The organism is Bradyrhizobium sp. Rc2d (genome assembly GCF_900099855.1).
In the GTDB taxonomy this organism is placed as follows: domain Bacteria; phylum Pseudomonadota; class Alphaproteobacteria; order Rhizobiales; family Xanthobacteraceae; genus Bradyrhizobium.
Genome location: NZ_FNCU01000020.1, coordinates 57,672 through 113,549, shown reverse-complemented (window position 1 = coordinate 113,549; position 55,878 = coordinate 57,672). Strand labels below are relative to the sequence as shown.

The 55,878-nt window shown below is 63.7% G+C and carries 53 protein-coding genes, 1 tRNA gene and 2 pseudogenes (2 of these 56 running past the window's edge); 17 read left to right on the top strand and 39 right to left on the bottom strand.

Annotated elements, in window-relative coordinates:
• From BLV07_RS24390 to BLV07_RS24370, 5 genes are all read right to left on the bottom strand, one after another.
• A protein-coding gene (locus tag BLV07_RS24390) for an alpha/beta hydrolase (RefSeq protein WP_091890599.1) crosses the window boundary here: on the bottom strand, positions 1-128 show its beginning. 1,021 nt of this gene lie to the left of the window's left edge; 128 of the gene's 1,149 nt are visible here — the first part of the coding sequence; the start codon lies at positions 126-128; its stop codon lies off the left edge, out of view.
• A gap of 215 nt (positions 129-343) precedes the next feature.
• The gene (locus tag BLV07_RS24385) at positions 344-1,213 is read right to left on the bottom strand and encodes an MBL fold metallo-hydrolase (RefSeq protein ID WP_091890596.1); all 870 of its coding nucleotides are present in this window, start codon (positions 1,211-1,213) and stop codon (positions 344-346) included.
• A 15-nt stretch (positions 1,214-1,228) separates the two neighbouring features.
• Positions 1,229-1,840, bottom strand: coding sequence for a glutathione S-transferase family protein (locus BLV07_RS24380; protein ID WP_091890713.1), 612 nt, complete (start codon positions 1,838-1,840; stop codon positions 1,229-1,231).
• Positions 1,841-2,004: 164 nt separating this feature from the next.
• On the bottom strand, positions 2,005-2,847 hold the full coding sequence (locus BLV07_RS24375) for a fumarylacetoacetate hydrolase family protein (protein WP_091890593.1): 843 nt from the start codon (positions 2,845-2,847) through the stop codon (positions 2,005-2,007).
• Between the two features lie 188 nt (positions 2,848-3,035).
• Complete coding sequence (locus BLV07_RS24370; RefSeq protein ID WP_176945730.1) at positions 3,036-3,887, bottom strand: MBL fold metallo-hydrolase; 852 nt, start codon at positions 3,885-3,887, stop codon at positions 3,036-3,038.
• 126 nt (positions 3,888-4,013) lie between these two features.
• Here BLV07_RS24370 and BLV07_RS24365 point away from each other — a divergent pair, with 126 nt between their 5' ends.
• Positions 4,014-4,490: a DUF3775 domain-containing protein gene (locus BLV07_RS24365; protein ID WP_091890587.1), complete on the top strand. Its 477-nt coding sequence runs from the start codon at positions 4,014-4,016 to the stop codon at positions 4,488-4,490.
• Positions 4,491-4,697: 207 nt separating this feature from the next.
• Here BLV07_RS24365 and BLV07_RS24360 read toward each other — a convergent pair whose 3' ends face one another.
• Together BLV07_RS24360 and BLV07_RS24355 are read right to left on the bottom strand one after the other, a co-directional pair.
• The gene (locus BLV07_RS24360) at positions 4,698-5,480 is read right to left on the bottom strand and encodes an SDR family oxidoreductase (RefSeq protein ID WP_091890584.1); all 783 of its coding nucleotides are present in this window, start codon (positions 5,478-5,480) and stop codon (positions 4,698-4,700) included.
• A gap of 124 nt (positions 5,481-5,604) precedes the next feature.
• The gene (locus tag BLV07_RS24355) at positions 5,605-6,117 is read right to left on the bottom strand and encodes a CvpA family protein (protein ID WP_091890581.1); all 513 of its coding nucleotides are present in this window, start codon (positions 6,115-6,117) and stop codon (positions 5,605-5,607) included.
• A 136-nt stretch (positions 6,118-6,253) separates the two neighbouring features.
• Here BLV07_RS24355 and BLV07_RS24350 point away from each other — a divergent pair, with 136 nt between their 5' ends.
• On the top strand, positions 6,254-7,015 hold the full coding sequence (locus BLV07_RS24350; protein ID WP_091890578.1) for an SDR family oxidoreductase: 762 nt from the start codon (positions 6,254-6,256) through the stop codon (positions 7,013-7,015).
• A 270-nt stretch (positions 7,016-7,285) separates the two neighbouring features.
• Here the strand turns inward: BLV07_RS24350 and BLV07_RS24345 are convergent, their stop codons facing one another.
• Positions 7,286-8,755: a coniferyl aldehyde dehydrogenase gene (locus BLV07_RS24345; protein ID WP_091890575.1), complete on the bottom strand. Its 1,470-nt coding sequence runs from the start codon at positions 8,753-8,755 to the stop codon at positions 7,286-7,288.
• 310 nt (positions 8,756-9,065) lie between these two features.
• Between BLV07_RS24345 and BLV07_RS24340 the strand changes: the two genes are divergently transcribed.
• Positions 9,066-9,142: transfer RNA gene (locus tag BLV07_RS24340), tRNA-Met, on the top strand.
• Between the two features lie 410 nt (positions 9,143-9,552).
• Here BLV07_RS24340 and copD read toward each other — a convergent pair.
• The 9 genes and pseudogenes from copD to BLV07_RS24300 all read right to left on the bottom strand — a co-directional run bounded on the left by copD (position 9,553) and on the right by BLV07_RS24300 (position 16,356).
• Positions 9,553-10,461 carry a copper homeostasis membrane protein CopD gene (gene copD / locus BLV07_RS24335; RefSeq protein ID WP_091890572.1) on the bottom strand — a complete coding sequence of 303 codons (909 nt, stop codon included), beginning with the start codon at positions 10,459-10,461 and terminating at the stop codon, positions 9,553-9,555.
• Between the two features lie 2 nt (positions 10,462-10,463).
• Positions 10,464-10,838: a copper homeostasis periplasmic binding protein CopC gene (copC, locus tag BLV07_RS24330; RefSeq protein ID WP_091890569.1), complete on the bottom strand. Its 375-nt coding sequence runs from the start codon at positions 10,836-10,838 to the stop codon at positions 10,464-10,466.
• Positions 10,839-10,861: 23 nt separating this feature from the next.
• The gene (locus BLV07_RS46460; protein ID WP_143035483.1) at positions 10,862-11,164 is read right to left on the bottom strand and encodes a hypothetical protein; all 303 of its coding nucleotides are present in this window, start codon (positions 11,162-11,164) and stop codon (positions 10,862-10,864) included.
• 306 nt (positions 11,165-11,470) lie between these two features.
• Entirely contained in the window at positions 11,471-11,974 is a 504-nt protein-coding gene (locus BLV07_RS24325) for a cytochrome b/b6 domain-containing protein (protein ID WP_091890566.1), read from the bottom strand.
• 3 nt (positions 11,975-11,977) lie between these two features.
• Positions 11,978-12,793 (bottom strand): FAD:protein FMN transferase, encoded by an 816-nt coding sequence (locus BLV07_RS24320; RefSeq protein WP_091890563.1) that lies wholly within the window; start codon positions 12,791-12,793, stop codon positions 11,978-11,980.
• A 2-nt stretch (positions 12,794-12,795) separates the two neighbouring features.
• On the bottom strand, positions 12,796-13,251 hold the full coding sequence (locus BLV07_RS24315; RefSeq protein ID WP_091890560.1) for an FMN-binding protein: 456 nt from the start codon (positions 13,249-13,251) through the stop codon (positions 12,796-12,798).
• An 18-nt stretch (positions 13,252-13,269) separates the two neighbouring features.
• Positions 13,270-14,133, bottom strand: a complete 864-nt coding sequence (locus BLV07_RS24310; protein ID WP_091890557.1) for a DUF6662 family protein — start codon at positions 14,131-14,133, stop codon at positions 13,270-13,272.
• 780 nt (positions 14,134-14,913) lie between these two features.
• Positions 14,914-15,555, bottom strand: a pseudogene (locus BLV07_RS50370) (thermonuclease family protein); the annotation flags it as partial.
• A 308-nt stretch (positions 15,556-15,863) separates the two neighbouring features.
• A pseudogene (locus BLV07_RS24300) lies at positions 15,864-16,356 on the bottom strand (hypothetical protein).
• Between the two features lie 265 nt (positions 16,357-16,621).
• On the opposite strand from BLV07_RS24300, the gene BLV07_RS24295 reads away from it, so the two are divergent.
• The 3 genes from BLV07_RS24295 (at position 16,622) to BLV07_RS24285 (ending at position 21,748) form a co-directional block, all read left to right on the top strand.
• A complete protein-coding gene (locus tag BLV07_RS24295; RefSeq protein WP_091890551.1) occupies positions 16,622-19,678 on the top strand; it encodes an ATP-binding protein in 3,057 nt (1,018 codons plus the stop codon).
• Between the two features lie 327 nt (positions 19,679-20,005).
• Entirely contained in the window at positions 20,006-21,223 is a 1,218-nt protein-coding gene (locus tag BLV07_RS24290) for an OpgC domain-containing protein (RefSeq protein ID WP_091890548.1), read from the top strand.
• Positions 21,224-21,259: 36 nt separating this feature from the next.
• A complete protein-coding gene (locus BLV07_RS24285) occupies positions 21,260-21,748 on the top strand; it encodes a DUF2059 domain-containing protein (RefSeq protein WP_091890544.1) in 489 nt (162 codons plus the stop codon).
• Between the two features lie 16 nt (positions 21,749-21,764).
• Here BLV07_RS24285 and BLV07_RS24280 read toward each other — a convergent pair whose 3' ends face one another.
• The 4 genes from BLV07_RS24280 to BLV07_RS24265 form a co-directional block, all read right to left on the bottom strand.
• Complete coding sequence (locus BLV07_RS24280; protein ID WP_091890540.1) at positions 21,765-22,877, bottom strand: ABC transporter permease; 1,113 nt, start codon at positions 22,875-22,877, stop codon at positions 21,765-21,767.
• Positions 22,878-22,879: 2 nt separating this feature from the next.
• Positions 22,880-25,654 (bottom strand): ribosome-associated ATPase/putative transporter RbbA, encoded by a 2,775-nt coding sequence (gene rbbA / locus BLV07_RS24275; RefSeq protein WP_176945725.1) that lies wholly within the window; start codon positions 25,652-25,654, stop codon positions 22,880-22,882.
• Positions 25,651-26,718: an HlyD family secretion protein gene (locus BLV07_RS24270; RefSeq protein WP_176945724.1), complete on the bottom strand. Its 1,068-nt coding sequence runs from the start codon at positions 26,716-26,718 to the stop codon at positions 25,651-25,653. The genes rbbA and BLV07_RS24270 overlap by 4 nt, the downstream gene beginning before the upstream one ends.
• A gap of 249 nt (positions 26,719-26,967) precedes the next feature.
• Positions 26,968-28,173, bottom strand: coding sequence for an ABC transporter substrate-binding protein (locus tag BLV07_RS24265; RefSeq protein WP_091890530.1), 1,206 nt, complete (start codon positions 28,171-28,173; stop codon positions 26,968-26,970).
• Positions 28,174-28,339: 166 nt separating this feature from the next.
• On the opposite strand from BLV07_RS24265, the gene BLV07_RS24260 reads away from it, so the two are divergent.
• Positions 28,340-29,107: a FadR/GntR family transcriptional regulator gene (locus BLV07_RS24260; RefSeq protein WP_091890710.1), complete on the top strand. Its 768-nt coding sequence runs from the start codon at positions 28,340-28,342 to the stop codon at positions 29,105-29,107.
• Positions 29,108-29,161: 54 nt separating this feature from the next.
• Positions 29,162-30,772 carry an acyl-CoA synthetase gene (locus BLV07_RS24255; protein ID WP_091890527.1) on the top strand — a complete coding sequence of 537 codons (1,611 nt, stop codon included), beginning with the start codon at positions 29,162-29,164 and terminating at the stop codon, positions 30,770-30,772.
• Between the two features lie 161 nt (positions 30,773-30,933).
• On the opposite strand, the gene BLV07_RS24250 is transcribed toward BLV07_RS24255, so the two are convergent.
• Entirely contained in the window at positions 30,934-32,130 is a 1,197-nt protein-coding gene (locus tag BLV07_RS24250) for an MFS transporter (RefSeq protein ID WP_091890524.1), read from the bottom strand.
• A 186-nt stretch (positions 32,131-32,316) separates the two neighbouring features.
• Here BLV07_RS24250 and BLV07_RS24245 point away from each other — a divergent pair, with 186 nt between their 5' ends.
• From BLV07_RS24245 to BLV07_RS24235, 3 genes are all read left to right on the top strand, one after another.
• Positions 32,317-33,120, top strand: a complete 804-nt coding sequence (locus BLV07_RS24245) for an MBL fold metallo-hydrolase (RefSeq protein ID WP_091890707.1) — start codon at positions 32,317-32,319, stop codon at positions 33,118-33,120.
• Between the two features lie 135 nt (positions 33,121-33,255).
• Positions 33,256-34,272: an alpha/beta fold hydrolase gene (locus tag BLV07_RS24240; RefSeq protein WP_091890522.1), complete on the top strand. Its 1,017-nt coding sequence runs from the start codon at positions 33,256-33,258 to the stop codon at positions 34,270-34,272.
• Between the two features lie 14 nt (positions 34,273-34,286).
• Positions 34,287-35,234 (top strand): fatty acid desaturase, encoded by a 948-nt coding sequence (locus BLV07_RS24235; RefSeq protein ID WP_091890518.1) that lies wholly within the window; start codon positions 34,287-34,289, stop codon positions 35,232-35,234.
• A 56-nt stretch (positions 35,235-35,290) separates the two neighbouring features.
• On the opposite strand, the gene BLV07_RS24230 is transcribed toward BLV07_RS24235, so the two are convergent.
• Both BLV07_RS24230 and BLV07_RS24225 read right to left on the bottom strand, forming a co-directional pair.
• Positions 35,291-35,539, bottom strand: coding sequence for a hypothetical protein (locus BLV07_RS24230; RefSeq protein WP_091890704.1), 249 nt, complete (start codon positions 35,537-35,539; stop codon positions 35,291-35,293).
• A 136-nt stretch (positions 35,540-35,675) separates the two neighbouring features.
• Positions 35,676-36,656: a helix-turn-helix transcriptional regulator gene (locus BLV07_RS24225; protein ID WP_091890515.1), complete on the bottom strand. Its 981-nt coding sequence runs from the start codon at positions 36,654-36,656 to the stop codon at positions 35,676-35,678.
• An 86-nt stretch (positions 36,657-36,742) separates the two neighbouring features.
• Between BLV07_RS24225 and BLV07_RS24220 the strand changes: the two genes are divergently transcribed.
• Positions 36,743-37,387 carry a glutathione S-transferase family protein gene (locus tag BLV07_RS24220; RefSeq protein WP_091890512.1) on the top strand — a complete coding sequence of 215 codons (645 nt, stop codon included), beginning with the start codon at positions 36,743-36,745 and terminating at the stop codon, positions 37,385-37,387.
• A gap of 217 nt (positions 37,388-37,604) precedes the next feature.
• Here BLV07_RS24220 and BLV07_RS24215 read toward each other — a convergent pair whose 3' ends face one another.
• The 4 genes from BLV07_RS24215 to BLV07_RS24200 form a co-directional block, all read right to left on the bottom strand.
• On the bottom strand, positions 37,605-38,387 hold the full coding sequence (locus BLV07_RS24215) for an enoyl-CoA hydratase/isomerase family protein (protein ID WP_091890509.1): 783 nt from the start codon (positions 38,385-38,387) through the stop codon (positions 37,605-37,607).
• 12 nt (positions 38,388-38,399) lie between these two features.
• On the bottom strand, positions 38,400-39,506 hold the full coding sequence (locus BLV07_RS24210) for a cyclic nucleotide-gated ion channel (RefSeq protein WP_091890506.1): 1,107 nt from the start codon (positions 39,504-39,506) through the stop codon (positions 38,400-38,402).
• Positions 39,507-39,649: 143 nt separating this feature from the next.
• Positions 39,650-39,868: a hypothetical protein gene (locus BLV07_RS24205; RefSeq protein WP_091890503.1), complete on the bottom strand. Its 219-nt coding sequence runs from the start codon at positions 39,866-39,868 to the stop codon at positions 39,650-39,652.
• A gap of 121 nt (positions 39,869-39,989) precedes the next feature.
• Positions 39,990-41,435, bottom strand: a complete 1,446-nt coding sequence (locus BLV07_RS24200; protein ID WP_091890500.1) for a TAXI family TRAP transporter solute-binding subunit — start codon at positions 41,433-41,435, stop codon at positions 39,990-39,992.
• A gap of 404 nt (positions 41,436-41,839) precedes the next feature.
• On the opposite strand from BLV07_RS24200, the gene BLV07_RS24195 reads away from it, so the two are divergent.
• Positions 41,840-42,187 carry a DUF3307 domain-containing protein gene (locus BLV07_RS24195; protein ID WP_176945729.1) on the top strand — a complete coding sequence of 116 codons (348 nt, stop codon included), beginning with the start codon at positions 41,840-41,842 and terminating at the stop codon, positions 42,185-42,187.
• 267 nt (positions 42,188-42,454) lie between these two features.
• Complete coding sequence (locus tag BLV07_RS47715; protein WP_176945723.1) at positions 42,455-42,853, top strand: hypothetical protein; 399 nt, start codon at positions 42,455-42,457, stop codon at positions 42,851-42,853.
• On the opposite strand, the gene BLV07_RS24185 is transcribed toward BLV07_RS47715, so the two are convergent.
• Positions 42,850-43,173, bottom strand: a complete 324-nt coding sequence (locus BLV07_RS24185) for a YkgJ family cysteine cluster protein (protein WP_176945728.1) — start codon at positions 43,171-43,173, stop codon at positions 42,850-42,852. The genes BLV07_RS47715 and BLV07_RS24185 overlap by 4 nt on opposite strands.
• 5 nt (positions 43,174-43,178) lie before the next feature.
• On the bottom strand, positions 43,179-43,877 hold the full coding sequence (locus tag BLV07_RS24180; protein ID WP_091890491.1) for a helix-turn-helix transcriptional regulator: 699 nt from the start codon (positions 43,875-43,877) through the stop codon (positions 43,179-43,181).
• A 113-nt stretch (positions 43,878-43,990) separates the two neighbouring features.
• Here BLV07_RS24180 and BLV07_RS24175 point away from each other — a divergent pair, with 113 nt between their 5' ends.
• Together BLV07_RS24175 and BLV07_RS24170 are read left to right on the top strand one after the other, a co-directional pair.
• Complete coding sequence (locus BLV07_RS24175) at positions 43,991-44,251, top strand: hypothetical protein (RefSeq protein WP_091890488.1); 261 nt, start codon at positions 43,991-43,993, stop codon at positions 44,249-44,251.
• A gap of 36 nt (positions 44,252-44,287) precedes the next feature.
• Positions 44,288-45,016, top strand: a complete 729-nt coding sequence (locus BLV07_RS24170; RefSeq protein WP_091890485.1) for a glutathione S-transferase family protein — start codon at positions 44,288-44,290, stop codon at positions 45,014-45,016.
• Positions 45,017-45,282: 266 nt separating this feature from the next.
• Here the strand turns inward: BLV07_RS24170 and BLV07_RS24160 are convergent, their stop codons facing one another.
• The 9 genes from BLV07_RS24160 to BLV07_RS24120 all read right to left on the bottom strand — a co-directional run bounded on the left by BLV07_RS24160 (position 45,283) and on the right by BLV07_RS24120 (position 54,661).
• Positions 45,283-46,434 carry an ABC transporter substrate-binding protein gene (locus tag BLV07_RS24160; protein WP_091890482.1) on the bottom strand — a complete coding sequence of 384 codons (1,152 nt, stop codon included), beginning with the start codon at positions 46,432-46,434 and terminating at the stop codon, positions 45,283-45,285.
• 90 nt (positions 46,435-46,524) lie between these two features.
• Positions 46,525-46,944: an acyl-CoA thioesterase gene (locus BLV07_RS24155; RefSeq protein ID WP_091890479.1), complete on the bottom strand. Its 420-nt coding sequence runs from the start codon at positions 46,942-46,944 to the stop codon at positions 46,525-46,527.
• 207 nt (positions 46,945-47,151) lie between these two features.
• A complete protein-coding gene (locus BLV07_RS24150; RefSeq protein WP_091890475.1) occupies positions 47,152-47,913 on the bottom strand; it encodes an SDR family NAD(P)-dependent oxidoreductase in 762 nt (253 codons plus the stop codon).
• Positions 47,914-47,938: 25 nt separating this feature from the next.
• Positions 47,939-49,822, bottom strand: coding sequence for a feruloyl-CoA synthase (locus BLV07_RS24145; protein ID WP_091890472.1), 1,884 nt, complete (start codon positions 49,820-49,822; stop codon positions 47,939-47,941).
• Complete coding sequence (locus BLV07_RS24140; protein ID WP_091890469.1) at positions 49,819-50,628, bottom strand: crotonase/enoyl-CoA hydratase family protein; 810 nt, start codon at positions 50,626-50,628, stop codon at positions 49,819-49,821. The genes BLV07_RS24145 and BLV07_RS24140 overlap by 4 nt, the downstream gene beginning before the upstream one ends.
• Before the next feature lie 250 nt (positions 50,629-50,878).
• Positions 50,879-51,340, bottom strand: coding sequence for a DUF3237 domain-containing protein (locus BLV07_RS24135; RefSeq protein ID WP_091890466.1), 462 nt, complete (start codon positions 51,338-51,340; stop codon positions 50,879-50,881).
• A gap of 211 nt (positions 51,341-51,551) precedes the next feature.
• Positions 51,552-52,871: a TRAP transporter large permease gene (locus BLV07_RS24130; RefSeq protein WP_091890463.1), complete on the bottom strand. Its 1,320-nt coding sequence runs from the start codon at positions 52,869-52,871 to the stop codon at positions 51,552-51,554.
• Positions 52,872-52,873: 2 nt separating this feature from the next.
• Complete coding sequence (locus BLV07_RS24125) at positions 52,874-53,383, bottom strand: TRAP transporter small permease (RefSeq protein WP_091890460.1); 510 nt, start codon at positions 53,381-53,383, stop codon at positions 52,874-52,876.
• A gap of 261 nt (positions 53,384-53,644) precedes the next feature.
• A complete protein-coding gene (locus BLV07_RS24120; protein WP_091890457.1) occupies positions 53,645-54,661 on the bottom strand; it encodes a TRAP transporter substrate-binding protein in 1,017 nt (338 codons plus the stop codon).
• 250 nt (positions 54,662-54,911) lie between these two features.
• Here BLV07_RS24120 and pobA point away from each other — a divergent pair, with 250 nt between their 5' ends.
• Positions 54,912-55,878, top strand: partial view of a 4-hydroxybenzoate 3-monooxygenase gene (gene pobA, locus BLV07_RS24115; RefSeq protein WP_091890454.1) — the 5' portion only. It continues 203 nt past the right edge of the window; the window shows 967 of its 1,170 coding nt (coding positions 1-967); its start codon is at positions 54,912-54,914; the stop codon falls past the right edge of the window.

Genomic DNA, 55,878 nt, shown 5'->3' with positions numbered 1-55,878 from the left:
AGGAGGATGCAGGGCCGGCCCTTGGTCTCGAAGCCGGCTTCCAGCACATGCACGCGCAAGCCGTTGATGCCGTCGACGTAACGCGAGCGGATGCTGGCGGGAAGGGGGATGTCGGGGAGCGTTGTCATCGTTTCCTCCGTGAGGGCAGGAGCTCTTACCCTCCCCTGGAGGGGGAGGGTCGATCGCGCGCAGCGCGAGCGGGGTGGGGTGATCTCTCCCCACGGGCAGTGTTGAACGAGGATAGACCGTCACCCCACCTCGGTTCGCATTCCGCTTCGCTCCATGCGAACCGATCCTCCCCCTCCAGGGGAGGATGGGAGTTCGCAGCGCGAGCCGTCCTAGATCACACCGCCGCGCAGACGAATCCGCTGCCCTTGCGCCTGATCTTCCCGACCGACGGCGAGGGGAAATGCGCGGTGCAGCACAGCGTGTCGCTGTCGCAATAGCGCTCCAGGAAGCTGCGGCGCGTTTTCGCCGCTGTGGCCTGATCGACGTCGAATTTCATCGACAGCTCCGGATAGAGCGCCTGTAGCGGCGAGTGGATGAGATCGCCGGAGAACACCGCATCGTCCTTGCCGCGTCCGATGGCGAAGGCGACATGGCCCGGCGTGTGGCCGGGCGTCGGCAGGATGCGGATGTGATCGCCGATCTGATGGTCGCCGCCGACGAGTTCGTGACGCCCCGCCTCCACCACCGGCAACACGCTGTCGGCAAAGGGCGGAACCTCAGCCTTCGCATTGTTCTCGGTCCAGTAGTCGAATTCCCGCTTGGCGAAGACATAGCGCGCCTTGGGGAAGGTCGGCACCCATCGGCCGTTCTCGAGCCGGGTGTTCCAGCCGACGTGATCGGCATGCAGATGCGTGCACATCACGAAGTCGATGTCGCCCGCCGAAACCCCGGCGGCGGCAAGGCCGCGCAAATAGGTGTCGTCGGTCTTCAAGTGCCATTTCGGCCGCTGCGGCCGCGGCTTGTCGTTGCCGATGCAGCTGTCGATCAGGATGGTGTGATGCGGCGTCTTCACCACGTAGGACTGGAAGCACAGGATCAGCGTGTCCGCATCGTCCAGTGCCTTGGCCTGCCGCATCCAGGCCCGGTTCTCGGCCAGCACCTCCGCTGTCAGCCCCGGAATGAACTCCAGCGCCGAGAAGAAGGGGACTTCCTGCTCGATGACGCGATGAATGGTGAGATCGCCGACCGAATATTTCAGGCTCATGAGAGCTCCTGCGATTTACGCTGGAGGCGGCACCGAGATCTTCACGGAAGGCCGCTCCAGCATCTTCTGATGGAAGGCGTCGAGCTTCGGATAAGCCTTGCGCCAGCCGCAATCGGCGAAGCGGAAGTCGGCATAGCCGAGCACGCAAGCGAGGCCGATCTGCGAGACGTCGAACGGGCCGTTCAGCACCTCCGGCATGTTCTCGAAGCGCGCCATGCCGGTCCAGGCCCTGTTCCAATGGTCGTCCGACCAGGCCTGCCATTGCAGGCCCTGCGGCCGCACCATCTTCTCGTAGCGGCACAGCAGCATGGAATCGAGCATGCCGTTGAGCAGCGAGTGGTTGGTCTTGGCCTTCCAGCGCCGCGGACCGTAGCCGGGGATCAGGCTGCCGCCGGCAATCTCGTTGAGATATTCGACGATGACGTAGGAGTCCAAAACCACGTCGCCGTCATTGGTGATCAGCACCGGCAGCTTCTTCAGCGGCGTGATGCGCGAATAATCCTCGTTGGCCGTGCCCGGCGCGACGGTTGCGGGCACGAGCTCGATCTTGTCGATCAGCCCGAGCTCGATCGCGGCGATGCGCACCTTGCGGGCGAAGGGCGAGGCGGGGGAGAAGGTGAGTTTCATGGCGAACATCCCACAATGAAAGTTGTAGTTCGTCATTGCGAGGAGCGAAGCGACAAAATTGCGAAGCAATTTTGCGCTGGAGCGACGAAGCAATCCAGACTGCCTCTGTAGGACGATCTCTGGATTGCTTCGCTTCGCTCGCAATGACGGGAGAGGGCAGCAGCTTACGCCGCGATGATCTCCTGGCGCTGCTCGCCGAGACCTTCGATGCCGAGCGTGACGACGTCGCCGACATTGAGGAAGGTCGGCGGCTTCATGCCGAGGCCGACGCCGGGCGGGGTGCCCGTGGTGATGATGTCGCCGGGCAGGAGCGTCATGAACTGCGAGACGTAGGAGACGCACTTCGCCATGGAGAAGATCATGGTCTTGGTCGAGCCGGTCTGGCGACGCTGGCCGTTGACATCGAGCCACATCGACAGGTCCTGCACGTTCTTGATCTCGTCCTTGGTGGCGAGCCACGGGCCGAGCGGGCCGAACGTGTCGTGCGACTTGCCCTTGGTCCACTGGCCCAGGCGCTCGGTCTGGAAGTTGCGCTCGGAGACGTCGTTGCAGACGCAATAGCCGGCGACGTAGTTCAGCGCGTCGGCTTCCGAGACATATTTGGCACGGGTGCCGATGATCGCGGCGATCTCGACCTCCCAGTCGAGCTTGGTCGAGCCGCGCGGCTTTTCGACGGCGTCGTTCGGGCCGGACAGCGAGGTGTTCGCCTTCATGAAGATGATCGGCTCGCTCGGGATCGCAGCGCCGGTCTCCTTGGCGTGGTCGCTGTAATTGAGGCCGATGGCGACGAATTTCGAAATGCCGGTGACCGGTGCGCCGAACCGCGGCTTGCCCGACACGGCGGGCAGCGAGGCGGGGTCGAGGCCTGCCAGCTTCTTCAGGGTATCAGGCGAATAGGCTTCACCGGTCAGGTCCTTCACATGCGCCGACAGGTCGCGCAACTGGCCGGATCTATCGATCAGGCCGGGCTTTTCCGCACCCTTCTCGCCGTAACGAACAAGCTTCATTCTCGTTTCTCCCTGGGAATGGACCGATCGGTTGAACAGCTTCATGGAACAGGGCGGCGGGAAATTCAACCGCCTATGGCGCGGCGCATTGCTGCCAATCTTTGTTGGGTGGGCAAAGGCGCGGAGCGCCGTGCCCACCATTCTTTTTAATGGCCCGGAGACGGTGGGCACGCGTCGCTTTGCCCACGCTACGATTGCAACGCCACAAACCTGAACGCGTCTCCCGCCCGCTTGATATGCCCTGCCGAATAATGGCCGCCGATCACCAGCGTCGGCGTGTCGGCAAAACGCGAGAACATCTCGTGCCGGGTTGCCGCCGATTGAGCGGGCTCGGAATCGACGACCGAGCACCAGTCGAGATGCGCCATCTGGCAGGGATGATGGGCGACGTCGCCGGTCAGAAGCCCCTGCTCGCCACCGGACTCGATCAGGACGCTCATGTGCCCGGGACTGTGGCCCGGGGTCGGGATCAGCTTGATTTCCTCGCAGAGCCGGTGGTCGCTCGGGATCAACTCGGCCTGGTCAGCATCGACGACTGGCTTCACGGAATCGTTGAACACCGCAACCTTGTCCGGCTCGGCCGTGTAATCGCGCCAGTATTCATATTCGGTCCTGCCGAAGACGTAGCGCGCCTTCGGAAAGGTCGGCACCCATCGGCCGTCGACCAGCCTCGTGTTCCAGCCGACGTGGTCGACGTGAAGATGCGTGCACAGCACGGTGTCGATGCTGTCAGGCGGAAAACCCGCCGCGGTCATGGTTTCCAGAAACGGCGTGCTGCGGTTGTTCCAGGTCGGGACGCCGCGGCCCTGCTTGTCGTTGCCAAGGCCGGTGTCGACCACGATCCGGCGCGTAGGCGTCTCCACCACAAGCGAGTGGATCGACATCTTCAGCCGGCCTTCTTCGGTGGCGAACTGCGGGATCAGCCAGGGCAGTTTGCGGATTTCGTCGTTGGTCGCTGCCGGCAGGATGAAGCGGGTCGAGCCCACCGTCTCCATTTCGACGAATTTCGTGATCCTGACCTTGCCGACCTTCCACTGCATCCGGCGCATCCCCGTGTTCTTGCTCTTGCGTTGGAACATGCGCACTTTCCGCCATCAAGCGCAATGGATCATCTGAGGTGATGTGGCGTTATCGCGGGGAACCGGAAAGAAGCTGGAGAGGGAGCCATGCCAGAGCTTGCGATTTCCGCGGACAAGGTCGCCTTCATCATCGAGAAGGCGCGCGAATTCGACGTCAAGGAGGCGGCTTCCGATCCGGATTCCGGCTCGAACCCGAGCGATGACGACGCGATCGACGTCCTCGAGGACAACGGCTCCGATCCGGTCGGCCACGAGCTCGGCAGCTTCATGATCGTCTTGAACGAGGACGAACAGATCGATCTCGTCGCGCTGACCTGGCTCGGTCGCGGCGACGGCACCATCGATGATTGGGACGATTTGCGCGCCCGTGCCGTGGAGGCGCGGGGTGCGTATGGCAGCCCGCGCCGTGAAACGGTGCACTATCTGCTCGGCGAGCCCATGCTGGGCGATCTGCTCGCCGCTGGACTCGACGAGTTCGGTATCGACTGGGCCAATGAGCGTCTCACCGCCGATTCCTCCGACCCCAGCGAGCGCGACGAGGACGAAGCGACGAAGCAGCGGTAACTTCATAAGACCGCTCTCTCCCCGCAGTCACGGGGAGGGAGCGGGCGCCCGGGCGAGGCAGCGTGTTGTGGCTGTTGTGTCGGAAGGTCGCCACCCCATTCTCGTCATTGCGAGCGCAGCGAAGCAATCCAGAATCTTTCCGCGGCGGCAGTCTGGATTGTTTCGTCGCGAGGGCTCCTCGCAATGACGGGGAGAGAGCGGAGAGCCTTACAGCGTTCCCGGGAACGCGCCGCCATCGAGCAAAATGTTCTGCCCGGTGATGAAGCCGGCCTTGGCGCCGCACAGGAAGGCGCAGGCGTAGCCGAACTCGTCGGGCTGGCCGAAGCGCCCCGCAGGGTTGAGCTTGGCACGGTCGGCAAGGATCTGCTCCGGCGTGACGCCGCGCTTGTCGGCTTCGGCCTTGGCGGTGCCGGTGAGGCGGTCGGTCTCGAACGGGCCAGGCAACAGGCCGTTGATGGTGACGTTGTTGATCACCGTCTTGCGCGACAGGCCGGCGATGAAGCCGGTGAGGCCGGCGCGCGCGCCGTTGGAAAGGCCGAGGATGTCGATCGGCGCCTTGACCGCGGCCGAGGTGATGTTGACGATGCGGCCGAACTTGCGCGCCATCATGCCGTCCACCGTGGCCTTGATCAGCTCGATCGGCGTCAGCATGTTGGCGTCGATCGCCTTGATCCAGTCGTCGCGGGTCCAGTTGCGGAAATCGCCGGGCGGCGGGCCGCCGGCATTGTTGATCAGGATATCCGGCTCGGGGCACGCCTTCAGCACGGCCTCGCGGCCCGCCGGCGTCGTAATGTCGCCGACGATCTCGGTGACGGTCACGTCAGGATAGGCTTTGCGGATATTGTCGGCGGTCTTCTTCAGGGCTTCAGCACCACGCGCGGTCAGCGTGACGTGAACGCCGGCCTCCGCCAGCGCGATGGCGCAGGCGCGCCCGAGGCCCTTGCTGGATGCGCAGACGATGGCGCGGCGACCTTTGATCCCAAGATCCACTGTTTCACTCCCGTAATGTCAGGCAGGTTTTGGATGCGGCCACTCTAGCCAACATCGATGCCGCTGATAAGGGACGGGCTCGCTTCAAAATGCATGGCGCGCGCTGCGGCGATGCAAATGCGCCCTAGATGCGCCGCTCCTGCTTGAGCCGGTCGATCGCGGCAGCCGCTTCCGGCGGCAGCGATTTGAATCCCATCCGCCCCACCGTCGAGAACAACGGCCGCAGATGCGAGCCGGCGAGGAACGGCGGCTCGCGGTTGGCCGGCACGATCTGGTCGAACACCGCTACCAGCGTGATGGCGACGAGGCCGACCCTGATGGCGCCGAGCGCAGCGCCGCCGAGCCGGTCGCCAATACCGGCCTCGCCGATGGTGTCGTTCAGCGCGATGCGGCCGATATGCCCGAGCAGCATGCCGACCACCACGAAGATGGCGAAGAACCAGATCCAGTTCTGGAGCAGCGGCGAATTTGGATTGGCTGCGATCTGCGGCGCGATGAGCGGCATCAACGCCACCGCCATCGGCGCGGCGAGGAGATAGGCGAGGATGGTCATGGCGCTGCGCAGCAGCCCGGTCCTGAATCCGAGGCCGACCGCGATGGCGAGTGCCGCATAGACCGCGAGATCGAAACTGTTCATGCGTGCGAGCTCACCTCGGGGAACGTTGCCGCGCTGGAACGAATGAACGCCGAACCGATCATTCCGGTTTCAGATCGCTAAAATCGTCTGTATTGATGGCTGCAAAAGCTCAGCGATTATGCCCAGGGAAATCGTCATGTCAGACCTATTCGACGTCAGTAAAGAAACCATCCTTGTGACCGGCGCGAGCCAGGGGCTGGGGCGGCAATTCGCCCGGGTGCTGGCGGCCCATGGCGCATCCGTCGCGCTCGCCGCGCGGCAGACCGACAAACTGAAAAGCCTGGAAGAAGAAATCCGCGGCAAGGGCGGCCGCGCCGCCGCCGTCGCGCTCGACGTCACCGACACCGCGTCGATCGCCAGGGCGGTCGATGCGGTGGAAGCCGCGCTCGGGCCCATCACCGTGCTGATCAACAATGCCGGCATCGCCATCGAGAAACTCGCGACCGAGCAGACCGAGGCCGATTGGGATGCCGTGATCGGCGCCAACCTGAAGGGCGCCTATTTCCTCGCGACGGAAGTGGCGCGGCGCATGATCGCGCGCAAGCAGCCGGGCAACATCGTCAACATCGCCTCCGTGCTCGGCACCGGCGTGCTCAAGGCGGTGTCGCCCTACGCGATCTCCAAGGCCGGCATCATCCAGGCGACCAGGGCGATGGCGCTGGAGCTCGCCGGGCAGAGCATCCGCATCAACGCGCTCGCGCCCGGCTATATCGACACCGAGATGAACCACGCCTTCTGGTCGACGCCCGCAGGCGAGCGCCTCGCCAAACGCATCCCGCAGCGCCGCGTCGGCGCCGAGTCCGATCTCGACGGCGCGATCCTGCTGCTGGCGTCGAACGCGTCGCGCTACATGACGGGCAGTGTGGTCACCGTGGACGGCGGGTTCTTGCTGAATTGACGGGTTCTTGCTGAATTGAGTCCTGTTTGATTTGCACGCGCGCGAGAGCTTTACCCCCGATGTCGTCCCGGACAAGCGCGCCCTAAGCGCGCGCAGATCCGGGACCCATAACCACAGGGAGAAGTTTGGCGAAGACTCGCGGTGACCAGTCTCGCGCTGCAATCACCTTATGGGGTAATGGGTCCTGGCTTTCGCCAGGACGACGATGTGGTAGCAGCATCGCCTAAGTCGAACTGCTTCGCTGCGCTCGCATGACGGCGTTGAGACAGCCTACGACATGAACCGCATCAACTTCTCCAGCCGCGCGATCTTGCCGCCATAGGGCGGATAGAGGTCGGCGAGGCGGTTGAACTTGGAGCGATAGAACACCGGCTTCAGCTTGCTGAAGGTGCGAAAGCCCCATTCGCCGTGATAGGCGCCGGTGCCGGATGCGCCGACGCCGCCCATCGGCTGGTTGATTTGCGTGAAGTGGAACAGGCAGTCGTTGATTGTGACGCCGCCGGAGATGGTGCGTGACAGCACCTCGTCGCGCGCGTTGCTGTCCTTGCCGAACCAGTACAGCGCCAGCGGCCGGTCGCGGGCGTTGACGAAGGCGATGGCGTCGTCCGGATCGCGATAGCCCAGCAGCGGTAGCACGGGCCCAAAGATCTCCTCCTGCATCACCGCCATCGCTTCGGTCGCGCTGAGGATCAGCGTCGGCGGGAATTTGCGGTGCGCCTTCCAGTTGGGATCGTCGGGCCTTGCCGGCTGCAGGATCCTGGCGCCGCGCTGGGCCGCATCTGCGACGAGGCCTTCGAGCCGCGCATAGTGCCGGTCGGAAATAACGGAGGTGTAGTCCTTGTTGGCGGGATCGGTGCCGAACATGCGCCGCATCTGCGCGCGCACCTTTTCGGCAAAGGACTGCACCGAATTCTCCGGCACCAGCACATAGTCCGGCGCGATGCAGGTCTGCCCGGCATTGAGCAGCTTTCCATAGGCGATGCGCTCGGCCGCCTCGTTGAGATCCGCCGAGGCGTCGATGATCGCCGGCGACTTGCCGCCGAGCTCAAGCGTGACGGGAGTCAGATTGCGTCCCGCAGCCTCCGCGACCAGCCGCCCGACCCGCGTCGAGCCGGTGAAGACGAGATGATCGAACGGCAGGTGCGCAAAGCCCTTTGCGATCTCGTCCTCGATGCCGGTGACGAGCACTTCGGTGGCATCGAACCTCTGCCCGACCGTTTCCTTCAGCAGCGCCGAAAAATGCGGCACGAGCTCGCTCGGCTTGATTATGACACGGTTGCCGGCGGCAAGCGCGCCGATCGCGGGCGCGAGCGTGAGCTGCAGCGGATAATTCCAGGGCGCGATGATGCCGATCACGCCGAGCGGCTGCGGCATCAGCCGGTTGCGCGCGGGCAGGAATTGCAGCGCGGTCGCGACCCGCTGTGATGTCATCCAGCTCTTCAAATGTTTTGTGGCATGCCGGATTTCGGAGAACACCAGCATGGTCTCGGCAATCGTGGTCTCGACCGCCGAGCGGTGGCCGAAATCGGCCGAGATCGCCTGCCGCAAGCGCTCCTCGTTGTCCGCGACCACCGCGCGCAGCCGCGCCAGCCGGTCGAGCCGTTCGGCGAGGTCAGGCGCCGGCTCGGCCCGCGACCGCGCGACCATGGCATGGAAGGCATCCTGCAGCGCCCGCAGCGGGGTGCTTGCCAGGGACGGCTCCAAGGCGTGATCCAAGGCTGGGTCCAAGGCACGGTCCATGGCGTTCCTCCCTAAAATAGGCGTCCGGCCCTGATTTTGTTGCGGCCAAGCTGGCCCTTTGCGGAACTCCTGGCAAGTGCATGCCAAATGGACCCAAAATCGGTCCATCCGTTGTCATAAAGTCGAAAAAAACGTTCCCGCAGCCCTTTCCAAAGCCGGCCCGCCTTGATACATACGCCCCGCACCCGATGGGCGTTGCCCGGGGTTGCCTTCCAAGGAAGCCTTTGGGACGAGTGAGGCAAGCCACGCGAACAGCGCGGGCCTCAACCGACCGTCCCCGGCTTTTGGCGAAGGCAAAGCAAGTGTTTAACGCGGGGTGGAGCAGCCCGGTAGCTCGTCAGGCTCATAACCTGAAGGTCATAGGTTCAAATCCTATCCCCGCAACCAAATTCGGATTGACCGGATCCGATATGAAAATGGCCCGCATCGCGCGGGCCGTTTTTGTTTTGGGGACGATCGCCATCAACGGCCGGTACCTCCCGCTCAGGTCGTTCAGCAGCGCGGCGACGAGCCCGTGCCGAACTCGGCCGGTTTGGTGAGGCTTCGCGGCGATCGCGATCTCAGGCTCAATTAAGTGCACTCTCACTGCAATTCAGACTTGGCCGGCAAACCGTTCCTTGAAAAGGATGGCTAAGCCCGCCGCGCACGATCGATTTAAGAGTCGGTCGAGCGAGATGCCGATGCATCGCGGAAGGCGGCGCCCTCACAATGGGATCAACTCTTGTGCTGCAGCAAATGTGCATTGTCTTTCGCGCTCGGAATCGGGGGCCTGCCATACGCCGTCGGTGCGTGAAGGGCTATGAGGTGGCAGCAGGTTCAGTGACGCCCAGAAAGCTAACGATCAGGATGATAGCTAGACCAAGGCTCTGTTCGGCAACCGCGTTGATCAGGAGTTTGCGAAGGCCGCGTTTCATGTCCGCTGTACTTGACTCCAGTAGGGTGGGGACGACGAAGAAGCGATTGAAACCGGCGAACGCAACCATGGCGGAAAAGAGTAGAAGCTTTAGCAGAAGCAATTGGCCGTACGTTGTCGTGATCAAGTTCCAGAACGAGCCCACAAGGAACCAGGAATTGATTAGACCGGATACGACCAGGATAGCGACGGCGGCATAGCCCATAACGGAAAAACGCAACGCAGCTTCGCAAGCATCGCGCTCGGCTTCTTTGTTACCGCGAAAGGACGCGACCGCGAGGTCAAGCAAACCAACGAGTCCGCCAAGCCATGCACCTGCTCCAACAAGGTGGAGAGAGTCCGACAGAGTGTGCACTGCTCTAGCTTCGCTATCTTCGATTTGCGTGTGCCCGACGCCCGCCAAGCTGCCCAGCAGAATTGCGCATATTGCGAGGAGGAGCAGCTCAAGCTTCTTCGACGGACCTCTCACGAGCAATGTAAGGGTACCTATCGCCGCAATCGCCGCTCCGAGACGCAAGAATGCGACGGCTCCAAATGACGTATCCGTCAGCACGAATCGGGCCGCTTCCCAAGTCGCGCCCCCTCCGCTCATGCTGATCGTCACGCCGATGAACCACAAAATGCCGCTGGCAAGGATGAGAAGTGAAACCGACAGCGAGATTGCCAGCCCGCGGGTGCCCCCGTCGCGATTTGCCGCTCGCGGATAGGCGTAGAAAGGAAACAGCACTAAGCCAAATAGGACGAGAGACGTCGCGTAATGCACGAAGCGGACGAGGACGAGCCATAGCTGCACGACTAGTTGCCGATAGTGAAGGTGTATTCGCCCTTGACGCGGTGGGTGTCCTCAGAGACCGCGTGCCATATCACCCGGTACTTACCCGCCGGCAATGGCGCATCGAGAGGCACCACAAGCTGCTTCTTGTCCTTCAGGTCGACCGCCGGGGTACCTGTAGCAATCGACTTGCCACTCTCGTCCCGCAACTCCAGGCCTGAAAATTTGGCAATAACTCCTTCCGAGAAGTTCAGGCGGATTTCCTTGGTCGTGGGCGCGGCGCGCTCTATGCCGTCCGACGGTGGAGCAGAGGATGTGAGCTTAGGATGAGCCATTGCTTCGGTCGCAGCAAGGGCGAGGCCGATGCTCGCGCTGATGGCCAAAAGTCTAGCGCGCATAATTCATTCTCCTCGCCTCGAACCTACCATCCCCAGCTGCGGTAGCTGGGATAGTAATAATTGTAGTAGTTGTAGCGCGGCCGGTAATAGCCGTAGTCGCCGCGATCCTCATGATAGCTCCCGTGCAGGTCACGGAGGGCGCGGTGATAGGCGCGATGCTCGGCACGGCTCTCAAACCCCTCCTCGTGGGCCCGCTCATGAGCTTCTCCTAGCTCGTCATGAAATGCGCGGTGTCCACTGTACCACTCGTCATGGGCGAGGGCCGGCACTGTGGACAGTGCCGTAAAGGAAAATGCAGTGGCCAGAAGTGCACTCTTCAGTTTCATGACAACTCTCCCGATTCTAAGAGGCGATACGAGGAACCTATTCCGGGAAAAATAGGCATTCGCGCTTGAATGAATGCTGAACCAAGTTTGACGGGAAAGAGACAGGGTTCGGAGTCCCTTTCGTTGCGCTTCCTGTCGATCTCATGAGGGAGTCCGCCACTCGACGAATCGTTGCAACTCGCCACACAGGATAGAGAAAGCGTGGTTATCCGCGTGGCGTTTTCATGGGACGGCGCCTAGCCTAACACCTCATGGGCGAGACTCCACAGCCGTGCAGCGCTGGCTGGGTTCCAAATCGAATGGAATTCACTGCGAAAGCGCTTCGGTGCGTCGGCCAGTGGTTGCGGATGCGACGCGACTCCCGCTCGCCGCCGCGCCATCCCGAGATGATATCGCGCTGTCCGCGCTGCGCCTGACCGTTGCCGCAAGTAGTGCATGGATAGGAAACAACGCCATGCATGCAATCCCGATGGCGATGTGGATCCACCGGGCCGGCTCCCGCGTTTGTTCGCCCCCGTAATAGAGCACGAGACCTGTCATGGCGAGCAAGGCAAGCATGGCCAGCGTGGTGCCGCCGGTCCATCGCTTGCGGCGCCGGTGCCAGCCCGACCGCACGTGCAACGGCAGCAGCGAGCCGATTGCGATCAAAACTGCATAGGCCGAGATGCCGTGGAGCATCAATAGCAATCGTTCCGATTCACCGGGCTCGGCGTCGATGAGGTCGTGCAGAACGAACCAGGCGGCGCCGGTCAGCGCGACCACCGCGGTTGCGGTCCAGACAGCGCTCTTTTGAACAAAGCCGAGGCGCATGGATCAGGCCGCCATCGACTGGAGATCACCGCCGCTGATGAAAGCCGTCGCGCCGAAGCGACCGAAGCAGGGATGCTGCGGCTCGCCGCTCTGGACCAGAATCTTTGTCAAAGAGTCCGCGACGATGCAGCTTGGTGCGACGACCGAATAGGCTCGTCTGTCGGCTGTGGAGTCCGGCGATTCCGGCGCTCCGTTCCGGCCGACAGTGGCGAAGGAGGAGGAGGTCGCGATGGCGCCGTTGCGCAAAAGTCCGGCCTGCAGCAAGCCCCGGCCTGGAACGTGCACATGGATCGGCTGGTCGATCTCGCCCATGACGCGCAGATCGCCGCCGGCGTTGACAGTCGCGCATCGAACGCCCGCTGCGCGAAGCGAGGCGACGGCGCGATCCACCGCGTAGCCCTTGGCGATTCCGCCAAGGTCGATCGCCACCGCTGCCGTCAGACGCACGGACCGATCTTCCGACAGGCGGACTGCGCTGAAGTCGCCCTTACAGACATGGTCGAGGTCGTTGGACGGCAGCAACTCGCGGCGCATCAGCTCGAAGCCGACCGCGCAGTCGAACAGGCCGTTGCTTGCTGCATGAAACGCTGCCGCGTGACGCAGAACCCGCGCCGTCCAGGGATGGACTGCCACGGGCTTTCGGAACGCCGCGCGATTGATGCGTCCGATGTCGCTACCTGCATCGTGGAAGCTCATCAGACGCTGAACCAGCGACACCGCCTCGAAGGCGCGGGCAATCGCTCGTTCAGCGTCGGCTTGCGCGACGCCGTCGACCTCGATCTCCACGATCGTGCCCAGCAGCGGTCGTGCGCGCCTCATGGCTACTGCCCCCTCAGACTCTGGTACTGCCCGACAACCCGTCTCACGCCATCGGTAATGTGCTTGCACGACAATGTCGCGCCGCTGATGTTCTTGATATCGACATTGAGCTGCAGCGGCGAGCTCGCGCTCTTGCCTATGAATTGCGAGCGCCACGAGGCCTCGCGAACCTCGTAGCCATAGGATTCGTTGTATTCGAGGATTTCGATGTGCTTGACCGTGCCGCCGGCGGTGATGCCAACGGCGTATTTAATGTATTCGTGCTTGCCGAGCACACGATCGATCACGACGATCCCGCCCGAGGAGGCGCGGAAGACCCCCGCCCTGCCGGCGGGGGAGAACGATGCGCCGGGAAAGATCGCCTGCATCGCCTGCTGTTCACTCATATACACGGTGGCGCCAGCCGGCGCGATCAGAACGATCGCTGCCGGCGCGGTGAGGAGTGGTGTCCACTTCATACTGCCTGCCTCGAAACGTCATTTCACAGCGAACGGCACGCCGAGGCGGAACATCACCTCATCGCGCGCGTGCTCGTCGCCGTAGATGCGTCCGTGCTTCACCACCGATGCCTGGTCCTCGTTGTAGGTGATCACCATCGGCAGTTGGTGCCGCCAGGCCAGCGTCCACCAGAATTCCTTCTGGCCGTAGTGGATGACGGGTCCGGCAAAGAACGCGGAATGTTCGGGATTGTTGAACCAGTAGCCGGTGAACTCGTTGTGGATGCGAGTCTCGAAGCCGATCATCCAGTTCGGCATCACCAGATAGGACATGCCGAAGGTCACGTCGATCGGCGAAGCTCTTTCGATCGAGCCGTCGGCGTAGACCTCGCGCTCATGCTTGCCCATGATATTGATCGCGGCAATAAGGCGATCGTCCAGGAAGTTCTTCTGCAAGATCACCCGCCATTCCAGCTCCTTCTCCTTCGGTCCGATCTCCGGCTCGATGTAGAGAGCAAGCCCGATCGGATCGGTCACGGGATTGAGAACCTGGTAGATCGCCTCGAAGGAAACCGAATCGAAGCGCGTCTTCTCGTAACGCGAGTACGGGTCGAAGGAAGCATCGAGAAACTGAGTCACGCCCGGTCCGCCCGTAGTCCCGTCGAAGCCGTTGCGGAAGGCGTTGGCATAACTCCAGTTGAAATAGCCGGAAATCTGCAGCTGGTTGGTGAGGCCGTATTCGATCTCCTCCTTGTTCTGCATGAAGAAATACTGCCCCTGCGACTGCCCGGCCTGCATGAACGATTTGTGTTCGTATTCAAACGTGCCCTGCGGATGCACATCGGCGGTGTAGATCCAGCCGAACGGTGATTCCCCTGCACGCGCCTGACAAGCGGTCAGCATCACAGCTGCCGCGCATATCGGTCCCACCAAACGCTTCACTGTCGTCCCCTTCAAAGAAAAGCCTGTGGGACTCGGCCTACAGTGACACACGAAGGTGTGACAATACGCCTCAGCTCGGAATCGATCTAAACTCGTCCAGCGCATTCACTCGCGGGATGCTCGGCGTCATTTCGCAAGGCTTCGGGAAGAATAAGTAAGTGAGCAGTAAGAACAGCTTACTCTCTATGCGCTTTCTTCCCGATTTTTGGTTGGAACGATTCTAATTTTGACAAATTCCAATCGAGGGTCGGATCTGTTGCACTCATCCTCAGTGGGCACGACGTGCCGACGTCTTCGCAAGACGCCGCGTGAAGCGGGCCACTTCTGTTTGGTGGCTCCTGCGCCTCAGAATGTCGTAATCACCTTCCCATCCGCCCCCACCAGCGTCGACGGTGCCTCCCCAAACACCAGCCCCTCCGGCTGAAACTTGATCGTTGTCCCGCCCTCGACGAACTCCGCGAAATTCCGCGGCGTTGCCGAGTGCACGCCGTTGGCCAGGAAGTCATCGATCTCGTAGCAGGTGTCGGGCTTGCCGCCGGAGCCTTCGCTCAAAAACTTCTGGAAGGTCTGGCTCGTGATCTTCGCCTTCTTGCGCGCCGACCAGTTGGTGTAGCGGCGGTAGAGTTTTGGCGGGATCACCGGGCCCTTGTCGGTCGCGAGCACGGCGGTCTCGCCAGCCCTGGGCTCGCGCAGGTCGAAGTCGAAGGCGCCAATCGTTTTGGCGAGATGCTTCCAGACCGGTAGCTTCTTGGTGCGCGCGGTCTTGGCGAGCGCGAGGATGGCCCTGATCTCATCGTCGTTCATCGAGGAGTAGAATGTCGGATAGGCAAAGCCCTGTTCGACCAGCCAGTGGTTGATGTCGATTGTCTCGCCTCCGACCGTCACCTCGATGTCGCCGACCAGCCTTCCATAGGTGTCGAACACCTCGTTCGGCGCATCGACATGGGTGAACACCCGGCAGGGAAGCGCGGCTTCGCCGGCACGGCTGAGGAAATCGTGCAGCGCCTTGCTCGCGGTGGCGCCGAGGAATTGCCGGTAGGAATGGGTGACCTCGTGATAGGCCTGCTTCTTGGCCTCCGTCAGCCCCTTCTTCTCGGCGGTCGACAGCGGCGACGGCTGATAGTGCAACTCGGGTGCGTCGATGCCCTGGAGGCGGACGGTGAGCTTGCCGTTCTTGATCGGCGCCGTTGCGGTCCGGCCCTTGACCTTGGCGCCCTCGAAGACGTGGGTCGGCTGGAATGGCGAAGAGTCGCTCTTGCGGAAGCGGATCGCATCCGGCGCGATGGCCACCACGACCTTGGTGGTGTCGGCGTCCGACCGCCCCTCCGGCCAGAACTGGCCGACATCAATCGTGCCTTCGACCTCCAACAGTCCAACGGGCATCGGTCGCTCCTGTCACCGCGCGCGACCATCGACTTCTGAGGAAGCGATTCGCGCGCACAATGAGGAGCAACAGATCATCTTCGTGCGACAGTCCCATGGCGGCAGGTGGGACAGGCGCGACGCGGTCGCGGCGACAGCTCTCGACTTACACGAGGCTGACAACGGGGTTCTCGCGGGGGATGAGTTCGAAGCGGCAGAGCGACGGACGGCAGGCTTTAGGCGGATGGCATCAGTCGCAACAAGACGCCCCGCGCGCCTGTCGCGCGGGGGGCGGCAATGGGTTCTTGAACTAAGAACGCTTCTGAAGATCACGATCTGTGCGGACAGACCATCGTCAGATAGAGCAGCGTCGGCGCCTTGTCCTCGCCGTTCTTGTACTCCCACTCCAGCCGGATCTCGTGCCGGTGCGCGTAGGCATCGCTTGCCGCGTGGGTGATGATCTTCGTCTTCATTGGGATCGGCGGCTCGGAGTTGAAGCATTTCCGGACGCAGGCATCGAGCAGATCGCATCGCGTCAGAGGAATGACGCCGGGCTCATCCTTGGACAGCGGGCGTGTTCGGCTGGGTGCTGAGATCGACGCGGGCTCGGCCCTTCTCCTTGTGCCAGTATTTGGCGCTTCCCTGCGGCCACTTCGATGGCGGGTTCAAGATCAGGTGGTATTGGCCATATTCCAAAGTTGGCAGATCGATATCGTCCGATGCCTTGAGCTTTGCGACGCTCTTCTTCATGTTCGCCAAAGGATAGTAGTTTCTGTTCATCAAGTCTCGAAATGCCTTGCCGCTATATACCAGTCCGGCCATCGCCTCTTTCCTCGGTATGTCTGTTTGTCAAAACTTGTAGCGGGGCAGGCCGAAAATACGCGTCACGCTGCGGCCGATCACGCAATTTTATGGTGCGCAGTCACGCTACCACCCAGGAGTGCGCTTCGTCCAGAGACGCACCATTCAGTAACATCGCGTATGCCGCAGGCCCGATTGCCATGCATCTTCCTATGGGTAATGTTGGGTCGAACGCCGCGTAGGCATTGGAGCGGGGACTGCCCGGGCAGTCGTTGAAGGCACTGGAATGCATTGTTTCGCGTGTCAGTCGGCAATTGGTCCGGGCGACAGCTGGTGCTCCAAATGCGGAGCGGCGGTCCGTCAGCGCGTCGATCCCGATAGCGAACGACGATTTGTAACGATTCTGCGCGCCGACGTCGTCGATTCCACCGGACTCGTTGCCGAACTGGAGCCGGAGCAGGCGGTGTTGCGTCTTGAGCCGGCGCTTGCGGCGATGAGAGGCGCGGTGCGGCAGTTTGGCGGCATCGTCAGTAAAGAGTTGGGCGACGGGTTGGCCGCGGTATTCGGCGCTCCGATCGCCGACGACAACCATGCGCCCCTGGCCTGTCACGCGGCCATCGAGCTTGTCCGGCGTGTCGGCAGCCTGGGCGATCCCGGGCTTCAGGTCCGGGTCGGCCTCCACTCGGGTCACGTGGTGGCCTACATGGTCGCCAGCGAATTTTCCAAAGTCTACGAGATCGGCGGGGCCGCTCAGCATCTGGCAGCCCGGCTGGAAGCAGCGGCCGAAGCGAACCAGATCTATGTCTCGCGAGCCTGCCAGGAGCTCGCGGACGGACATGTGCGCTTTGAATTCCTGGGCCGAAAAGCGCTCCGTGGTTTTGGCGAGCCCATGCCGGTGTACCGAATCATGGGCGCAAGCGATCTATCGAGCTGGCGGGTCCGACGTGCGCGCAGCGTTTCCCGTTTCGTCGACCGCACGACGGAGCGGGCATTGCTATGGCGTGCCACGGAAAGGGTCGCCACCAGCCGGCAGACGGTCCTGCTGACAGGTGACGCCGGCATCGGAAAGTCGCGGCTTGCGCACGAATTTGCGCAAGATCTCCGGGCCAGCGGCTGGCGGCTGATCGATGCCGAGTGCAGCCCGAAACTCCAGGGTGCTCCGTACAGCGCCCTCAAGCGCCTGTTGCTGTCGGTCTTTGATACAGCTGCGAGGGATCAGACGAGGACGGACGATCCCAGAGACACGTTGCCGGTGGTGCAGCAACGAGCCATCGACGCGGTCCTGGACTTACCGATTTCCGATCCGCAATGGGACGAATTGGAGCCTCACGCCCGCGGCCGCGCGATTTCAGACGCCAGCTGCGCGATCGTCGAGAGCATCGCCCGTCGCCAGCGCACCGTCCTTCTGATCGAAGACCTGCACTGGATCGATCGGGCCAGCGACACGGTTGTGGCCACCCTTTCCGGGCTGCAGAGCCCCGATTTGCTTGTGCTGCTGACGACGCGGCCCAACGGAATGCCGGTGTGGATCGCAAATTGTCACGCGGAGATCGTGGCGATGCGGCCTCTCGACGACGATTCGGGTCTGGCCATGCTCGCGGAGATGCTTGGCCCCGCCACCTCGAATGCGGACCTGAAGAATCGGATCATCTCTCATACCGCCAACGTTCCGCTGTTCATCGAGGAGGTCTGCCGCAGTCTGAAGGACAGCGGCCTGCTTCTTGGCCAGTGGGGTGACCTTTCCCTTGCGCGTCCTGTGGACGAGCTCGGCATCCCCAGCAGCATTCAAGGTGTGATCGCGGCACGGCTCGATCGCGTGTCTCGACAGGAAAGGTCACTTCTTCAGATCGCCGCGGCGCTTGGATCCCGGGCCAACCAGGCCATGTTGCGGAAAGTGGCGGCCTTGCCGGAAGACGTCCTGCAGGATTGCCTCGCCGCACTCGACCGGGCCGAACTGCTGGTCAAGATCGACAGTGAGTTGGAGGATTCGCTCGAATTTCGCCACGAGATGGTCAGGCAGGTGACCTACGATTCGATGGTCGAAAAGGTGCGCGAAAGCATCCATGCCAGCATACTTGCCGCCCTTGAAAGTGACGAGGCATGGGCCGACGATCCGGATGCCCTCTGTTATCACGCGACGAGGGCGAAGGATTGGCAGAAGGCGTTTCGCCATGGCAGGAGCGCGGCCCGGAAATGTCTGGCGCGCTCGGCCTATGTCGACGCGGTCGACTATTTCGAGATCGCAATGGGGTCTCTCGACAGGACACCGTTGACGCACGCGCGAGAGATGGACGCCATTGACCTCCGGATGGAGGCGCGTTTGGCGTTTGCCGGATCAGGGCGGGTGGCGGAGGCGTTGGACCTGGGGCGGGAAGCCGAACGGCGAGCAGATGCGATCAGCGACATTGGACGCAAAGTGGCGGCCATGACCATGAGAGCGGGCGCGCAGAACTTCTACGGGACGCCGGTCGAAGCTGTCGCGATCGGCGAAGATGTTGTTCAATTGGCGGAAAGCTCGGGCAACCCCGGCTGGCGCAATCTCGCTCAATATGGTCTCGGGCAGGCCTATTTTCTTTCCGGCCGCTACCATGGCGCCGAGAAGATGCTGGCCACGGCCCGCGTCCATCTTGCGGGTCCAACAGCGAGTGCTCCTATCGGCACGACCCCACGATCTTTGCTCCTCCTGTGCTGCATGATGAACAGCATCACCCACACCGTCATGGGCGAACTCGACGCCGCCGAGCAGCTCCAACAACAAGCTTCTGCGATCGCGGACGAGACCAACCGCCCCTACGACCGCGTCGCGGCCGCCTATAGCGGCGGATGGCTGAAGCTGGGGCAGAACGATCCGGCGGCGGCCGCTTCCATCCTCGAGGACGGCTTCGTCCTCGCGCAGAAGCACGGCATCCGGCTGTTCGTGCCGGTGCTCGCCTGCCATCTCGGCATGGCCTATCTGGACCTGGGCCTGTTCGAGCGGGCGCGGGGCATGCTGATCGAGGCGCGCGAGGAGGCGAAGGCGGTCGGCTATACCTCGGCGGTGCTGCGCAGCTCGATCTACCTGGCGCTGGCTACCTACCGTCTCGGCGATGTCAGGGGTGCGCAGAACATGCTGCGCGAGGCGCGCAACACGGCGCGCCAGCAGGGGTTTTCGGGCCTTGAGGCCGAGGCCCTGCTTGGCGAAGCCGTGGTGACGCCGGCGTCCAGCGCCGAAAGCAGAGCGGCCATGCTCGCGTCCTTGCGCGCCGCCATCGCGATCGCCTCCGAGAGCGGCGCGCTGCCGCTCCGGCACAAGGCCGAGGCGATGCTAGGCGAGATGCTCGCCCAAGGCGACGAGCTCACCTGAACCCTCATCTGTTGGGCGTGCGATGGTACCGTCGTGTCGGTTTTTCTGCCCGACGGGTCAATTAAATATTGCAACTGATACAAAGGCTTAGCGTGACGCTTCTACTGTGCATGGGGTTGTTTTTTCACATTTTTGCAGACTCAGTCATCGTCCAGCGCAGAGGACGACAAGCCCGTGTCTCCGCCCGATGACAAAGTCCCTTGCGCGCGCAGCAAGGTCGGCTACCGTTGGTACTAGCCGCAGGGCCAGGTGACTTTTGGTTTTCAATTTCTAGCATCCGATTCTCCGGCGCCGCGATGGCGCGACGCCCACCGAACGAGGCGGGCCATGATTACACGGGACCAGTCAGCACTTTTGGCGCCGGTCGAGCGCGACCTGCGGCTCGATCTGTTCCGCGGCATCGGTCTGTGGATGATCTTCCTCGACCACATCCCGCACGACGTCGTGGCCTGGCTGACGCTGCGCAACTACGGCTTCAGCGACGCCGCCGAGTTCTTCGTCTTCATCTCCGGCTATCTGGTGGGCTGGATCTACGGACCGATCGTCGCGGGCGGCTGGTTTCTCGCCGCGGCCAAGCGGCTGTGGCGGCGCGCGGCCGAGCTGTACGTCGCCCACATCATGCTGTTCCTGCTGTTCACCGCGCAGATCGCGCGCACCGTACGTCGCTTCGACAATCCGATGTACGAGCACGAGTTCAACGTGTTCAATTTCCTGGCGCATCCGGACGAACTGATCGGGCAGGCGATCCTCCTGAAATACAAGCCGGTCAATCTCGACGTGCTGCCGCTCTACATCACGCTGGTGTTCGCCTCGCCCTTCATCGTGTGGTGCCTGGTGCGCCGACCGAACCTGACGCTCGCCGGCTCCGTGGTGCTCTACGTGCTGTCGCGCTGGTTCGACTGGAATATCGCCTCCTATCCGCCCGGCACGACCTGGTACTTCAATCCGTTCTGCTGGCAACTGATGTTCGTGTTCGCGGCCTGGTGCGGCATCGGCCAGATCGACAAGATCGCGACATGGGTGTGGTCGAAGGCGGCGATGGGGCTGGCCGCAGTCTGGCTGGTCTTCGCGCTGCTGATCGTGATGACCTGGCACGTCCCTGCGCTCGAGGCGCTGATCCCGAAATCGATGATCAAGGCGATCTACCCGATCGACAAGACCGATCTCGACATGCTGCGCTTCACGCATTTCCTGGCGCTGGCGATCTGGGTGACTCATTTCCTCTCGCGCAAATGGCGGGCGCTGCATTCAACATGGCTGCGGCCCGTCATCCTCTGCGGCCAGCATTCGCTGCCGATCTTCTGCCTCGGCGTGTTCCTGTCGTTCTCGGCGCACTGGATCCTGACGCAATACACCAAGGGCGTCTGGGAGCAGCTCGCCGTCTCCACCGTCGGCATCGTCATCATGATCGGCGCGGCCTGGCTGCTCGGCCGGGCTGAACGCGTGCCGAAACTGTTCGTGAAGGTGACGGAGGTCGAGGAGGCCGACACCGCATTGGACAACGCGCCGGCCGTGAGCGCTGCCGCCGCGCCTGCGAGCCGCTGAACGCACCGCGCCGCTTTGCATTCTCACGGAGGATCCATGTCCAGACGTTTGTCGACAATCGCCGGCATCTTCCTGCTCCTCGTCTGCGGAGCGTCGGCCCAGGCGCCGTCACCCGAGGCGGTGACCGCAGCGCGCAAGCTCGTGGTCACCTTGAAGATCGCGGATCAGTATCGCACGCTGCTGCCGCAGCTCCTGCTCAAGCTGAGGCCCGTGGTCGCCCAGGACAGGCCGGAGATCGAGCGCGACTATGACGCGATGACGGCCCCTGGCTCCGAGATTTACGCCCCGTTCCTGGCAGCGATCATCGACCAGGTCGCCGCGCTCTATGCTGCGAGCTTCACGGCGGACGAGCTGCGCCAGATCGAGGCGTTCTATGCCCAGCCGGCAGGGCAGAAATTCCTGGCGAAGTCGGACGCGCTGGCGCAGGCGGGCGCGCAGATCGGCCAAGACGTCAGCCTGAAGGCCGCCGACGAATTGAAGCAGCGCCTGATCGAAGCGCTGCGCCAGAAGGGACATAAGCTCTGAACCGCACGACTGCCGGCTAGGCCAGAAACGCGCGGAAGCGCCGCAGCGCGATCACGAAGAAGATGCCGCCGATCAGCGTGAGCGCGACGAGCTGCGGCCACACCGCCTCGAGGCCAGCGCCGCGGAACAGGATCGCCTGCGCGAGCATCACGAAATGCGTGTTGGGCGCCGCCAGCATGATGTCCTGGACGAATTGCGGCATGCTTTCCCGCGGCGTCATGCTGCCTGAAAGCGTCTGTAGCGGCAGCAGGATCATGATCAGCAGCAGCCCGAACTGCGGCATCGATCCGGCGACCGTGGCCAGGAAGATGCCCATGCTGGTGGTGGCGAACAGCTGCAGCGCGGCGCCGAGCAGGAACAGCGCCAGCGAGCCGTCGATCGTGACCGCCAGCCATCCCTTCACCACGAAGCCGATCGACAGGGCGGAGGCCACCAGCACCACCGCTCCCATCGACCAGACCTTGCTCACCATGATCTCCAAGGGGGTAACCGGCATCACCAGGAGGTGCTCGATCGTGCCGTGCTCGCGCTCGCGGATCAGCGCTGCGCCGGTCAGGATGATCGAGAGCATGGTGATCGAGGTGATCACCTGATCAATGGCGCCGAACCATGACTTCTTCAGCTCGGGGTTGAAGCGCGCCCGCAGCGCCAGCTCGATCGGCGGCGTCTGCGCATCGCGGGTGTGTGCCAGAAACTCCGCGACCTCCGCGCTGACGATCTGCTCGACATAGCCGCCGCCGTTGAACGCTTGCGAGATTCGCGTGGCGTCGACGTTGAGCTGGATGGCTGGCGACTTCCGCGCCAGCAGATCGCGCTGGAAGTCCGGTGGGATGTCCAGCGCGAAGGTGTCGAGGCCGGCATCCATCCTCCGGTCCATCTCGTATTGCGAGATCAGGCGCGGCTTGGAGAAATAGGGCGCTGTGAACGCCATCTCGATGCGGGTCGAGACTGGCGAATGATCCTCGTCGACGATGGCGATCGCGGCGCGGTTCAGGGTCTCCGGCAGCGCTCTTGCTCCGGCATAGACCGCCAGCGTGAAGGAATAGACGATGAGTACCAGCAGCATGGGGTCACGCACCAGGCCGCGCAATTCCTTGATGCCGAGCTGGAGCACGTTGTCAAAGCGCATGGTCAGCGGGCCTGTTTCTTCAGCAGCATAGCCCCGGCCGCCACCAGCACCGGAACCGTGACGGCGAGCACCAGGAGATCGTTGTGAAGGGTGTCGAACCCCAGGCCCTTGGAGAAGGTGCCCCGCGAGATCGTGACGAAATAGGCGGTAGGATAGAGTCGCCCGACCAGGGCGCCCAAGCCCTGGAGCGATGAAACGGGATCGATCAGCCCGGAATATTGGATGGCCGGGATCAGCGTGATCAGGACCGTGCCGAACAGGGCCGCGATCTGGCTTTTCATGAAGGCCGAGATCACGAGCCCCAGGCCTGTTGTGGCCGTGACGTAGAGCAGGGCGGCGAGCGCATAGGTCGCAAAGCTGCCGGTGAAGGGCACGCCGAAAACGGCGAGCGCAAAGCCGACGAGCAGGAAGAAGTTGCCGAATGCCAGTAGCACGTAAGGCAGCTGCGTGCCGAGCAGGAATTCCAGCCGCGTCACCGGCGTCACATAGAAATTGACGATCGAGCCGAGTTCCTTCTCGCGCACGACCGCGAGCGCCGCCAGCACCGCCGGGATCATGACCAGCAGCAGCGGGATGATCCCGGGTGCCATGGCGACGACGCTTCTGACGTCTGGATTGTAGCGATAGCGCAGCTGGAGCTGGTAGGAGCCGGCGATCGCCGCCTCGCCATAGAGTTCGCGGCCCTTCTGCGCCAGCCAGGTGGCGTGAATCGCTTGGGCGTAGGAGCGCAGCGTCTCGGCGCGGGTGGGGTTGGCGCCGTCGACCCAGGCGCCGATCTCGACACGGTGGCCGCGGCTGACGTCGCGGCCGAAGCCGGGCGGCAATTCGATGGCGAGGCCAATCTCGCCGGCGCGCATGCGGCGGTCGAGGTCGGCATAGTCGCTGATCGGTGGCTTTTCGGTGAAGTAGCGCGACCCCGCGATCTGAAGGCTGTAGTCGCGGCTGATGGCGCTGTCGTCGCGGTCGAGCACGGCGAAGGTCAGGTTCTCGACGTCCAAGCTGATGCCGTAGCCGAGCACGAACAGCAAGAGCACGCTGCCGAGAATCGCGAGCGTGGCGCGGATCGGATCGCGCCGCAGCTCGAGCGCTTCGCGCCGGGAATAAGCGAGCATGCGGGTCGGATCGAATGTCGCACTGCGCTTGCGCGGGAGCGCCGTGGTCGTCGCCGCCGGCACGGGCGATGTGACTGCCGGCTGGCCGGCTGAGTCCCGGGATTCGGCGATCGCTTCCTCCAGACAGGCGATGAAAGCCTGCTCCAGCGTGTCGGTGCCGCGCGCGGCCACGATGGCAGCGGGCGTGTCCGACGTCAGCACCTTGCCCGCATGCATCAGCGAGATTCGATCGCAGCGCTCGGCCTCGTTCATGAAGTGGGTCGAGACGAAAATCGTGACGTTATCCTCGCGGGAGAGCTCGGCCAGGATCTTCCAGAAGCGGTCGCGGGCAACCGGATCGACGCCAGAGGTCGGCTCGTCGAGGATGAGGATATCGGGCGCATGGATCATGGCGACCGCCAGTGACAGCCGCTGCCGCAAGCCGAGCGGCAGCGCATCGGGCAGAGTATCGGCGACATCGGCGAGATCGAACCGGACGATTATCTCTTCGATGCGCGCGGCAATAGTGTCCGCCGGCAGCTCGAACAGCCGCGCATGCAGGTCGAGGTTTTGCGTGACCGTCAGCTCCGAATAGAGCGAAAAGCCCTGCGACATGTAGCCGATGCGCCGTCGCACCGACATGTCGCGGGCATCGATCGCCTTGCCGAACAGCCGCGCGGTGCCTTCGCTGACGGGCAAGAGGCCGGTGAGCATCTTCATTGTCGTGGTCTTGCCGCACCCGTTCGAGCCGAGAAAGCCGAAGATCTCGCCCTTCCTGATGCGGAAGCTGACGTCGTCCACGGCGACGAAGTCGTTGAACCGCCGGGTCAGGTGATCGGCCTCGATCGCGATCTCGTCATGGTCCTCGTTGCGTGGAGGGATGACGACACTGGTGTGATGGTCGCGATCTGCCTCTGGCAACAGACGGATGAACGCCTCATCGAGCGTGTCGGCGCCGGTCTGTCGCTTCAGCGCGACCGGGGTTCCCGTCGCCAGCACGCGGCCGGCGTTCATCGCGACCAGGACGTCGAATTGCGCGGCTTCTTCCATATAGGCGGTCGAAACGATCACGCTCATGCCAGGCCGGCTGTCGCGGATCGAGGCGATCAGTTCCCAGAATTGACGTCGAGACAAGGGATCGACGCCCGTGGTCGGCTCGTCCAGGATCAGAAGCTCTGGATCGTGAATCAGAGCGCAGCACAGGCCCACCTTCTGCTTCATGCCGCCGGAGAGCTTTGCGGCGGGGCGGTCGGCGAAAGCGGTGAGCCCGGTATCGCGCAGCAGGCCGGCGATCCGTCTGCTCCGTTCCGCCTTGTCGTGTCCGAACAGGCGGCCGAAGAAGTCGATGTTCTCGAAAACCGACAGCGTTGGATAAAGATTCTTGCCGAGACCCTGCGGCATATAAGCGATATCGGGGCAGACCGTGCGGCGATGCCGTGAGCTCGCCATGTTGCCGCCGAGCACATCGATGCGTCCTTCCTGGATCGCACGCGCGCCCGCGATCAGGGCGAGCAGGCTCGATTTGCCGACGCCGTCGGGACCGATCAGTCCGACCATGCAGCCGGACGGCAGGTCGAGCGTAATGGCATCGAGCGCCCGGGTCTTGCCGTAGTTCAGGCCCACGCCGTCCAGATGCACCACGCTGCCGACGGCAGCCAATGCATCGGCTGTGGCAATCGCGCTCATCGGGTCAGCTTGATCTTGAGATTGTCGGGCCATTGCGCGGCCGGATCGAACTGCACATAGGCCATCCCGGGCAGGCCGGTCTTCACATGCTCGATGTGCTGGCGCAGCAGCTCGGGGGCGATATGCGCCTTGATCCGGAACATCAGCTTCTGCCGCTCCTCCTCGGTCTCGACCGTCTTGGGCGTGAATTGCGCGACGTCAGCGACGAAGGTGGCTCTTGCGGGGATCACATATTGCGGGATGGCATCGAGCACGAGACGAACGTCGGCGCCGATTGCGACGCGGCCGGCCTGCGCCGTAGGCAGGAAGAATGTCATGTAGACGTCGCCGAGATCGACCATGTTGAGGACGCGGCCGCCGGCCGCGAGCACCTCGCCGGGCTGCGACACGCGATACTGCACGCGGCCGTCGCGCGGTGCCTTCAGCACGCTATCATTGATATCGGCGTTGATGCTCTCGATCGCGGCCTTTGCCGCGTCGACCGCGGCTCCCGCATCGATCACCATAGCGCGGGCGGAGCTGATCGCGGCCTCGGATGCTGCGACCTGGGCCTTCGAAGCGGCAAGCGCCGCCTTCGCCGTGGCGTTGGCAGAGCGGTCGTCGTCCAGCACCTGCTGCGACACTGCACTTGTCCTGATCAGCTGCTCGGAGCGATCGAGCTTGCGGCTCGTGGTGTCGAGCTGCGCGACGCGCTGGTCGACAATGGCCTCCGCAGCCTTGCGTTCGGCCTCGCGCTGGTTGACGAGGCTCTTCGCGGTCTCGACATTGATTGACGCGCGCTGGAGCTGCGCTTCGCCCTGGCGGCGCTGGGCCTGCAATTGCTCGGTGTCCATGCGCGCCAGAACTTGGCCCGCAGTCACGAAGTCGCCTTCGTTGACCACGATCTCGCGGATTCGTCCCGGCGTCTTGGTGGCGATGTCGATCTCCACCGCCTCGATACGGCCGTTGCCTCGGGCGAAACCCGCGGGAAGTGCATTGGTGTCGCGGTGCTGCCAGTAGAAATAACCGCCGCCCGCAAGGAGGATGGTGATCGCGGCAATGACGCGGCCGGAAGTGAAGTTCATCAGTCCACAACGCCGCGCAGCGGCGCCCACATGTTGAGACACGAACGCCCCACCGCTGATCACGCAGAAGGGCCGGCTCAACATGCCGCGATTTTTGCATCGCAACTTGATGCAGATCAGACGGCAACGAGGTGTGCCTGTCGCTATTTTGGGCAGCTCGTCGCCGCGGCCCGCCCGCCTTGGCTGATCAGGCGGACAGGCAGGCCTAGCTGAACAGATGTCGTCGGCCCACAAGTGAGCCGTGCCGCCTCACTTCACCAGCGGACAGCCACCATCCTTCAACGGCCGGAACGCCTGGTCGGCGGATACCTCGGTGAGCAGCTTGTAATAGTCCCACGGCCCCTTCGATTCCTCGGGCTTCTTCACCTGGAACAGGTACATGCTGTGCACCATGCGGCCGTCCTCACGCAGCACGCCGTTGTCGGTGAAGGCGTCGCGCACCGGCAACTCGCGCATCTTGGCCATCACCGTCTTGGTGTCCTTCGTGCCCGCGGCCTGCACGGCCTTGAGGTAATGCAGCGTGGCGCTGTAGGTCGCGGCCTGGTTCATCGTCGGCATGCGCTTGACGCGCTCCAGGAAGCGCTTGCCGAAGGCGCGGGTCTTGTCGTTGAGGTCCCAGTAATAGGCCTCGGTGACGATCAAGCCCTGCGCGAGCTTGAGGCCAAGGCTGTGCACGTCGGAGATGAACATCACGATCGCAGCCAGGTTCTGGCCGCCGGCGACGATGCCGAACTCGCCGGCCTGCTTGATCGCGTTGATGGTGTCGCCGCCGCCATTGGCGAGCCCGATGATCTTGGCCTTGGAGGCCTGGGCCTGGAGCAGAAATGACGAGAAGTCCGCCGTGTTGAGCGGATGCTTGACGCTGCCGAGCACCTTGCCGCCCGCCGACTTGACGACGTCGCCGGTGTCGCGCTCGACCGAATGGCCGAACAGGTAGTCGGCGGTGAGGAAGAACCAGGTATCGCCGCCGTTCTTGACGATGGCGCTGCCGACGGTGTGCGCGTTGGCGTAGGTGTCGTAGGTCCAGTGCGCCGTGTAGGGCGAGCAGGATTTTCCGGTGATGTCGGAGCTGGCAGCGTCCGTCACGATCATGATCTTCTCGTACTGCTTCGACAGCTCCATCACCGCGAGCGCGGTGGCCGAGGTCGGCAGGTCGATGATCATGTCGACGCCCTCGGTCTCCCACCATTTGCGGGCGATGGTGGAGGCAACGTCGGGCTTGTTGAGCACGTCCGCCGAGACCATGTCGATCGGCTTGCCGAACATCTGGCCACCAAAATCCTCGATCGCCATCTTGGTCGCCTCGACATTCCCTATGCCGCCGATGTCGGAATAAACGGAGGAGAAGTCGGAGAGCACGCCGATCTTGAGCGGTGCCTGCTGGGCGGAGGTGGGAGAGATCAGCACAGCCGACAGCAGGCCGGCCGCAGACATGAGGGCTGCGATAGGTCTCATGGATACGTTTCCTCTTGTATGGGGGACCACCTGTCCTTTTGTCCGACAAAGCTAGAGCTGGGTTCCTGCGGAGTCAATTTGCTCCGGATGCGGCTTCAGTGACGTAGTTTGACGCACCGAGGGCGAGGTTATATGGTTTGTCGGACAATCGACATTGGAGGCCGTCTTGCCTGTCGCGCCGCTCTTTCGTCCGATCGATGTCGCGCCGGCCTATCAGAAGGTCGCCGACGCCATCGAACGCGAGATCGTCAATGGCCGCATCAAGCCGGGCGATCCCATCGGCACCGAGCACGATCTTGTCCGCCAGTTCGGCGTCAACCGCTCGACCATTCGCGAGGGCATCCGTGTGCTGGAGGAGGGCGGGCTGATCCGGCGCGACTCCTCGCGCCGCCTGCACGCCTGTCTGCCGCGCTACAGCAAGCTGGCAAGCCGGCTCAGCCGCGCCCTGATCCTGCATGAGGTCACCTTCCGCGAGCTCTACGAGGCGTCGATGACGCTGGAAGTCGCCAGCATCGAAGGCGCAGTGGAGCGGGCGACGGAAGACAACATCGCCGAGCTCACCGACAATCTCGCGCGCAGCGAGGCCGTGGTCGGTGATCCCGCGATGCTCGCCGAATGCGATGCCGAATTCCACGTGCTGGTTGCCAAGGCCTCGCAGAACCGCGTGCTCCAGCTCGCCCGCGAGCCGGCCGCGCAATTGTTCTATCCGACCACCGAGATGATCGTGACTGGCGTGGCCGAAGGCGGGCCGCGTCTCGTCGCCGCGCACCGCCATCTGATCGACGCGATCCGCCGCCGCGACCGCGAGGCCGGCGTGCTGTGGACGCGCCGGCACTTGCAGGACTGGCGCCGCGGCTTCGAGAAGATCGCTTCGCTCGATCGCTCGGTCGAGCACATGTACATGGAGCACGCGCAGGCGGTCCGGCGCAGGTAGCGCCCGTGGAATTCAAACGGCTTCAACAAACAAAGACAATCATTGGAGGAACACATGACCGGCGACACCGCAGCCACCATCTCGAAAGCGCGCGAGCATTCCATCGGCGATCTCTTGCGCCGCTCGGCGGGCCGGGAGCCGAACAAGCTCGCGGTGAGCTGCGGCGATGTCAGCTGGAGCTTTGCCGAGATGGACGCGATCTGCAACCGGCTCGGCCGCGGCCTGCTCGGCCTCGGTGTCAAGAAAGGCGACCGTCTTGCGGTGCTCTCGCGCAATTCACACGCCTTTGCGGCGCTGCGCTTTGCAGCGGCACGGATCGGCGCCGTGCTGGTGCCGATCAACTTCATGCTCAATCCGGACGAGATCAATTTCATCCTGAAGAGCTCTGGCGCAAAGCTGCTTGCGACCGGTCCTGATTTCGTCGAGCCGGCGCGCGCGGCCAGCGCCAAGGATTGCGCCATCGAGAAGATGATCTGGTTGCCGGGCGAGGATCCCGCCACGGCACCTTCGGGCCTCACCACCTTCGATGATCTCTTGCATGCCGGCGGCTCGTTCCTGGACGCGTCCGTCGACAGCCGTGATCTCGCACAGATCGTCTACACCAGCGGCACGGAGTCGCTGCCCAAGGGCGCGATGCTGACCCATGAAGCCGTGATGTGGCAGTATGTCAGCTGCATCATCGACGGCGGCATGAGCGTGGACGACAGGTTCCTGCACGCATTGCCGCTGTATCATTGCGCCCAGCTCGACGTCTTTCTGGGGCCGCAAATCTATCTCGGCGCTTCCGGCGTGATCACGGGCAAGCCGACCGCCGACAACATCCTGGCGCTGATCCAGGCGCACAGGATCACCTCGTTCTTCGCGCCGCCGACGATCTGGATCGCGATGCTGCGCTCGCCGAACTTTGACAAGACCGATCTGTCGACCTTGCAGAAAGGCTATTATGGCGCTTCGATCATGCCTGTGGAGGTGCTGCTCGAGCTGCAACGCCGTCTGCCCAACGTGAAATTCTGGAATTTCTACGGCCAGACCGAGATCGCTCCGCTCGCGACCGTGCTGCGCCCCGAGGACCAGCTGCGCAAGGCCGGCTCGGCCGGCAAGCCGGTGCTCAACGTCGAGACGCGCGTGGTCAACACCGCGATGGAGGACGTCAAGGTTGGTGAGGTCGGCGAGATCGTGCACCGCTCGCCGCATCTGTTGTCCGGCTATTACAACGATCCCGTGAAGACCGCGGCGGCGTTTTCGGGCGGCTGGTTTCACTCGGGCGACCTCGCCACCGTCGACGACGAGGGCCACATCACCGTGGTCGATCGCGTCAAGGACATGATCAAGACCGGCGGCGAGAACGTCGCAAGCCGCGAGGTCGAGGAGATGGTCTACCGCATCCCCGCTGTCTCCGAAGTCGCCGTCGTCGGCCTGCCTGATCCGCGCTGGATCGAGGCGGTGACCGCGATCGTCGTGGTCAAGAGCGGCGAGACGCTGGACGAAGAGTCCGTCATCCAGCATTGCGCCGGCCAGATGGCGCATTTCAAGGTGCCCAAGCGCGTCATCTTTGTTGATAGCCTGCCGAAGAATCCGAGCGGCAAGCTGCTCAAGCGCGAATTGCGTCAGCGCTTCGTCGGCGGCGAGACGCTCGACAAGGCGATCCAGAAGAATTTTGGCTGAGGGGCCGCAAGTCGTTTCCAGTGGCTTGAGGCAAGTCCGCATCCACATCGTCATTGTGAGCCAGCGGGTCCGCGCGAAACGCGGCCCCGCTGGCTCACAATGACGGAGAGGAAGAGAGGTTGCGTGAACCCAACTTTCTCCGCCATTGCGGAGAGGCACCCTCAATATTTCTTCACCGCCGCCCCGAAGGCCAGCCACAGCGCCATCGAGACCAGCCCGAAACCGCCGAGCAGCAGGAAGGTCGGACCGTAGCCGACCCATTGCGCGATCCAGCCGCCGAGCGCGGGACTGAGGCTCGCGCCGACGCCCTGCACCGTGATCACGGCGCCCTGGCCGAGATTGATGCGGCCGGTGCCGTTGAGCGAGCGCGCGACCATGCCGGGGACGGCAACCGTCTGGAGCCCGGTGCCGATGCCGTCGAGCACCTGCATCGGTACGACGCCCCACCATCCCGTGACGAAGAAGGCAAGCATGCCGCGGATGGGCAGGAACATGAAGGAGATCAGGATCACTGGCCAGTAATTGCGCTTGCTCGCGACCTTCATCGCGATCAGCGAGGTCACGATCATCACGCCCTGCGCGATCACGATAGTGGTCGCGACGAAGCTCGGGCCATTGGCCTGGGCGTCGGCCACCGCTGCAAGTCCATAGAGTGGCACGATCGCGGCATTGCCGAGATGGAAAAGGGCGAGCGCGAGTGCCAGCACGAGCAGCGGCTTGTGCTTGAGCAACATCGTCATCGCATCCGGCGGAGCTTTGGAGTCATCCTCCTTGCTGCCGCGCGAGGCTCGATCGTCGATCGCCTTGGCGGGGATCATCAGCACGCAGGCGATCGCGATGGCGCCGAACATGGCGGCCAGCACGAAAACGGCAAAATAGCCAAGCCTGTAGCCAAGATAGCCCGACAGCGCGGCACCCACCATGTTGCCGGCGTGATTGTACGCCTGGTTGCGACCATTGAGTGCGTTGAAGCCCTTCTGCTTGGCGATGCCGAGCGTGATGCCGGTCACCGCCGGCACGATCGCGGCACTCGCCAGCGATTGCGCGACCTGAGAAAAGGTGACGGCCCAGAAATTTTGCGAGATCAGGATGATTGCGGATGCCAGCACCACGCAGATGCCGGGGATGACGACCCACATGCGCTTGTTGCGGCTGGAATCGATGAAGCCGCCGATCGGCGTCGTCACCAGCATGCCCGCGACGTTGCCGACCGTCATCGCGGTGCCGATCAATCCGCTCGCCCAGCCGCGCTCCTGCAGGAAGACGCCGACGAACGGCCCGATGCCCGACTGCATGTCGGCCATGAAGAAGTTGAGCGCGAACAGGGGCCAGATACGAGGTGAAGGGCGCGATGTCATCGAGACGCTGAACGCAATGCTGCCGATCGACTGAGATCTCGCATGAGGCGGAGACTGCGGGCCCATAGGTGCCCGGGCGGACCAGAACCTAACCTGCGCTCATCGCGTTGGTTCCGATCGCCCTTGTGATCGCAGGGCCCGCGACGTCATGTCATACTTGCGACGGTCTCAATCAGGATCATGGCCATGCCACTCTGGACCTGCGAAACCTGCGGCGCGCAATTTCCGGACAGCGGACACCCGCCCGCATCCTGTCCCATCTGCGAGGACGAACGGCAGTATGTGGGCTGGAAAGGGCAGATTTCCCTGACGCGCGAGACGCTGGCAGAGCGCCACCGCGTCGTCTGGCGCGACGATCTCGGCCTGACCGGGCTCTCGCTCGAGCCGAGCTTCGCCATCGGCCAGCGCGCGCTGCTGGTGCCGCTCGGCGACGGCTGCTTGATGTGGGACTGCGTACCGCTGGCAACGCCGGAGGCGATCGCGCATATGCGTTCGCTCGGCGGACTGAAGGCGATCGCAATCTCGCATCCGCATTATTATGGTGCGCTCGCCGACTGGAGCGAGGCGTTCGGCGGCGTGCCGGTTTATCTGCACGCAGATGATCGCCAATGGGTGACGCGGCCACATGCATCGATCGTGCACTGGGCTGGCGATCACCATCGCATCTCTGACGACGCGCTGTTGCTGCGCACTGGCGGTCATTTCGCCGGCGCCACCGTGCTGCACTGGCGGCTCGGTGCGGACGGCAGGGGCGCGCTGCTCACTGGCGATATCGCGCAGGTGACGATGGATCGCCGCTTCGTCAGCTTCATGTATTCGTACCCCAACTACATGCCGCTCAACGCCGCCGCGGTGCGGCGGATCGCGGCGGCGGTCGAGCCGCTTGCCTTCGATCGCATCTATGGCGCTTGGTGGGACCGCAACATCGGCGCAGGCGCCAAGGCCGCGTTTGCGGCGTCGGTCGCGCGTTATCTGGCGGCCATTGCCTGAGCCTCATGCCGGTTTGGGAGCGCTTGATGTGCTCGAATAACTGTACTATAAGTACATTATTGAGCGCGAGTTTCGGCATGATCGATGCATTGCCAAAGCCGCGCGCATTGCGGTCAGTGAGCGGGAGTTGGGGCCATGACGGCGCAACGCGACTACGAGATATTCGAGGCCGGCGACGTCACGCTCCAGTCCGGCACCGTCTTTCCCGCGCTGAAGCTCGCCTACAAGACCTATGGAACGCTGAGCCCAGCCAGGGACAACGTCATCCTCTATCCGACCTCGTTCAGCGCGCAGCACGTCGACACCGAATGGCTGATCGGGCCCGACGGCGTGCTCGATCCCACACGCTACTTCATCGTCATCCCGAACCTGTTCGGCAACGGCCTGTCGTCATCGCCGTCGAATACCGCCGTGCCGTTCCCGAAGGTGACCTATCACGACGCGATCGCGGTCCAGCATCGGCTGCTCACCGAACGTTTCGGCATCTCGACGCTCGCGCTCGTCTATGGCTGGTCGATGGGTGGCATGCAGGCCTATCATTGGGCGGCGCTGCACCCCGATATGGTCGAGCGCGCAGCGATCGTCTGCGGCAGCGCGCGCTGCGCGCCTTACAATCATGTCTTTCTCGAAAGCGTGAAGGCCGCCCTGACCGCCGATCCCGCGTTCCGCGATGGCCGCTTCGTCGAAAAGCCCGTTGCCGGCTACCGCGCGATGGGACGCGTCTATGCCGGCTGGGCGATGTCGCACAGCTTCTATCGCGACGAGATTTGGCGCGAAGCCGGTTTCACCTCGTTGGAGGATTATCTCGTCCGTGGTTGGGATGCGGCCTTTGCGCGGCGCGACGCCAATGACCTCCTGGCGCAGATCGAGATCTGGCAGAATGGTGACGTCAGCCGCTGCACCGCATTCGGTGGCGATTTCGACCGCGCGCTTGCCGCGATCAAGGCCCACATGCTGCTGATGCCGGGCGCGACCGATCGCTATTTCGACGTCCGCGACAACGAGGACGAACTCGGCCGGTTGACCAGCGCAAAATCCGCGCTGTTGCATCCGATCCCGTCGCAGCACGGCCATCGCGCCGGCAACCCCGTGAACAATCCGCGTGATCAGGCTTTCATCAAGGCCGAGATCGCAGCGCTTCTCAGCAGATAGGCAGGTATCCGGTCATGACTGACACAACTGTTTCAGAGCCCGGCCATCGCCTGAAACCGCTGACGCCGGCGATGCTGCGCCAATTGTCGGTCCGCTCCGACCTCAGGGGCGCGGCGCAGAGCCTCGGCCATTACGGCGCGATCGTGTTGATGGGCACGCTGATCTGGATGGTCGTCTCGCGCCATGGCGTGCTCTGGGCGCTGCCGTTGATGGCGGTGCAGGGCTATGTCGTCGCCTTCCTGTTCATGGCGGTGCACGAGACCGCGCACAAGACCGCGTTCAAAAGCCGCGGCCTCAATCTCACTGTGGGCTATCTCTCGGCCTTCATCATCGGATTGCCTTACGAATATTACTGCCTGTTTCACTGGGATCATCACCGCTATACCCAGGATCCGGACAAGGATCCTGAGCTGATCGTTGGCGTGAAGCCGACATCCGACACGCAGCTCGCGATCGCCTATAGCGGTTTGCTCCAGGTCGCCGGGCGTCTGCGGCTGATGCTCGGCCACGCCGTCAGCGGCAAGGTCGTCGTGCCCTGGATCCCCGAGAACAAGCGCGCCATCATCGTGACCGAGGCGCGCGCCTATGTCGCGCTCTACGCGCTGTTGCTTGTGCTGTCGCTGTGGCTCTCCTCAGCGCTGCTGCTCTGGGTCTGGATCGTCCCGCTTGCGATCGGGCAGTTCTTCCTGCGGCCCTATCTCTACGCCGAGCATACCGGCTGCGACCGCACCCGCAGCGCCTTCCAGAATACCCGCACGACCTATACGGGCGCGATCGTCAAATGGTTCGCCTGGAACATGCCCTATCATGTCGAGCATCATGCCTACCCCTCGATCCCCTTTCATGCGCTGCCGAAGCTGAACGAGCTCGTCGATGGCGAGATCGTCCATCGCGGCCGCGGCTACATCAGAACGACGCGCGAGACCTGGGCCTGGTTTCGCCGGCAGCAGCAAGGGGGCTAGCTCAACGCAAAGCTCCGGTCGCGGTGCGACCGGAGCTTTGTCGTGAAGGCGCGATATCAGTAGATCCCGTAGGCGCAGACATTCACGACGCGGACGCGCAGGCCGTGGCGGGTCTGGACGAGGCGCTCCTGGTAGCAGTTGCTGACGCCGGTGTTGAGATAGACGCCGCCAAAGCCCCAACCCGGGCCCCAGCCATGACCCCAGTGGTGATGATGGAAGCCGCCGGCCGAGGCGGCGGTGGGGGCGAGCGCGGCAACGCCGAGTGAGCCGGCAGCGATCAGACCAAGTGCAAGCTTACGAAACATCTTCATTCTCCATGTGGCGCAGGGCCATTGTTGTGTCCCTGCATCTCGGTCGGACCGAGACGCGAATGCGTTCACCGCGATGGCTGAGAATCGTGTTTCAGGATTGTTTCGTGGGCCGCGGCAAAATGTGCCGTCGTCAGGCTTTCCGCGCCACGCGATAGCGCGCGACCATCGCCTGCGTCAGCTCGATCATCTTGTCGCGGAGATCGGCGGGCTCCAGCACTTCGGCCTCGGGGCCCAGCCGCAACAGTTCGGCCGCGGCATGCCATGACGTCTTGCCGACCGGGACCCTGGCGATGCGCCAGCCATCTGCGTCGACGGTCTCCTCAAGTTGCGTGCGTGCCTTGACGTAAGGTTGGCTCAACGCGTCGAGCAGCTTGACGCCGAATGGCGATAGCCGGACGATCGCGGCATTGGGATGCATCTCGGCCTCGAGACGAAGTGTCGCGGCCTGCCAGTAAGCAGCGAGATCGAAATCGGCGGGACGATCGAAGCGATCGTCGAGCGCCGTGCAGTCGAGCACCCGCGCGACGCGATAGGTTCGCACGTTGCCGTCGACTTGCCCTGCGAGATACCAGCTGCCGCCCTTCAGCACGAGGCCGAGCGGGGCGACGCGGCGCTGTTTCTCTGCGCGCCAGCTCTGGTATCGGATCTTGATCAGCGTTCCGCGCAACGCCGCGCTGGCGATGGTGCGCAGATGCTTTGGGTCCTCGGCCTCGCCGAACCAGCCCGGCACATCCAGGTGAAAACGTTCCTGCATCCGCCCGGCGTCCTCGCGCAGATTCGCAGGCAGCGCGGCCATCAGCTTGTTTTGCGCGGCGATCATCGCAGCGTCCAGCCCGAGCGCCGCGGCCGGGCCGGGCAAACCCGCCAGGAACAGTGCGCCCGCCTCGCTCTGCGACAGCCCGTTCAGCCGCACACGATAGCCGTCGAGCAGGCGATAGCCGCCCTCGGCGCCGCGGTCGGCGTAGACAGGCACGCCGGACGCGGCGAGCGCATCGATGTCGCGATAGATCGTGCGCACCGAGACCTCGCAGGCTTCCGCGAGCTCGGGCGCGGTGACCTGCCCTCTGGCCTGGAGGGTGGTGAGGATCGACAGCATTCGGCTCGCGCGCATGATCCCTTAAACCATACCTGACACAGGATGTCAGGTATGGTCCGCTACAGAATGCCATCGCCAAATGGGCAGATGGGAGACCCGCCATGACCGATCCGAACCGCATCACGCTGTATTATTCGCCGCAGAGCCGCGCCACCGGCACGCGGGTGCTGCTGGAGGAGTTGGGCGCGCCCTACGATCTCCATGTCCTCAACATGAAGGCCGGCGAGCAGCGCAAGCCCGCCTATCTCGCCGTCAACCCGCTCGGCAAGGTGCCGGCGGTCCGCCACGGCGAGGCGCTGGTGACCGAGCAGGTCGCGATCATCATCTATCTCGCCGACCTGTTTCCGCAGGCGGGGCTGACGCCCGCGCTGAACGATTCCTTGCGCGGTCCTTATCTGCGCTGGATCGCTTATTATGGTGCCTCGTTCGAGCCGGCCATGATCGACAAGTTCATGCAGCGCGAGCCGGCGCCGATCACGCAATCGCCCTATGCCGATTACGACACCATGCTGGGCGCGCTCGAGGCGCAGCTGTCGAAGGGGCCGTATCTGCTCGGCGAGCGCATGACGGCGGCGGATGTGTTGTGGGGCGTCGCGTTCAACTGGACCATGATGTTCGGCATCGTGCCGAAGAGGGACGTTTTCGTCCGCTATGCCGAGCGCATCACCTCACGGCCTGCGTACCAGCGCATCACGGCGGCCGACGCCGAGATGGCCGCGCAGCATGCCAAGGCTGCTGGGGGGTAGGCGGCGCGCGCCTCAATCTCCGCTGTCGTCCCGGGCAAGCGTAAACGCAGACCCGGGACCCATAACCACAGGATTTGGTGTGGCGAAGACTCGGAGTTATCAGCTTGCCATCGTTACCACTGTGGTTATGGGTCCCGAATCTGCGCGCGCTTGAGGCGCGCTTGTCCGGGACGACGGCTGAATGTGGAGCGCGCCCTCGTGCTCCCTCATCGGTCTCTCAAAACCGCGGTGCCCGTTTCTCGGCGAACGCCTTGATGCCTTCCTTGATCTCGTCGCCGCGCATGCTGTCGCGGTGGCGCTGGTCGGCGGCGGCTTCGTCGAGCTCGCCGCGGGCGAACTCGTTGATGGCACGCTTCATGCCGCGCATCGCCTGCGGCGCGTTGCCGGCGAGGACGCCAGCGAGCTTGTCGACCTCCTCGTCCAAAAATTCCACCGGCACCATGGCAGTGAGATAGCCGATGCGCAGCATCTCCGGCGCGCTGATCCTTGCGGCGGTGAGGAACAGCTTTTTCGCATTGTCGAGGCCGAGCCGGGTCACGTAGCGCTTGATGCCGCTCGGGTAATAATGCAGCCCGAGCCGTGCCGCCGGCATGAACATCTCGGCGGTGTCGACGCCGATACGGAAGTCGCAGGCCAGCGCGAGGTCGGTCGAGCCGCCATAGACGCCGCCGTTGAGCCGGCAGATCGTCGGCACGCCCAAATCCTCCAGACGGTTGACGACCACCTCGAACGCCGAGCCCGCGCTCTGCTGCTCACTCGCGCTCACCGCGCGCTCCGCCACGGAATTGAGATCGTAGCCCGCGGAGAAGGCGCGCCCGGTGCCGGTCAGCACCAGCACGCGAATGGCCGGATCGCTCTCGATCCGGGCGAACAACTTGACGAGGTCGCTGAGATCCTCCGCCTGGAGCCGGTTGAGATGTTTTGGCCTATTGAGGCGGATGGTGGCGCGTGCGCCGGTGATTTCGAGCACGGGGCTGGTCGCGTCGGCTGTGTCCGACATTCTTGTCTCCATTTAATTGTTCTCGAGCGCGCGCCGTTTTGCTTCGGCGTCGATGGTCTCGGCGAGATCGGGATGCCGCGCCATCAGCACGCGGAAATCGACGAGGTCGAGCACCAGAAGCCGCGATACTTTCGTGGTCGAGACGTTGGCACCGCGCTTGTTGTTGCCGAGCAGCGCCATCTCGCCGAAAAAGGCGCCTTCACCGAGCTGCACCTTCTTGCCGGGCAGGTCGACCTCGACCTCGCCGGCGGCGATGAAATACATGCAGTCGCCCTGCGTCCCCTTGCGGATGACCAAGGTGCGCGCCGGCAGCTCCATGGTCCGCAGCATGTGGGTGACGTCGGCGATGGCCGCAGGCCCAAGCGCAGCGAAGAACGGCACCTTGCTGACGGATTCCCAGGTCTTGAGGAAATTGTCGCGACGGGTCTCCGCGGCAAAGCCGGTCGCCAGAATACCGGTCCACAGCCCGAACACGCCGAGGCCGGAGATCATCACCAGCGCCGCCACCATGCGTCCGAGCGGCGTGACCGGCACGACGTCGCCGTAGCCCGTCGTCGTCAAGGTCACCACCGCCCACCACAAAGCGGCCGGGACGCTGCCGAACGTCTGCGGCTGGACGTCTCGCTCCAGGATATATTCGGCGACCGAGGCGAGAAAGATCACCATCAGGAAGATCACGAGCACGCTGACCAGCGGCCCGGATTCCAGCACGAGCACGCGGCGGAGCTGCCGCAAGCCCGGAATGCCCGGCACCACTTTCAGCACCCAGAGCACGCTGAGCAGCCACGCCGTTTTCGGCTCGACGCCGAGAACCAGCGCGAGCGGCACGGCCAGCGCTCCGATCGCGTCGACGATTCCGGCGGAGGAGGACATATAGAGCGAAAGCCGCCCCTGGCGCGCCATGTGGCGCAGCCGGATCAGCCATTCGAACACGAAATAGACGAGGCAGACCCATAGCAGGCCGTTAACCCAGCCGCGCGCCTCATTGGCCCGGTTGTCTGTCAGTAGCACCATGCTGAGCACGCCGACGCCGACGGCCACATAGGCCGTCTTGGTCATGTTGCGGCCGGCCGTGGCGGCCGCGAACTGGGCCAGAGCGGAAATCAACGGCTTGGACATGCGGGACGGCGGCTCGGTTCTGGCTCGTGTGGTCCCGGTTGGGACTTCAGGGCCAAAGTGCCCGCCCGGGCCGAGGCCGTCAACGACGGGCGCGGGCCGCAGCGTCGTCGAACAGGGGAGGGCGGTGAGGCGGCCGGCTGAGGCTATCTGAAATGCGGTGGCTCGTCGTAGCCGCGGCGGCTGCTGAAAAACAGCAGCACCATCAGGCCAACGCCGACGATGAGGGAAAATCCAGCCCCCAGCGCGAGGGCCCAATAGCCTTCCGCCGGGATCGGATCGCCTTCGATCGCCATGGCGGAATAGGCGAAATAGCCAACCGCCGCCAGCATTCCCAGCAGGAAGATGACGAGGAGTGTACGCATGGTGCGTTCTCCGATTGCAATCCGGGAGCCAACGGTTGTGGATGGGGACGGTTCCTGGGTTCCGACCGTCGATCCACCAAGACGTCTGCCAAACCCGACCTGAGGGCATCAAACCGTCGGATCAGGCGCTCTGGGCGGTCTTGACCACCACGACGTTGCTGTCGTCCTGCTGCGGCGAGCCGGCATCGCGGGCGGCCTTTTCACTCTCGCTGGCATGACGTTTCAGATAGTCGCGGCGCATGCTGATCTCGTCGCGGACGAACTCGTAGCCGAGCTTGAAGGTATCGAGCCCGTCGGTGCTGATCGTACCGTCCCTGAGTCCAATGACAGCCCCGCGCAAGATGCCTTCCAGCTCGTCCTGGAGACATTCGAGCTGATCCAGCGAGTGGGCGTGCTCGATCCGCTCGCCGATGTCGAGGATGGCGGTGGAGAGCTCGCTGGCCTTCTCCGGCGCGATCCTCGTGATCTTGGCGTAGATCGCAGCGAAGATCGACCCGATGACGCTGAGCGCGGCGGCGCCCAGATACATCACGTCGCTGTACTTATCCATGAACGACTTGGTGTCGTCGTTGATGTAATCGGCGGCGCCCCGATGCGCCATCACGAAGGCATCCTTCTCGACGGAGGCCGGCTCTATCCTGGTGGCAAAGCCCTTGTCGAGCCCGAGCGCGGATTTGTTCTCGTAGACGATGCGCGCGAGCTCGCCTGCGGTGGTCGGGGACATCCTGGATTGTGCGACCAGGAGCCATTCGAGCCCGATCGTGTCGAGATCGTCGTCGGGAATTTGCGGGTACGTCGACAACGTGCCTGCTGTCAGCGTCTCGTCGGAAATGCCCGGGAGTTTGCGCGCCAGCGTCTTGGCGTCGTCGATCGCGTTGAGCGTGAAGCCGCCGCGCTTGGCGACCTGTTCATAGGATTTGTCCCGCACCGCCCTGGAGGCGTGGACGATGGCGATCACCGCACTGAAGCCGCTCGCCGGCGCAAACAGCTTGTCGAGTGTTGCGCCCTGCGGTGCCATCTGGATCTTGGCGGCATCGGGACCGTCGGGGACGTCGAGAATACTGCGGACGAACGTGAGCGAAGATTCGTTCTCGGCGACGACCGCGACCTTCTTCTTCTTCAACTCGGCGAGCGACTTGATCTTCTTGTTGCCGGGACCGAGCAGGAGCACGAGATCGTGCTCGAGGATCGCAAGCGTGCGCGCCCGCAGCGGCACTTTGGCGTCCGTGCGCAGCACGGCGAGGTCGGCCTGCTTGCGGTCGAACTGTGCGATCGCCTTGGCGTTGTCCGCGTTGTTGACGATCTTGATCCGGAAACGCGAGGCGTTGTTCTTCAGGAGAGTGGCGAGCTTGGCCGCGAACAGCGACTCGTCGCTGTTGGGGCCGCCGACGGCAAATGTCAGCGTTTCCGAATTGTGCACCAGCGTGCGCCCGGCCCAGACGGTGGCGAGCGACAGCAGAAGGGTCAGCACGACGTAGAGGAAGACCTGCTGCTGGTTGGTCTTGATCACCTTGGGGCGCCGCGGCGGCGGCTCAGGTAGTGATGCGGTGGGGCCTTCAGTACTCATGGCAGCACTCTGGCCTTAATCTTTGGCTGGCGGCGCATGGCAGTATGGGAAGCGCAGCGGTCGCCCTGTAATTCGTAAACGCCTGAAAAAAGAACGATATTCTCTACCGCCAATGATAGCGCGAAGGTCACGCAATGCAAATTTCGAGCCGAAGGTAACCTTACTCGACGCCGCCGCGGCGATTAGTCATCCTATCACCAGTTAGCCACAGTTGGCGATTTTCCGGTTCCCCCGGCTGCATTCCGCCGCGGGAAATGTCATAAATCAGAGGTCCCGGCGATTTGACCGGTCCAAGAAGAAGTTGCGCTGAACGCTCCAATTTTTCTTGTCACCTCAATGAGGGCGTCGGCTTGTCGTTTCCACCCATGTCTTCGGCGGTTCCGGTTGAAGCGCTCATTGGCTGGATGCTGCTGCTCACCTTCAAGCACATCATCGCCGATTTCGTCCTCCAGACCGCCTGGATGGCGCATGGCAAGGACCAGAAGCACGGCTGGGCCCTGCCGCTTCTGGTGCACTGCCTCGTTCATCTTGCGGTTGCGCTGCCGCTGATCCTGATCGTGGCGCCGAAATTCTGGTTCGTGGCGTTCATCGACTTCGCGATCCACATCACGATCGACCGCGCCAAGGGGTTCATCTCGGCCAATTTCGGTGTCGACCTGGCGCATCCCTGGTTCTGGACCCTGATCGGCGTCGACCAGGCGCTGCATCACCTTACCGGCTTCGGCCTCTCCATCTTCATGGCGGCGAACTGAGGCGATCGCGATTTGGCTGGCTGCTCGGCCTAGACGCGCCGTGCGGCGGCGCGCTTCACCATGTCTGGGATCTCGCCGCGGACCAAGACCTCATCCTGGGGGCGCGCCAAAGGCGGGTGTCTCGAAGGAGGGCCACCGGGAAACCTTCTTTCCTCTGCCTTTCGATTCGCGGCGAGGACGCAAGCACCCCGGGTCACTACCGGGCAGCGTGGTTAACCTTTCGTTAGAGAATTGCGCTGCATCTTCCCCACACGAGGGAGAACTGCAATGTTTTCAAGCCGCGATTCCTTTGAAAGCGATTTCTGCCCGGTTCGCGACGAACTCCTTGGCGAGATGTATCGCGCCAGCGCGAGTGGCCTGCCGAGGCTGGTAGAGAGTGTTTCCCCTGACGCGCGCGCTCGCCTGGCGCTGTTCTGCTATCGCCGCAGCCATCTGCATTCGCTGGCGGTCGCGATCGCCGCCAGCTGCAGCGAGCGCGACCTGATCGACAACGGTGGCCGCGTCGGTTCGACGCTCTACGCGCTGTCGCGCGAAGGCGCAGCGAAATCCTCGCCGTCGCTGTCGGGCGGGCGCAAGCCGATCACGCTGTCGACCAAGCCGCTGTCGGTGCTGGCACCGCTCGAGGACGAACTCGACGACGAGATCAGCGAAGCTGTCCCGGCTTAAGCGGCCGCTATCACCGGAAGCCCGAACTTCCGCCGCGCCATGGCGCATTCGGCGTCGCCGGGCATGCAGGTGCGGCAGACCTCCGGCCGCACCGCATAGATACCGCACGCCGTCGCCTTGCCGATCTCTCCCGTTAACGCCGAGCAGCGATCGCCCTCGCAGCGCATGCCGGATTGACGCGCGTTGACCAGCGCCTCCGGGATCGCTGCAAGCTCGTCGTCGCTCTCGATCGAGAAGCGCGGCCAGTTCGCCGAATAGCCGCAGCAGGCGCCGCAACTCTGGCAACAGCTCGACAGATCGAGCGGCGAGGTCTGTTCCATCGTCGTCATGTGTCCTTTGGCGGACCCCAGACCAGGCTCTGCCGCCATCTTGCACGCAGCACGTCGCGCCGCTCCGGATATTTCTCGTCGAGATAGGTTGCCTCGACCACGCGGTCGGTGCGGAAGCTGCGGAAGTCGCTGCGCAGCTCGCACCAGGCCGCGAGCAGGCGCACGGCTTCGAGATAGCCGACCGAGATCGGCCAGATCATGCGCTCGCTGGCGCGGCCCTGCTCATCACGATAGCGCAGCATGATCTTCTTGCCTTCGTGGATCTGGGTGCGCGTGCGCGCCATGTCCAGGCGATCCGGCTCCCTGTTCCAGCTCGGCCGCGCCCGGCTCGCCGGCTCCAGCACGAAGGGACGCAGGCGCTCGGGGACGGTGTCGGCGATCTTGGCCATCAAATCCTCGGCGGCGCGCGCCAGCGCGGAATCGGCGTGGCCGGCGACCCATTGCGCGCCCAGCACCGCCGCCTCGATCTCGTCGGGCGTCAGCATCAGCGGCGGCAGGTCGAAACCCTTCTCCAGGATGTAGCCCATGCCGGCTTCGCCGCGGATCGGCACGCGCTGGCCGATCAGCGTTGCGATGTCGCGATAGATGGTGCGCTTCGACGTCTCGAGCTCGGCCGCGATCGCGTCCGCCGTCAGCGGTTTACGCGTACGCCTCAGCACCTGGATGATCTGAAACAGCCTGTCGGCGCGTCTCATGACGGGTCTCTTGTTCGTGGTCTTTTCAAAAGGCGACGCGCGGCTGCTGACAGGAGGTTGGCAGCAGGGGAGTTCTATACCGGGACAACACGTCGACTGAAGAGGATTTGTCCATGATCGTTCCAACCCATTTCGGCCCCGCCGGCCCGCTGTGGCGCGTCCAGATGTGGCAGGCCCGGGTGTTTAGCCGTCTCGTTTCGCTCGATCTCATGGCCGTCGATCTCCGATTTGCGTTCGCAAGCGTGGTGGCACGCTCGCTGATCCAGGCTGCGGACGCGCTCGCCCGCCACATCATGAGCCGCGCCTGGCAGGGGGCCCGTTTCGCAGAAGATATCACGGCTGCTGCCACCATGGTGGCAGCAGCCGGCAGGTAGGTTCCGTTCACGTTCGGCAGGTTCAGGAGAGGTTTCATGATCACGCTTTACGGCTTTGGCACCGGCTTCGGCCTGCCGGAAATCAGCCCCTTCGTCACCAAGACGGAGGTGCAGCTCAAGATGGCGGGGCTGCCCTACCGGAAGGAGCGCGCGATGCCGCCAGCTTCGCCCAAGGGGCAGCTGCCCTTCATCGACGACGGCGGCGAGGCGGTGGCCGATTCCACCTTCATCCGCGCCCATATCGAGCGGCGCTACGGCTTCGATTTCGACGCCGGGCTCTCGTTGCAGGAACGTGCGCAGGCCTGGGCGTTCGAGCGCATGATCGAGCATCACGTCTATTGGGCGCTGGTCGGAGCGCGCTGGGTCGATCCGGTCAATTTCGCCAAGGGGCCGTCGCATTTCTTCGACGGCGCACCCGAGCACAACCGCGAGAAGCTGCGCGAGGATGCGCAATTCCGCGTCGCCGAGAATTATCTGCTCTCGGGACTCGGCCGCCACGCGCCCGACGACGATGTCGATCTCGCCGTGCGCTCGCTGTTCGCGCTCTCGGTGCAGCTCGGCGACAAGTCGTATCTGATGGGCAACAAGCCCTGCGGCGTCGATGCCACCGCCTTCGGCGCACTCTCCGGCATCCTGACGCCGTTCTTCGAATCGGCCTTGCGCCAGCGCGCCGAGGGATTTCCGAACCTCACCGCCTATGTCGATCGCATGATGGACACGTATTATCCGGGGTTCGCCTGGACCCCGTTGCGACAGGCGGCTTAGCGCTCAGTCTCGCCGCGCGTTCGGTGCAACCTCTCCCGCTTGCGGGAGAGGTCGGCGCGCAGCGCCGGGTGAGGGCTTTCTCCTCTGGGGGACTTTTTCCATAAGACCGAGACAATCCCAACGCGGAGGCACCCTCTCCCCAGCCCTCTCCCGCAAGCGGGAGAGGGGGCGCAGCAACACGGTGGCTGGCAGCTCGTCTCAAAGCTCAAAAGGAAAAGAGCCGGCCCATCGGGCCGGCTCTCGTCGTCTCGGAACTATCGCGGCGCCTACTTCACCAGCGAGTACTTGCCGTTCTTCACCGTGAGCAGGATGCGCGAGCGGTCGTCGAGGCCGTAGCGGTCCTTTTCGGTGAAATTGTAGACGCCCTGGCTTGCCGCCAATTCCTTCTCAGACAGCAGGGCCTGGCGGATCGCTTCGCGGAATTCCGGCGTGCCGGGCTTGGCTGTCTTCAATGCCGCCGGAATGATGCGCTTGAGGAGCTCGAACGCATCGTAGGAATGGCCGGCGAACTGGCTGCGGCTGTTCGGACCGTACTTGGCTTCATAGGCCGAGTTGAGTGCGAGGCCCGGCTTCTTGGTCAGCGCGGTGTCCGGCTGATCCTCGGGGTCCATCACCGGGCCCGAGGCCATCAGCACGCCCTCGGCCGCTTTGCCGGCGATGCGGATGAAGTCCATGCTGGCCGCGCCATGGGTCTGGTAAATCAGGCCTTGATAGCCGCGCTCGCGCAACTCGGTCTGCGGCAGCGCGGCCGCGGTGCCGGAGGCGCCGATCAGGATCGCGTTGGGATTGGCGGCGACGAGCTTCAGCACCTGTCCGGTCACCGAGGTATCGGGACGGGCGAAGCGCTCCTCGTCGACGATGGTCATGCCCATCGGCACGGCCTGCGCCTTGAGGTCGTTGAACCAGAGGTCGCCATAGGAGTCGGAATAGCCGATATAGCCGAGGGTCTTCACGCCCTTGGCCTTCATGTGATCGTACAGCACCTTGCCCACGATCGGGATCGGCTGCGGCATCGCCACCGACCACTTCATGCGCTCCGGCGTGATCGGAAACGGCGCGAGGCCGAAATGCGGAATGCCGGCTTCGTTGGCGACGTTGGAGACCGCGATGGTCGGCGGCGTCAGCGCCGAGCCCATGATGATGTCGGCCTTGGATTCGGTCACGAAGCGGCGGGCGTTGGTGGTCGCGGTGGTGGGATCGCCGCCGTCGTCGAGCACGATCACCTTCAGCGGTACACCGCCGATCTCCTTCGGCACGAATTCCAGCGCGTTGCGCTCGGGAATGCCGAGCGCTGCGCCCGGGCCGGTCGTGGTGGTGGTGATGCCGATGGTGATTTCGTTGGTCTGGGCCAGCGCGGGCAGGGCCGGCAGCGCCAGCGCGGCCGCGGTGATGGCGGCGGTCAGGTAAAAGCGTTTCATCTATTCCTCCCTTTACGTCTTTCTTTGAAAGCAGAAATCGGGGGGTAATTCAGCCCCCTCTTTTGGTGATGCGGCGATTTAGCTCCGGCTCTAACTCCCCGTGAACTTGGCTACCATTTCCGCCGGGAATGGTGCCGATTTCAGCTTGTCGGGGTTAACGGGATCGCGGCCGACCAGGACGCGGGTCTCGAATCCTTCGATCGCCAGCGCGTCACCCTTGTAGACGTTGTGCTTCACCTCGAAGCTCGAGCGCTTGATGCTCTCGATTTTGGTCTCGATGGTGATCCAGTCGCCATAGGTCGAGGGGATGTAGAACTTGGCCCGCGTGTCGACCATGGGAATGCCCACCAGGCCGTATTTGCGGACCAGATCCTGCTTGGAGAATCCGGCGACCTCGAACAGGGTCGACGTCGAATCGTCGAACATCCCGAAATAGCGCGGGTAGTAGACGATATTGGCGGGGTCGCAATCACCCCACTGGATCTGGACGTCGCGCCGATTCACGAACATGCGTTATGCATCCATAAGCGCTGTGCCACACCTCTCCCGAAGGGAGAGGTCGAATTGCGCCTTGCGATGCGCAGCATCGTCAACAGCAATTCGGGTGAGAGGTTACGCTCCATCGATAAAGCAGAGCCGCTCACTCGGCGCTCTGCGCCGACCTCTCCCAATGGGAGAGGTAAGGTCGAGGGCGCTGCTGCAATACCGCTCATCGATTTACTTCGGCGCCATGCGCAGCGAGCCGTCGAGGCGCACCACTTCGCCGTTCAGATACGCATTCTCGACCATGTGCAGCGCAAGCGCGGCGAACTCGTCGGCATTGCCGAGCCGGCGCGGGAAGGGGATCGCGGCGGCGAGCGAGTCCTGGGCTTCCTGCGGCAGGTTGGCGAGCAGCGGCGTCAGGAACAGGCCCGGCGCGATCGTCAGCACGCGGACGCCGAATTGCGCGAGCTCGCGCGCGATCGGCAGCGTCATGCCGACGATGCCGCCCTTGGAGGCCGAATAAGCCGACTGGCCGATCTGGCCGTCATAGGCGGCAACGGAGGCGGTGTTGATGATGACGCCGCGCTCGCCGGTCGCCTGCGGCTCGAGCTTGGACATCTCGGCTGCGGCAAGGCGCAGCATGTTGAAGGTGCCGATCAGATTGACCTTGATCACCTTGTCGAAATCGGCGAGCGCCATCGGCCCGTCGCGGCCGACGACGCGTTTTGCAACGCCGATGCCGGCGCAATTGACCAGCACGCGCGCCGGGCCGTGGGCCTTGGCCGCCTGCGCGATCGCGGCTTCAGCGGAAGCGGCATCGGAGACGTCGCAGGTCACGGCCACGCCCTTGATCTCGGCGGCAACGGTTTCGGCAAGCTTGGCGTTGAGGTCGCACACCGCGACCTTGGCGCCCTGCGCCGCCAGTTTTCGCGCGGTCGCAGCGCCCAGCCCCGATGCGCCGCCGGTGACGATGACTGCCTGATCCTTCAACAACATGGCGTTCTCCTTTGGCGATGATTTCTTACGCGACCGATATCACACGGTCCGACGGATTGGCAGCGTAGAGCTCCTCGATCAGGAGGTTGCGATGTTCCAGCACCGCGCGCTGGTTGATCGAGCCCTTGTCGGTGACCTCGCCCTTGTCGATCGACAGCGGCGTGTCCATCAGGATCGCGCGCGTGATCCGCGTCGAGGAGCCGGTGGCTGAGCTGAGGAAACCGGTCAGGCGTTCGCGGAATGCTTCGCGCACGAGCCGGTCGCGCGTCGCGACGACGAGATCGTCGGCCGGCAGCGTCGGGTTGATCAGGCGGCAACCGTCGAGGTCGAGCACCACGAGTGCGGAGACCTCGTCACGGTTGATGCCGGCAATGACGACGTCGCGCACCAGCGGGGCGCAGGCAGCAGTGAGACGCGCGCGCAAGGGGCCGACGCTGACCCAGGTGCCGCTCGCGAGCTTGAAATCCTCGCTGACGCGCCCGTCGAAATCAAAGCCGGCATTGAGATCGTCGGGATCGGCGGGCTTGAGCGCGTCGCCCATCTTGTAAAAGCCTTCCTCGTCGAAGGACTTTGCGCTGATGTCGGGCTGGCGCCAGTAGCCGGGCATCACGTTCGGCCCCTTGGCGCGGACCTCGAGCTTGCCGTTGTTCGGCACCAGCTTGGCCTCGTTGCCGGAGACGGGCAGGCCGACATGGCCCGAGCGACTGGTGCGCGGATTGACCGACATGAAGAACGGCGCGGTCTCGGTCGCGCCGAGGCCCGTCAGCATCGGTACGCGATAGCCCTTCTCCTTCACCGCGAGCTCGTCGAGACTGTCCCAGACGAACGGCGACAGCGCTGCGCCCGAGAAGAACATCGCATGCAGCCGATCGAAGAACTTTGCGCGCAGGCCCTGGTCGTCGCGCAAGTAAGGCAGCAGCGACTCATAGCCCTTGGGGACGTTGAAATAGACCGTCGGCGAAATCTCCTGGAGATTGCGGACCGTCTCTTCGATGCCGCCGGGCACCGGCTTGCCGGCGTCCAGATACATCGAGCCGCCATTGTACAGCGTCAGCCCGATATTGTGGTTGCCGCCAAAAGTGTGGTTCCAGGGCAGCCAGTCGATGATGACGGGCGGCTCGTCCTTGAGGAAGGCGAGCGTCTCGCGCAGCATCACCTGGTTGGCGCAGATCATGCGCTGGGTGTTGATGACGGCCTTGGGATTGCCGGTCGAGCCCGACGTCAGCAGGAACTTTGCGATGGTGTCGGGGCCGATCCTGCCGTGGACCTCGTCGAGATCGTCGCGGATCGGCGTCGCCATGAGATCGGCGAGCAGGGTGACGTCGCGGCCCGGCACCTTGCCATAGGACGTGGCGATCTCGGTGCCGAGTGAGACGTTTGCGGCGAGCGCATCGGCGAATCTGTCGGCATCTTCGGCGAAGACGAGGCCGGGCGTCAGCAGCTTCATCAGGTATGACAGCTTGCCGTAATCCTTCGACACCAGCGAATAGGCCGGCGACACCGGGCAGAACGGAATGCCGGCATAGAACGCGCCGAAGGCAAGCAGGGCGTGATCGATCGAATTGCCGGAGAGGATGACGACCGGCCGCTCCGCCGACAGGCCGCGCGCGATCAGGCTTGATGCGATGTGCCGGCTCGCCATGAGCAGCTCGGCATAGGTGATCTTGCGCCAGCCGCGGCCGCCGTCGCGCTCGGCCATGAAGACACGGTCCGGCGTCGTGTTCGCCCAGTGATGCAGGCGGTCGGTGATGCGGACGGGATAGTCGCCGAGCGGCTGCTTGGGCCTGAGGTAAATCGTGCCGTCGTCGCGGCGCTCGATATTGACGACGGGATCGCCGAACGAGATGGGCCGCAGCGGAAAAGTGCTCGCGCCGCGCTCCATGCTGGAAGAGGACGGCTGCGCGCTCATGACTTCGGCTTCACCTTTGCGGTCTTGTGTTCGAGGAATTCGCGGATCCTGCGCTTTGCCTCTTTATCGCTCTGCGCGACGGTCGCCATCAGTGATTCCATGAGGAGGCCGGTCTGCGGATTGGCCTCCGCGATCATCGGCAACGCCTGGAGCACGGCAAAGTTCGTCAGCGGCGCGTTGGCGGCGACCTTGGTCGCGAGCTCCAGCGCCTTGCCGAGCCCGTTGCCGGCTTCCGTCAGATATTGCGCGAAGCCGTAGGAGGCGCCTTCGGTCGCGGAATAGACCCGGCCGGTCAACATCATGTCCATCATCCGGGCGACGCCGATCAGCCGCGGCAGCCGCACCGAGCCGCCGCCGCCGACGAAGATGCCGCGCTGCCCCTCCGGCAGGGCGAAATAGGTCGAGGGCTCGGCGACGCGGATATGCGCGGCGCAGGCGAGCTCGAGGCCGCCGCCGATCACGGCGCCTCTGAGCGCGGCGATCACGGGTACACGGCTATACTGGATGCGATCGAACACCCGGTGCCACATCTGGGAATGGAGCAGGCCGCCGGTCGCGTCATGCTCGGTCAGCTCGGACAGGTCGAGGCCGCTGGAGAAATGGTCGCCGATTCCATGGATGACGACCGCGCCGATATCCTCGGGCAGGTTCGCAAAACATTCGCCGATTTCCAGGATGATGCCATCATTGAGCGCATTGCGCTTGGCTGGCCGGTTCAGACCCACGGTCAGAACCCGGTCCGCCCGCTCGATCCTCAAAAGCCCGGAGGCGCCCGCGTTAGCGGTCTCGGCGTTTCCCTGTGTCATTTGCGTCCTTGTCAGAATAGTTATGTTGTATAACGAATTTTGGGGGAGTCAAGGAGGGGGCGACATGAACTCCGGCGCTCATTGGGCCGGTTTGGGGCCCGCTCCGGCGAGGGAGTCCGTTGTGATAGGTTGCCGCAGCCCTATCCTCCGTCATTGCGAGGAGCTCTTGCGACGAAGCAATCCAGGCTGCCGCCGCGGAAAGATTCTGGATTGCTTCGCTGCGCTCGCAATGACGAGGTGGTAGCGAGGATCACATCACCTGGTGCACATCGATCACGACGCGGTCGGCATGCCGCGCCGCTGAACCGATGAAAATATGTTCCATCAGCCAGCGATACGTCGCGTGCCCCGTCTCAAACCTCGGCACGGTGCGGAAATAGATCAGCTTCGGATCGACCGGCTCGCCGCGCTTGAGCTTTTGCAGCAGCTCCACCGGGCCGAAGCGCATGCCCTTGTTCTCGACATAGATGGTCGCGCCGTCGTCGGTCTCGAAGGCGTATCTGGCTTCGAGATCGATCAGCTCGTTGGGGCGGATGGTCTGGAAGTCGGCGCCGAACGGCAGCACCTTGCCTGTGATTGCGCCCGTCACCTCGCCGCCGATGATCGGAATGATGCGGCGGACGCCGATACCAGTCTCGCCGGCGGTGATGACCTCGCCGATGCGGGCGGTGATGGTGAAGGCGTATTTGGTTTCGAGTGTCGGTGTGGTCATTGATCACCTCTCATGTACGCATTAGCGACGCTGCTCTTCCTTCTCCCCTTGCGGGAGAAGGTGGCGCGAAGCGCCGGATGAGGGGTTGCCTCCGCAAACGCAAATGTGCGTGTGGAGAGAGACCCCTCACCCGTCTCGCCGCTATCGCGGCGAGCCCCCCTCTCCCACAAGGGGAGAGGGGAGGACGGGTTCGCCGCTCTATCACGCAGGCCTAATGCGCCATCATCCGCGTCGGCAGCCAGGTCGCCAGCAGCGGGAAGGCGATCAGGATCACGAGGCGCACCAGATCCGTCGCCACGAACGGGATCACGCCCTTGAAGATGGTGGAGAAGGAGACGTCCTTCACCACGCTTTTGATGACGAAGACATTCATGCCAACCGGCGGGTGGATCAGGCCAAGCTCGACGGTCATGACGATGATGACGCCGAACCAGATCGGGTCGAAGCCGAGATGCATGATCACGGGGAAGATGATCGGCACGGTCAGGATGATCATCGCCATGGCGTCCATCAGGCAGCCGAGCACGAGATACATCACCATGATCAGCGCCAGCACGCCGTAGGGACCGAGGCCGAGGCCGGTGAGGAATTCCGTCACCTTCTGCGGCGTCTGCGTCACCGTCAGGAAGTAACCGAAGATCAGCGCGCCGATCAGCACGGTGAACACCGCGGCCGCGGTGCGCGTCGCCTGCAGCAGCGAGGCCAGCACCTTCTCGCGGTCGAGCCGGCCGGTCAGCACGCCGATGATGAAGGCGCCGGTGGCGCCGACGCCGCCGGCTTCCGTCGGCGTGAAGCGCGGCAGGAACGGCAGGCCGTAGAGGCCGCCGATGACGAACACGAACAGCAGCACCGGCGCCCAGATGTCCTTCAATCCGGCAAAGCGCTCGCGCCACGACAGCACCTTGCCCTTGGGCAGGAAGTCGGGCCGGAAATAACCGATCAGGCCGATCGTGATCATGTACATGGTCATCGCCAAGAGGCCCGGGATGATGCCGGCGATGAACAGCTTGCCGATGTCCTGCTCGGTGATGATGCCGTAGACCGCCAGCACGGTGGAGGGCGGCAGCATCGCACCTAACGTGCCGCCGGCCGCGATCACACCGGTGGCAAAGGACTGCGGGTAGCCGAAGCGGCGCATCTCGGGATAGGCGACGGCGGAGAAGGTGGCGGCCGTCGCGACCGAGGAGCCACAGATCGCGGCGAAGCCGCCGCAGGCACCGACGGTGGCGATGCCGAGCCCGCCGCGCAGATGGCCGACAAAGCCGTTGGCGGCGCGGAACAGCTCGCGGCTCATGCCGGAATTGCTGACGAACGAGCCCATCAGCAGGAACATCGGGATGACGCCGAAGGTGTAGTCGGTGACCGTGCGCATCGAGGTCTGGCCGACCAGCTTCAGCGCCGGCGTCGCGCCGACCAGATAGGAGAAGCCGGACACGCCGACGAGGCCCATGGCCATGCCGACGGGCACGCGCAGCAGCATCAGCACAAACAGGGAAACGAAGCCGATTACGGCGACGGCATCGGTGCTCATGATTACTCCGTCGCCTTCAGCTTGGGGTCGTGCATTTCTTCGGGATGGAAGATCAGCCGGTAGGTGCGGATCGCGATCAGCAGCACGGCGGAGACGTCGCCGATCCAGGCGATCGCGAAGAACGGCCAGGTCGGCATGTGCATGTCGAAAGTCTGGACGTTGTCGTTGTAGGTGCCGCGCACCTTGTCGAACAGCGTCCAGGTCTGCACGGTCACGACGAACAGAAGCACCAGCGTTGCGAACACGTCGATCCAGCGCTGGTAGCGCGGCCCGACATTGCCCCAGACGAGATCAACCGTGATGTGGGTGCCGCGATAAGACGTCGCCGCGATGCCCCAGAAGATAAGGATGCCGAGCAGCATGCGGCCGATGTCAAAACTGTCGGGGATCGAATAGTTCAGCGTGTTACGCAGCAGCACCGACAGGAAGATGTCGAGCGCGACGAGGCCGACAAAGCCGGCCGCGATCCATTCGATCGAGTCGATAAAGCGGTCCATCCAGGCGCGCTTCATGGGGGTGTCCTACGAAATGTCATTCTCGCTCTCGGCTCCGGCGGCGGCTTTACGCCTCTCCCCGCGTGCGGGGAGAGGCCGACGCGCGCCGAGCGATGCGAAGCATCGTCCGAAGCGCGGCGGGTGAGGGGGACTCTCCGCGAGTCCATCTGTCAGTAACTGTGCGGAAGCAGCCCCTCACCCCGACCCTCTCAGCGCGAGCGAAGCTCGTCGTGCCCCCGTAAGGACGGGGAGAGGGAGGAGAAAGGCCGCAGCTTTCGGTTACTCCGCCAGCGCGTTGTACTTCTTCAGCGATGCTTTCAGATCCGCGAGCGCCGCATCCGGGTCGGCGCCGGCCTTCTTGGCGCCGTCACTCCAGGTCTTGACCAGTGGCTCGGCGGCCTTCTTCCAGGCCGCGGTCTGCTCGGCCGTCAGCTTGTAGACCTCGTGGCTCGATTCCGCCTTCACCTTGTCGATGCCGGCGTCCTCGAACTTGCCCCAGTGTTCGCCGACCACGCCGGCCATCTCGATCGTGCAATTCTTGTCGATCGCGGCCTTCTGCTTGTCGGACATCGCATTGTACTTGTCCTTGTTGATCACGAACACGAAGGTCGTGGTGTAGAGCGGCGCCTCCATGTCGTATTTGGTCACCTTGTCGATGCCGAACAGCACCAGGGAGCCCCAGGGGAAGGTGACGCCGTCGGCGACGCCGCGCTCGATGATGTCGCGCACTTCGGGTGCGGAGGACTGCACGTTGGTGCCGCCGAGCGAGGTGACGAAATTCGCCATGGTGGCGTGAGCGGGACGGATCTTGAGGCCCTTCACGTCGTCGGGAACCACGATCTTCTTGGTACGTGAGTGGAAGGAGGAGGGCGAGTGGACGAAGGCGAGACAGTACTTGACGTCCTTCATCTCCTTCTCGGCATATTTGCGATACCAGGCATCCAGCCCCATCGAGCCGCCCTTGGCGTCCGAGATCAGGAACGGCAGCTCGCCGGCACCGATGATCGGGAAGCGGCCGGGCTGATAACCGGGATTGACATAGGTGACGTCGGCGATGCCGTCGCGCGCCATGTCGTAATGATCGAAGGCCTTGCCGAGCTGCTGGGCCGGAAACACCTTGCCCTTGATGGTGCCGCCGGAATCCTTCTCGACCGCGGCCGCCCAGTCTTCCAGCGATTTCTGCAGGGGATGCGAGGCCGGCACCCAGTGCGAGATCTTCAAATCGAAGGTCTTGTCCTGCGCGAACGCTGGGCTCACGCTTGCTGCCAGCAGCAACGCCAGACAGGCTTTCCTCATCACGCGTCTCTCCCTGTTTTCGACGGCGGGCTTCGATGGCCGGCCCCGTTAATTAACATGTTATCTAATTGGCCGGCGTGTTCAAGCCGGAACTGGCGCGTCATCTACTCAGCCATGTTGCATGGATTTGTCGCTGCTCGGGCGACGAGCGCTCCCTTTTGCCCAACAATTATATGATATAATTATCGCCTGCGGGCCGGCGCGACAAGCAGGCCGCGACGAAAGCCTACAGAATCGGAAGGAGCAAGTATTGCGGACAAAAATCGCAATCATCGGGGCCGGGCCGGCGGGATTGTTGCTTGGGCAACTGCTGCACACATATGGCATCGACAATGTCATTCTGGAGCGGCAGAGCCCGGACTATGTGCTCGGCCGCATCCGCGCCGGCCTCCTGGAGGAGGGGACCGTCGCGCTGCTCGACCAGATCGGCGCTGGCGCGCGGGCCCATGCCGAAGGCCTGGTGCATGAAGGCATCGAGCTCGCCTTCTCCGGCCAGCGTCACCGCATCGACATGAAGGGCGCGACCGGCAAGACGGTGATGATCTACGGCCAGACCGAGGTCACGCTCGACCTGATGAATGTGCGCAAGGCCGCAGGTCTCGTTTCGGTCTACGAGGCCAAGGACGTGCAGCCGCATGATTTCGACGGCAGTCAGCCGCGCGTAACTTACGTCAAGGACGGCGTCACCCACACGATCGATTGCGACTTCATCGCCGGCTGCGACGGTTTCCACGGCGTCAGCCGCGCCAGCGTCCCGGCCTCGGCGATCGAGGAGTTCGAGCGGGTCTATCCGTTCGGCTGGCTCGGGATCCTCTCGGACACGCCGCCAGTCAGCCACGAGCTGATCTACTCCAACCACGCGCGCGGCTTCGCGCTCTGCACCATGCGCTCGACCAAGCGCAGCCGGTACTATGTGCAGTGCGCGCTCGACGACCATGTCGACCAATGGCCGGACGACCGTTTCTGGGACGAATTGAAGCGCCGGCTGGACCAGGAGGCGGCCGCCAGCCTCGTCACCGGCCCGTCGATCGAGAAGAGCATCGCGCCCTTACGCAGCTACGTCGCCGAGCCGATGCGCTTCGGCCGGATGTTTTTGTGCGGCGATGCCGCGCACATCGTGCCGCCGACCGGCGCCAAGGGGCTGAACCTCGCCGCTTCCGACGCGCATTATCTGTCGAGCGCGCTGCGCGAGTTCTACGACGAGAAATCCAGCGCCG

Coding starts and splice junctions, on each gene's coding strand:
- BLV07_RS24290 (WP_091890548.1), top strand. CDS start 20,006: ATGATTACACGGGACCAGTCAGCACTTTTGGCGCCGGTCGAGCGCGAC.
- BLV07_RS24180 (WP_091890491.1), bottom strand. CDS start 43,877: ATGAGACGCGCCGACAGGCTGTTTCAGATCATCCAGGTGCTGAGGCGT.
- BLV07_RS24355 (WP_091890581.1), bottom strand. CDS start 6,117: ATGAACAGTTTCGATCTCGCGGTCTATGCGGCACTCGCCATCGCGGTC.
- BLV07_RS24365 (WP_091890587.1), top strand. CDS start 4,014: ATGCCAGAGCTTGCGATTTCCGCGGACAAGGTCGCCTTCATCATCGAG.
- BLV07_RS24265 (WP_091890530.1), bottom strand. CDS start 28,173: ATGAGACCTATCGCAGCCCTCATGTCTGCGGCCGGCCTGCTGTCGGCT.
- BLV07_RS24155 (WP_091890479.1), bottom strand. CDS start 46,944: ATGTTCGTGAATCGGCGCGACGTCCAGATCCAGTGGGGTGATTGCGAC.
- BLV07_RS24230 (WP_091890704.1), bottom strand. CDS start 35,539: ATGTTTCGTAAGCTTGCACTTGGTCTGATCGCTGCCGGCTCACTCGGC.
- BLV07_RS24225 (WP_091890515.1), bottom strand. CDS start 36,656: ATGCGCGCGAGCCGAATGCTGTCGATCCTCACCACCCTCCAGGCCAGA.
- BLV07_RS24280 (WP_091890540.1), bottom strand. CDS start 22,877: ATGCGCTTTGACAACGTGCTCCAGCTCGGCATCAAGGAATTGCGCGGC.
- BLV07_RS24285 (WP_091890544.1), top strand. CDS start 21,260: ATGTCCAGACGTTTGTCGACAATCGCCGGCATCTTCCTGCTCCTCGTC.
- BLV07_RS24325 (WP_091890566.1), bottom strand. CDS start 11,974: ATGCGCCTCGGCTTTGTTCAAAAGAGCGCTGTCTGGACCGCAACCGCG.
- BLV07_RS47715 (WP_176945723.1), top strand. CDS start 42,455: ATGTTTTCAAGCCGCGATTCCTTTGAAAGCGATTTCTGCCCGGTTCGC.
- BLV07_RS24220 (WP_091890512.1), top strand. CDS start 36,743: ATGACCGATCCGAACCGCATCACGCTGTATTATTCGCCGCAGAGCCGC.
- BLV07_RS24135 (WP_091890466.1), bottom strand. CDS start 51,340: ATGACCACACCGACACTCGAAACCAAATACGCCTTCACCATCACCGCC.
- BLV07_RS24215 (WP_091890509.1), bottom strand. CDS start 38,387: ATGTCGGACACAGCCGACGCGACCAGCCCCGTGCTCGAAATCACCGGC.
- BLV07_RS24270 (WP_176945724.1), bottom strand. CDS start 26,718: ATGAACTTCACTTCCGGCCGCGTCATTGCCGCGATCACCATCCTCCTT.
- BLV07_RS24185 (WP_176945728.1), bottom strand. CDS start 43,173: ATGGAACAGACCTCGCCGCTCGATCTGTCGAGCTGTTGCCAGAGTTGC.
- BLV07_RS24160 (WP_091890482.1), bottom strand. CDS start 46,434: ATGAAACGCTTTTACCTGACCGCCGCCATCACCGCGGCCGCGCTGGCG.
- BLV07_RS24210 (WP_091890506.1), bottom strand. CDS start 39,506: ATGTCCAAGCCGTTGATTTCCGCTCTGGCCCAGTTCGCGGCCGCCACG.
- BLV07_RS24310 (WP_091890557.1), bottom strand. CDS start 14,133: ATGCTGACCGCTTGTCAGGCGCGTGCAGGGGAATCACCGTTCGGCTGG.
- BLV07_RS24240 (WP_091890522.1), top strand. CDS start 33,256: ATGACGGCGCAACGCGACTACGAGATATTCGAGGCCGGCGACGTCACG.
- BLV07_RS24205 (WP_091890503.1), bottom strand. CDS start 39,868: ATGCGTACACTCCTCGTCATCTTCCTGCTGGGAATGCTGGCGGCGGTT.
- BLV07_RS24235 (WP_091890518.1), top strand. CDS start 34,287: ATGACTGACACAACTGTTTCAGAGCCCGGCCATCGCCTGAAACCGCTG.
- BLV07_RS24125 (WP_091890460.1), bottom strand. CDS start 53,383: ATGAAGCGCGCCTGGATGGACCGCTTTATCGACTCGATCGAATGGATC.
- BLV07_RS24130 (WP_091890463.1), bottom strand. CDS start 52,871: ATGAGCACCGATGCCGTCGCCGTAATCGGCTTCGTTTCCCTGTTTGTG.
- BLV07_RS24250 (WP_091890524.1), bottom strand. CDS start 32,130: ATGACATCGCGCCCTTCACCTCGTATCTGGCCCCTGTTCGCGCTCAAC.
- BLV07_RS24345 (WP_091890575.1), bottom strand. CDS start 8,755: ATGGACCGTGCCTTGGACCCAGCCTTGGATCACGCCTTGGAGCCGTCC.
- BLV07_RS24140 (WP_091890469.1), bottom strand. CDS start 50,628: ATGACACAGGGAAACGCCGAGACCGCTAACGCGGGCGCCTCCGGGCTT.
- BLV07_RS24350 (WP_091890578.1), top strand. CDS start 6,254: ATGTCAGACCTATTCGACGTCAGTAAAGAAACCATCCTTGTGACCGGC.
- BLV07_RS24370 (WP_176945730.1), bottom strand. CDS start 3,887: ATGCAGTGGAAGGTCGGCAAGGTCAGGATCACGAAATTCGTCGAAATG.
- rbbA (WP_176945725.1), bottom strand. CDS start 25,654: ATGAGCGCGATTGCCACAGCCGATGCATTGGCTGCCGTCGGCAGCGTG.
- BLV07_RS24170 (WP_091890485.1), top strand. CDS start 44,288: ATGATCACGCTTTACGGCTTTGGCACCGGCTTCGGCCTGCCGGAAATC.
- BLV07_RS24315 (WP_091890560.1), bottom strand. CDS start 13,251: ATGAAGTGGACACCACTCCTCACCGCGCCGGCAGCGATCGTTCTGATC.
- BLV07_RS24320 (WP_091890563.1), bottom strand. CDS start 12,793: ATGAGGCGCGCACGACCGCTGCTGGGCACGATCGTGGAGATCGAGGTC.
- BLV07_RS24195 (WP_176945729.1), top strand. CDS start 41,840: ATGCTGCTGCTCACCTTCAAGCACATCATCGCCGATTTCGTCCTCCAG.
- BLV07_RS24375 (WP_091890593.1), bottom strand. CDS start 2,847: ATGAAGCTTGTTCGTTACGGCGAGAAGGGTGCGGAAAAGCCCGGCCTG.
- BLV07_RS24380 (WP_091890713.1), bottom strand. CDS start 1,840: ATGAAACTCACCTTCTCCCCCGCCTCGCCCTTCGCCCGCAAGGTGCGC.
- BLV07_RS24255 (WP_091890527.1), top strand. CDS start 29,162: ATGACCGGCGACACCGCAGCCACCATCTCGAAAGCGCGCGAGCATTCC.
- BLV07_RS24245 (WP_091890707.1), top strand. CDS start 32,317: ATGCCACTCTGGACCTGCGAAACCTGCGGCGCGCAATTTCCGGACAGC.
- BLV07_RS24295 (WP_091890551.1), top strand. CDS start 16,622: ATGCATTGTTTCGCGTGTCAGTCGGCAATTGGTCCGGGCGACAGCTGG.
- BLV07_RS24385 (WP_091890596.1), bottom strand. CDS start 1,213: ATGAGCCTGAAATATTCGGTCGGCGATCTCACCATTCATCGCGTCATC.
- BLV07_RS24150 (WP_091890475.1), bottom strand. CDS start 47,913: ATGTTGTTGAAGGATCAGGCAGTCATCGTCACCGGCGGCGCATCGGGG.
- BLV07_RS24145 (WP_091890472.1), bottom strand. CDS start 49,822: ATGAGCGCGCAGCCGTCCTCTTCCAGCATGGAGCGCGGCGCGAGCACT.
- BLV07_RS46460 (WP_143035483.1), bottom strand. CDS start 11,164: ATGAAACTGAAGAGTGCACTTCTGGCCACTGCATTTTCCTTTACGGCA.
- copC (WP_091890569.1), bottom strand. CDS start 10,838: ATGCGCGCTAGACTTTTGGCCATCAGCGCGAGCATCGGCCTCGCCCTT.
- BLV07_RS24175 (WP_091890488.1), top strand. CDS start 43,991: ATGATCGTTCCAACCCATTTCGGCCCCGCCGGCCCGCTGTGGCGCGTC.
- BLV07_RS24120 (WP_091890457.1), bottom strand. CDS start 54,661: ATGAGGAAAGCCTGTCTGGCGTTGCTGCTGGCAGCAAGCGTGAGCCCA.
- BLV07_RS24200 (WP_091890500.1), bottom strand. CDS start 41,435: ATGAGTACTGAAGGCCCCACCGCATCACTACCTGAGCCGCCGCCGCGG.